Source organism: Bifidobacterium tibiigranuli (genome assembly GCF_022655035.1).
GTDB lineage: Bacteria > Actinomycetota > Actinomycetes > Actinomycetales > Bifidobacteriaceae > Bifidobacterium > Bifidobacterium tibiigranuli_A.
On sequence record NZ_JALCUA010000001.1, the window covers coordinates 459,330 to 517,000 of the forward strand.

50 protein-coding genes (2 of these 50 cut by a window edge) are annotated in these 57,671 nt (G+C 59.7%); 15 read left to right on the plus strand and 35 right to left on the minus strand.

Annotated features, from left to right (window positions below):
* The 11 genes from LKK40_RS01860 to LKK40_RS01910 all read right to left on the minus strand — a co-directional run.
* Nucleotides 1-702, minus strand: partial view of a Crp/Fnr family transcriptional regulator gene (locus LKK40_RS01860; RefSeq protein WP_304308702.1) — the 5' portion only. The gene continues 21 nt to the left of window position 1, outside the view; only the first 702 of its 723 coding nucleotides appear in the window; it begins with the start codon at nucleotides 700-702; the stop codon falls past the left edge of the window.
* A gap of 35 nt (nucleotides 703-737) precedes the next feature.
* Nucleotides 738-1,847, minus strand: a complete 1,110-nt coding sequence (locus LKK40_RS01865) for a lipoate--protein ligase family protein (protein WP_304308704.1) — start codon at nucleotides 1,845-1,847, stop codon at nucleotides 738-740.
* A 75-nt stretch (nucleotides 1,848-1,922) separates the two neighbouring features.
* Nucleotides 1,923-2,585: a TM2 domain-containing protein gene (locus tag LKK40_RS01870; protein WP_304308706.1), complete on the minus strand. Its 663-nt coding sequence runs from the start codon at nucleotides 2,583-2,585 to the stop codon at nucleotides 1,923-1,925.
* 123 nt (nucleotides 2,586-2,708) lie between these two features.
* Nucleotides 2,709-3,746: a 3-isopropylmalate dehydrogenase gene (locus tag LKK40_RS01875; protein WP_304308707.1), complete on the minus strand. Its 1,038-nt coding sequence runs from the start codon at nucleotides 3,744-3,746 to the stop codon at nucleotides 2,709-2,711.
* A 218-nt stretch (nucleotides 3,747-3,964) separates the two neighbouring features.
* Nucleotides 3,965-6,547: a S9 family peptidase gene (locus LKK40_RS01880; protein WP_304308709.1), complete on the minus strand. Its 2,583-nt coding sequence runs from the start codon at nucleotides 6,545-6,547 to the stop codon at nucleotides 3,965-3,967.
* Nucleotides 6,548-6,831: 284 nt separating this feature from the next.
* Nucleotides 6,832-8,034: an App1 family protein gene (locus LKK40_RS01885; RefSeq protein ID WP_304308710.1), complete on the minus strand. Its 1,203-nt coding sequence runs from the start codon at nucleotides 8,032-8,034 to the stop codon at nucleotides 6,832-6,834.
* 63 nt (nucleotides 8,035-8,097) lie between these two features.
* Nucleotides 8,098-8,502 carry a glycine cleavage system protein H gene (locus tag LKK40_RS01890; RefSeq protein WP_304308712.1) on the minus strand — a complete coding sequence of 135 codons (405 nt, stop codon included), beginning with the start codon at nucleotides 8,500-8,502 and terminating at the stop codon, nucleotides 8,098-8,100.
* Nucleotides 8,503-8,635: 133 nt separating this feature from the next.
* On the minus strand, nucleotides 8,636-10,255 hold the full coding sequence (locus tag LKK40_RS01895) for a L,D-transpeptidase (RefSeq protein ID WP_304308714.1): 1,620 nt from the start codon (nucleotides 10,253-10,255) through the stop codon (nucleotides 8,636-8,638).
* 85 nt (nucleotides 10,256-10,340) lie between these two features.
* The gene (gene nudC / locus LKK40_RS01900) at nucleotides 10,341-11,507 is read right to left on the minus strand and encodes an NAD(+) diphosphatase (RefSeq protein ID WP_304308716.1); all 1,167 of its coding nucleotides are present in this window, start codon (nucleotides 11,505-11,507) and stop codon (nucleotides 10,341-10,343) included.
* 5 nt (nucleotides 11,508-11,512) lie between these two features.
* Nucleotides 11,513-12,397: an alpha/beta fold hydrolase gene (locus tag LKK40_RS01905; RefSeq protein ID WP_304308718.1), complete on the minus strand. Its 885-nt coding sequence runs from the start codon at nucleotides 12,395-12,397 to the stop codon at nucleotides 11,513-11,515.
* A 188-nt stretch (nucleotides 12,398-12,585) separates the two neighbouring features.
* Entirely contained in the window at nucleotides 12,586-13,209 is a 624-nt protein-coding gene (locus LKK40_RS01910; protein WP_304308720.1) for an NUDIX hydrolase family protein, read from the minus strand.
* Between the two features lie 144 nt (nucleotides 13,210-13,353).
* On the opposite strand from LKK40_RS01910, the gene trxA reads away from it, so the two are divergent.
* The 3 genes from trxA (at nucleotide 13,354) to LKK40_RS01925 (ending at nucleotide 15,982) form a co-directional block, all read left to right on the plus strand.
* Nucleotides 13,354-13,848 (plus strand): thioredoxin, encoded by a 495-nt coding sequence (gene trxA / locus LKK40_RS01915; protein WP_434735145.1) that lies wholly within the window; start codon nucleotides 13,354-13,356, stop codon nucleotides 13,846-13,848.
* A 210-nt stretch (nucleotides 13,849-14,058) separates the two neighbouring features.
* Nucleotides 14,059-15,081 carry a G5 domain-containing protein gene (locus LKK40_RS01920; protein WP_304308722.1) on the plus strand — a complete coding sequence of 341 codons (1,023 nt, stop codon included), beginning with the start codon at nucleotides 14,059-14,061 and terminating at the stop codon, nucleotides 15,079-15,081.
* Nucleotides 15,082-15,271: 190 nt separating this feature from the next.
* On the plus strand, nucleotides 15,272-15,982 hold the full coding sequence (locus LKK40_RS01925) for an SDR family NAD(P)-dependent oxidoreductase (protein ID WP_304308724.1): 711 nt from the start codon (nucleotides 15,272-15,274) through the stop codon (nucleotides 15,980-15,982).
* Between the two features lie 85 nt (nucleotides 15,983-16,067).
* On the opposite strand, the gene LKK40_RS01930 is transcribed toward LKK40_RS01925, so the two are convergent.
* The 3 genes from LKK40_RS01930 to LKK40_RS01940 all read right to left on the minus strand — a co-directional run bounded on the left by LKK40_RS01930 (nucleotide 16,068) and on the right by LKK40_RS01940 (nucleotide 18,719).
* Nucleotides 16,068-17,822: a DEAD/DEAH box helicase gene (locus tag LKK40_RS01930; protein WP_304308726.1), complete on the minus strand. Its 1,755-nt coding sequence runs from the start codon at nucleotides 17,820-17,822 to the stop codon at nucleotides 16,068-16,070.
* A 286-nt stretch (nucleotides 17,823-18,108) separates the two neighbouring features.
* Entirely contained in the window at nucleotides 18,109-18,525 is a 417-nt protein-coding gene (locus LKK40_RS01935; RefSeq protein WP_304308728.1) for a type II toxin-antitoxin system HicB family antitoxin, read from the minus strand.
* Nucleotides 18,522-18,719: a type II toxin-antitoxin system HicA family toxin gene (locus tag LKK40_RS01940; RefSeq protein WP_304308730.1), complete on the minus strand. Its 198-nt coding sequence runs from the start codon at nucleotides 18,717-18,719 to the stop codon at nucleotides 18,522-18,524. The genes LKK40_RS01935 and LKK40_RS01940 overlap by 4 nt, the downstream gene beginning before the upstream one ends.
* A gap of 159 nt (nucleotides 18,720-18,878) precedes the next feature.
* Between LKK40_RS01940 and LKK40_RS01945 the strand changes: the two genes are divergently transcribed.
* The 3 genes from LKK40_RS01945 (at nucleotide 18,879) to LKK40_RS01955 (ending at nucleotide 22,631) form a co-directional block, all read left to right on the plus strand.
* Nucleotides 18,879-19,454: a glutathione peroxidase gene (locus LKK40_RS01945; protein ID WP_304308731.1), complete on the plus strand. Its 576-nt coding sequence runs from the start codon at nucleotides 18,879-18,881 to the stop codon at nucleotides 19,452-19,454.
* A 168-nt stretch (nucleotides 19,455-19,622) separates the two neighbouring features.
* A complete protein-coding gene (ettA, locus tag LKK40_RS01950) occupies nucleotides 19,623-21,299 on the plus strand; it encodes an energy-dependent translational throttle protein EttA (protein ID WP_304308732.1) in 1,677 nt (558 codons plus the stop codon).
* A gap of 414 nt (nucleotides 21,300-21,713) precedes the next feature.
* On the plus strand, nucleotides 21,714-22,631 hold the full coding sequence (locus LKK40_RS01955) for an acyl-CoA thioesterase (RefSeq protein ID WP_304308734.1): 918 nt from the start codon (nucleotides 21,714-21,716) through the stop codon (nucleotides 22,629-22,631).
* A 269-nt stretch (nucleotides 22,632-22,900) separates the two neighbouring features.
* Here the strand turns inward: LKK40_RS01955 and LKK40_RS01960 are convergent, their stop codons facing one another.
* Both LKK40_RS01960 and LKK40_RS01965 read right to left on the minus strand, forming a co-directional pair.
* Nucleotides 22,901-23,437 (minus strand): DUF3180 domain-containing protein, encoded by a 537-nt coding sequence (locus tag LKK40_RS01960; RefSeq protein WP_304308735.1) that lies wholly within the window; start codon nucleotides 23,435-23,437, stop codon nucleotides 22,901-22,903.
* Entirely contained in the window at nucleotides 23,434-24,093 is a 660-nt protein-coding gene (locus tag LKK40_RS01965; RefSeq protein WP_304308736.1) for a hypothetical protein, read from the minus strand. The genes LKK40_RS01960 and LKK40_RS01965 overlap by 4 nt, the downstream gene beginning before the upstream one ends.
* A 9-nt stretch (nucleotides 24,094-24,102) precedes the next feature.
* Between LKK40_RS01965 and LKK40_RS01970 the strand changes: the two genes are divergently transcribed.
* Nucleotides 24,103-24,360 carry a hypothetical protein gene (locus tag LKK40_RS01970; protein ID WP_304308738.1) on the plus strand — a complete coding sequence of 86 codons (258 nt, stop codon included), beginning with the start codon at nucleotides 24,103-24,105 and terminating at the stop codon, nucleotides 24,358-24,360.
* A gap of 16 nt (nucleotides 24,361-24,376) precedes the next feature.
* Here the strand turns inward: LKK40_RS01970 and ftsH are convergent, their stop codons facing one another.
* The 8 genes from ftsH to LKK40_RS02010 form a co-directional block, all read right to left on the minus strand.
* A complete protein-coding gene (gene ftsH, locus LKK40_RS01975) occupies nucleotides 24,377-26,470 on the minus strand; it encodes an ATP-dependent zinc metalloprotease FtsH (protein WP_304308739.1) in 2,094 nt (697 codons plus the stop codon).
* A complete protein-coding gene (gene hpt, locus LKK40_RS01980) occupies nucleotides 26,467-27,030 on the minus strand; it encodes a hypoxanthine phosphoribosyltransferase (RefSeq protein ID WP_273221606.1) in 564 nt (187 codons plus the stop codon). The genes ftsH and hpt overlap by 4 nt, the downstream gene beginning before the upstream one ends.
* The gene (gene tilS, locus LKK40_RS01985) at nucleotides 27,017-28,231 is read right to left on the minus strand and encodes a tRNA lysidine(34) synthetase TilS (protein WP_304308740.1); all 1,215 of its coding nucleotides are present in this window, start codon (nucleotides 28,229-28,231) and stop codon (nucleotides 27,017-27,019) included. Before tilS ends, hpt begins: the two co-directional genes overlap by 14 nt.
* 4 nt (nucleotides 28,232-28,235) lie before the next feature.
* A complete protein-coding gene (locus LKK40_RS01990; RefSeq protein WP_304308949.1) occupies nucleotides 28,236-29,675 on the minus strand; it encodes a D-alanyl-D-alanine carboxypeptidase/D-alanyl-D-alanine-endopeptidase in 1,440 nt (479 codons plus the stop codon).
* Between the two features lie 171 nt (nucleotides 29,676-29,846).
* Entirely contained in the window at nucleotides 29,847-31,532 is a 1,686-nt protein-coding gene (locus LKK40_RS01995; RefSeq protein WP_304308951.1) for an ABC transporter permease, read from the minus strand.
* An 11-nt stretch (nucleotides 31,533-31,543) separates the two neighbouring features.
* Nucleotides 31,544-32,458: an ABC transporter ATP-binding protein gene (locus LKK40_RS02000; protein ID WP_434735108.1), complete on the minus strand. Its 915-nt coding sequence runs from the start codon at nucleotides 32,456-32,458 to the stop codon at nucleotides 31,544-31,546.
* A 539-nt stretch (nucleotides 32,459-32,997) separates the two neighbouring features.
* Entirely contained in the window at nucleotides 32,998-34,239 is a 1,242-nt protein-coding gene (locus tag LKK40_RS02005; RefSeq protein ID WP_304308953.1) for a glycosyltransferase family 2 protein, read from the minus strand.
* The gene (locus LKK40_RS02010; protein ID WP_304308744.1) at nucleotides 34,239-35,840 is read right to left on the minus strand and encodes an AI-2E family transporter; all 1,602 of its coding nucleotides are present in this window, start codon (nucleotides 35,838-35,840) and stop codon (nucleotides 34,239-34,241) included. Before LKK40_RS02010 ends, LKK40_RS02005 begins: the two co-directional genes overlap by 1 nt.
* A 227-nt stretch (nucleotides 35,841-36,067) precedes the next feature.
* Here LKK40_RS02010 and LKK40_RS02015 point away from each other — a divergent pair, with 227 nt between their 5' ends.
* From LKK40_RS02015 to LKK40_RS02040, 6 genes are all read left to right on the plus strand, one after another.
* A complete protein-coding gene (locus LKK40_RS02015) occupies nucleotides 36,068-36,949 on the plus strand; it encodes a glycosyltransferase (RefSeq protein WP_304308746.1) in 882 nt (293 codons plus the stop codon).
* Nucleotides 36,950-37,071: 122 nt separating this feature from the next.
* Nucleotides 37,072-37,845 carry a (S)-acetoin forming diacetyl reductase gene (locus LKK40_RS02020; protein ID WP_304308748.1) on the plus strand — a complete coding sequence of 258 codons (774 nt, stop codon included), beginning with the start codon at nucleotides 37,072-37,074 and terminating at the stop codon, nucleotides 37,843-37,845.
* 495 nt (nucleotides 37,846-38,340) lie between these two features.
* On the plus strand, nucleotides 38,341-38,781 hold the full coding sequence (locus LKK40_RS02025) for a thioredoxin domain-containing protein (RefSeq protein WP_304308750.1): 441 nt from the start codon (nucleotides 38,341-38,343) through the stop codon (nucleotides 38,779-38,781).
* On the plus strand, nucleotides 38,778-40,640 hold the full coding sequence (locus LKK40_RS02030) for an FAD-dependent oxidoreductase (RefSeq protein ID WP_304308752.1): 1,863 nt from the start codon (nucleotides 38,778-38,780) through the stop codon (nucleotides 40,638-40,640). The genes LKK40_RS02025 and LKK40_RS02030 overlap by 4 nt, the downstream gene beginning before the upstream one ends.
* A complete protein-coding gene (locus LKK40_RS02035; RefSeq protein ID WP_304308753.1) occupies nucleotides 40,637-41,023 on the plus strand; it encodes a metal-sensitive transcriptional regulator in 387 nt (128 codons plus the stop codon). Before LKK40_RS02030 ends, LKK40_RS02035 begins: the two co-directional genes overlap by 4 nt.
* A 233-nt stretch (nucleotides 41,024-41,256) precedes the next feature.
* On the plus strand, nucleotides 41,257-41,439 hold the full coding sequence (locus LKK40_RS02040; RefSeq protein WP_304308754.1) for a hypothetical protein: 183 nt from the start codon (nucleotides 41,257-41,259) through the stop codon (nucleotides 41,437-41,439).
* A gap of 169 nt (nucleotides 41,440-41,608) precedes the next feature.
* Here the strand turns inward: LKK40_RS02040 and LKK40_RS02045 are convergent, their stop codons facing one another.
* From LKK40_RS02045 to LKK40_RS02055, 3 genes are read right to left on the minus strand one after another with little or no spacing between them, the layout of a single operon-like run.
* Nucleotides 41,609-42,412 carry an ABC transporter ATP-binding protein gene (locus tag LKK40_RS02045; protein ID WP_304308755.1) on the minus strand — a complete coding sequence of 268 codons (804 nt, stop codon included), beginning with the start codon at nucleotides 42,410-42,412 and terminating at the stop codon, nucleotides 41,609-41,611.
* Nucleotides 42,413-42,443: 31 nt separating this feature from the next.
* Complete coding sequence (locus tag LKK40_RS02050) at nucleotides 42,444-43,265, minus strand: ABC transporter permease (protein WP_304308756.1); 822 nt, start codon at nucleotides 43,263-43,265, stop codon at nucleotides 42,444-42,446.
* A gap of 34 nt (nucleotides 43,266-43,299) precedes the next feature.
* The gene (locus LKK40_RS02055; protein WP_304308757.1) at nucleotides 43,300-44,280 is read right to left on the minus strand and encodes an ABC transporter substrate-binding protein; all 981 of its coding nucleotides are present in this window, start codon (nucleotides 44,278-44,280) and stop codon (nucleotides 43,300-43,302) included.
* 345 nt (nucleotides 44,281-44,625) lie between these two features.
* Between LKK40_RS02055 and LKK40_RS02060 the strand changes: the two genes are divergently transcribed.
* Both LKK40_RS02060 and LKK40_RS02065 read left to right on the plus strand, forming a co-directional pair.
* The gene (locus LKK40_RS02060) at nucleotides 44,626-45,375 is read left to right on the plus strand and encodes a FadR/GntR family transcriptional regulator (protein ID WP_304308758.1); all 750 of its coding nucleotides are present in this window, start codon (nucleotides 44,626-44,628) and stop codon (nucleotides 45,373-45,375) included.
* A gap of 103 nt (nucleotides 45,376-45,478) precedes the next feature.
* The gene (locus LKK40_RS02065; protein WP_304308759.1) at nucleotides 45,479-45,937 is read left to right on the plus strand and encodes a hypothetical protein; all 459 of its coding nucleotides are present in this window, start codon (nucleotides 45,479-45,481) and stop codon (nucleotides 45,935-45,937) included.
* A 2-nt stretch (nucleotides 45,938-45,939) separates the two neighbouring features.
* On the opposite strand, the gene LKK40_RS02070 is transcribed toward LKK40_RS02065, so the two are convergent.
* The 8 genes from LKK40_RS02070 to LKK40_RS02105 form a co-directional block, all read right to left on the minus strand.
* Nucleotides 45,940-46,575: a nitroreductase family protein gene (locus LKK40_RS02070; RefSeq protein ID WP_304308760.1), complete on the minus strand. Its 636-nt coding sequence runs from the start codon at nucleotides 46,573-46,575 to the stop codon at nucleotides 45,940-45,942.
* 266 nt (nucleotides 46,576-46,841) lie between these two features.
* Nucleotides 46,842-48,281, minus strand: a complete 1,440-nt coding sequence (locus tag LKK40_RS02075; protein ID WP_304308761.1) for a hypothetical protein — start codon at nucleotides 48,279-48,281, stop codon at nucleotides 46,842-46,844.
* 262 nt (nucleotides 48,282-48,543) lie between these two features.
* Nucleotides 48,544-49,440, minus strand: coding sequence for a GIY-YIG nuclease family protein (locus tag LKK40_RS02080; RefSeq protein WP_304308762.1), 897 nt, complete (start codon nucleotides 49,438-49,440; stop codon nucleotides 48,544-48,546).
* Between the two features lie 605 nt (nucleotides 49,441-50,045).
* The gene (locus LKK40_RS02085) at nucleotides 50,046-50,294 is read right to left on the minus strand and encodes a hypothetical protein (RefSeq protein ID WP_304308764.1); all 249 of its coding nucleotides are present in this window, start codon (nucleotides 50,292-50,294) and stop codon (nucleotides 50,046-50,048) included.
* 755 nt (nucleotides 50,295-51,049) lie between these two features.
* Nucleotides 51,050-51,925, minus strand: a complete 876-nt coding sequence (locus LKK40_RS02090; RefSeq protein ID WP_304308766.1) for a DNA adenine methylase — start codon at nucleotides 51,923-51,925, stop codon at nucleotides 51,050-51,052.
* Nucleotides 51,926-51,937: 12 nt separating this feature from the next.
* On the minus strand, nucleotides 51,938-53,560 hold the full coding sequence (locus tag LKK40_RS02095) for an ATP-dependent nuclease (protein WP_304308768.1): 1,623 nt from the start codon (nucleotides 53,558-53,560) through the stop codon (nucleotides 51,938-51,940).
* Between the two features lie 206 nt (nucleotides 53,561-53,766).
* A complete protein-coding gene (locus LKK40_RS02100; protein ID WP_304308770.1) occupies nucleotides 53,767-57,216 on the minus strand; it encodes a DUF499 domain-containing protein in 3,450 nt (1,149 codons plus the stop codon).
* Between the two features lie 34 nt (nucleotides 57,217-57,250).
* Nucleotides 57,251-57,671: the end of a DUF1156 domain-containing protein gene (locus tag LKK40_RS02105; protein WP_304308772.1), read on the minus strand. It continues 2,372 nt past the right edge of the window; the window shows 421 of its 2,793 coding nt (coding positions 2,373-2,793); its start codon lies beyond the right edge, outside the window; its stop codon occupies nucleotides 57,251-57,253.

Genomic DNA, 57,671 nt, shown 5'->3' on the forward strand with positions numbered 1-57,671 from the left:
GAGCATGCCTGGCTTGTAGATGATGATGGAACGGCCTTCGCGCGCGATCCAGCCGCGATTGGAGAAGTCCATAAGCGCCTTGTTCACCGTCTCGCGCGAGGAGCCAACCAGCTGCGCCAGCTCCTCTTGGGTCAGGTCGTGCGGCACCTTGAGACCGGCTTCAACCGGTTCGCCGAAGCGCGAGGCAAGACTCAGCAGGGTTTTGGCCAGGCGCGCCGGCACATCCATGAACACGAGGTCGGAGATGCGCTCGTTGTTGGCGCGCATCCGGTTGGCCAGCACCTGCAGCATGTCCACAGCAACCCGGGGGTATTTGCCGAGCCAGGCGAACAACGCATCATGTTCGAGTCGGGCGACGCGCGTGTTGTTCGTCATCGCGACCGCCGAAGCGGTGCGCGGCCCGCCGTGGGGGTCGAACACGGGTATCTCGCCGAGCACCTCTCCGTAGGCATGGATGCTGAGCAGCTGCACGCGATTGTCGCGCGATTCGCGGATGAGCTTGACCCGCCCCTCTTCGAGCAGGAATATGCGCTGGTCCTCGCCGCCCTCGCGGAAGATGAAATGGTTCTTCGCGAATGTGGCCCGCTTCAAGTGCGGCAGCAGCTCCTCGGCCTGCCCAGGGGATACCTGCTTGAACAAGGCGGTACGCAGCAGGATATTATCCGGCTCAGGCATCTCATTCGGCTTTGCCACGCTTGTCATCCTCCATGAACAGGTGAATCCTCATCGACTCAGGCCTATTGTAGACCCGCCCGCGCCGATTCCATAAGCAGCGCGATTACGGACGCCCTGCTCATGCCCGTCTGCGAGCGCAACGGGTCGACGCGCTTGGCCGCCGACTGCACGGCTTTGTCGCGCAGCTTCTCCTGAGACACCTTGAGCATACGACTCATTTTCGCCGTATCGATGTCGTACGCCATCGTGACGTGGTGCAGCAGCGAGCCCGGACCCTCGCTCTGCGGCGGGAAGCGGCGTTGGGCGGCTCCGCCGATTTTCCCGTACTGGGAGGCAATGTCGTTGAGCCCCGAGAACCGCACATCCAGGCCGATGCCGCCCAAGGCGTCCACCAGCCACTGATCGCACAGCCGGTAGGACTGCTCAATGCTGACATCGCGCACGAAATCCCTCGGCGCGTACAGCGAATATGTGATGGTGTTGCCCGGCTCCACGAACATCGCGCCGCCTCCGGTGCACCGACGCACCACGCTCATCTGCTCGCGGCGGCAGGCCGCCAAATCAACCGAATCCTCAAGCGACTGGAAACGGCCGATGATCACCGCGGAATTGGCCCACTCCCAGATGCGCAGCGTCGCCGGCCGCGTTCCTGCAGCCACCTCGCAGGCCCATTGCTCATCGATATCCATCTGCTCCTGTGGCTGGCGGGCAATGTCGTGGATGACTTGCGGACGCAGGGCCTGCCAGCGCCGCCGCGCCTCGTCGCGCAGTGCGTCCTCACGCAGTACATCGGCAGCGCCGCTTACCTTGTTTGCAGCGCTGTTCATGACAGTGCTATCCACGACAGTGCTGCCCACGGCTCGGGCGAAAGCGACTTCGATTGCTGCCGCGTCAATCCCGACGATCGACGTGTCTAGATGCCGGGCGAAGGCTTCTGCGACCGGCGTCCCTGCCATGAGCGCGTCTTCGATATCGCGCACCAGCGCCGCGATTTCCCGCTCATCGACGCTGTCAAGAAAGAAATCGCCGTCAAGATGGCACTGCGTGACGGCTCCGGTGCCATCACGACGTATATTGACTCCCACAAGCTTGCCGCCAGCGAGCTTGCATTCCCCGCGCGAGAAGCCCTTACGGGCATCTTCACGGGTACTCTGCTCGTCACTCATCTGCATGAGCGCGTCCACTCCTTCGCCGTACGAATAGCCGTACCAAGCTTCCGCCTGCTCACCGAGCAGCGTTTACGCCGCTTAGTCCCTGAGTTCGACCCCACGCGCATCGCGGTGCCACGGCGAGCCGTAGTTGGAGCATAGGATGAGGATGCCTTCGATCAGTCCCCACACCCAAGCCACGAATGGACCGACGAGGATAATCCACCCGACCAAGGTCAGTAGCAGCTGCGCGACCGCCTTGCCGGTGTTGCCCAGATAGAAGTTATGCACGCCGAAGCTCCCCAGGAAAATGTCCAAGAGCCCGGCCACCAGCTTCTGCCGAGGGATATAGCCGTACGGGAGCTCCGGACCAGCATAGCCCTGCGCCGAGTAAGGCTGCGCGCCCCACTGCTGGCCTGGTTGACCTTGCTGCCCGCCCTGCGCAAAACCGCCTTCGAACCCATCCTGCCCGGGGGCGTAGTACGCGCCCTGATATGCATCATACGGCTGCTGAGCGTACTGCGGCTGCCCGGCATTCGGACTCGCATTCGGACCGGCGTTCGCGCCAGCATAGCCGTACGGGTCAGCTGGCCCAGCCTCATACTGCTGCTGGCCCGTCTGGCCGGCCTGACCCTGCTGCATTGGCTGCGTCGGCTGGGCTGGCTGCGGCGGTTGCTCGCCGCCGACAGGGGCCTGTGGCGTCTGCGCATAGCTGTCGCTCGGGTATTGCTGCTGGCCGTTATCGGGGTTGAAGTCGCTCATGCCTACAACCTTACTGTATTGCGCTTACTGCTCCATTATGCTTACTGCGTCATGGCATTGCATTGTGCGGCACAGCGTTGACCAACACAGCGTTAGCCAACGCAGCGAGCACGCGATTGCGCTTTACAGCCGGGCGAGGATGTCCTGCCCCACCTGCTGGGTGCTGCGCTGCGTGGATCCGAGCTCTTCGATATCGGCCTCGACGGCCTTCTCGATGCGCACGGCGGGCTCCTCAAAGCCGAGATGGCGCAGCAGCATGGCGGTGGACAGAATCGCAGCGGTCGGATTGGCGATGCCCTTGCCGGCGATATCCGGCGCGGAGCCGTGAATCGGCTCGAACATCGAGGGGTATTCATTCGACGCGTTGATGCAGCCCGAGGCCGAATAGCCCACGCCGCCCACGACTGCGCCCGCCTCGTCGGTGAGGATGTCGCCGAAGAGGTTGTCGGTCAGGATCACGTCGAAGCGCGAGGGGTCGGAGACCAGGAAGATCGTCGCCGCGTCGATGTGCTGGTAGTCGTGCGACACCTCGGGGTATTCCTCGCCCACGCGGTCCACGATGCGCTGCCACATATCGCCGGCGTTGACGAGCACGTTCTTCTTGTGCACGAGGGTGACGTGCTTGCGCCGCTTCATCGCCAGCTCGAAGGCGTAGCGCACGACGCGCTCGACGCCATACGCGGTGTTGAGCGATACCTCGGTGGCGACCTCTGCCGGCGTGTCGCGTCGAATCGCGCCGCCCGCGCCGCAGTACAGCCCTTCGGTGCCTTCACGCACGACAACGAAGTCGATGTCGCCGGGGTTGGCAAGCGGCGAAGTGACGCCCTTGTAGAGCTTGGAGGGGCGCAGGTTCACATACTGGTCAAGCGCGAACCGCAGCTTGAGCAGCAGGCCGCGCTCCAGGATGCCCGCCTTGATGCGCGGATCGCCGATGGCACCGAGCAGGATGGCGTCGGTGCGCTTGATGCGCTCGAGGTCCTCGTCCGGCAAAATCGCGCCGTCGCGCAGATAGCGTTCGGCACCGAGGTCGAAGGGCTCGTATTCGAAGTGCGCCGCGCCTTCAGCCGCCTTATCGAGGGCCGCCTGCGCGACCGGAATGATTTCCTTGCCGATGCCATCGCCGGGGATGACGGCGATGTGATATGTCTGGGTTGTAGTCATAGCCGTGACACTAGTCGCGCCCGCCCGCAGACCCGAGCGCGCGTTCCAAGTATTGGACATGAATGTGGTCATAATTCGGCCCTAGCGTACAAAACGTAACGTTTTAGGGGCCGATTACGTCACCTTTCAACCGCTAGGGTCGCATTAGCGTACACAACGCGACGCAACGACGAGGCTCTCGCATTCAGCCATTCAGCATCACGCAACACCGCGCAGTATCACGATGTCATCAACCGCGTGGCTCCCATCGCGTCAAGACACCAGGCGTTCTCGTAGGAGACCTCCCGCCACTGCTTGTAGCGCCCGGTGGTGCCGCCATGACCCGCCTCGATCTCGATTTTGGCAATCACATCGACGCCGGCCGATTGCAGCCTGGCAATCCATTTGAGCGGCTCGACGACCAGCACGCGCGTATCGTTCATCGAGGTGGTCACGAGGATCTTCGGGAACCGCACAGCCGGATGCTCGTCGCTCGGCGCGTTTTCATAGGGCGTGTACGACTTCATGTACTGGTACACCTGCTCGTCGTGCAACGGGTCGCCCCACTCGTCCCATTCGGTGACGGTCAGCGGCAGCGAGGGGTCGAGTATCGAGGTCAGCGCGTCCACGAAGGGCACATCCGCCTCGATGGCGGCAAAGCGCTCCGGCGCCATGTTGGCAACGGCCCCCATGAGCAGGCCGCCCGCCGACCCGCCATTGGCCACTGTCCGCGTCGAATCGACGTACCCGGCCTCCTGCAGTGCGGCGGTTACATCGACGAAATCCTCGAAGGAATGCTTCTTCTCAAGCCGTCGGCCATGCTCATACCAGGCGCGGCCCATTTCACCGCCGCCACGGATATGCGGCACCGCGTAGAGCACGCCGCGATCAAGCAGGCTGATGCGGCCTGCGGAGAAACCAGGGTCCGAGCTGATCTCGTAGGCCCCATAACCGGTGACGAACATCGGCATCGAACCGGCAGACCCGGTTGCTCCATGCGCGGCGATGTCTGCGCTGCTTCCCGGCACCGCATCCGGAGCTGGGGCCGCGATATGCCTGGGGCACGCGGCCAGCCGGGGCATCGCCTCAGTGCGCCAGACGAGCGAAACCGGCACATCCTCCCCGTCACGCACCTTCACCCAGACGCGGCGCTCCGAGTAGTTGCGCGCATCAAAGCCGCCAAGCACCTGCGCCCGCTTGAGCAAGACATCATCGCCGGTGGCGGGGTCCAACTCGTGCAGCTCGGCTGGCCGCGTGTAGCTGCCAAACGAATAGCGCATGCGCGGCGCGTCATACGACGGATTGCCGCCGGTGCCGAAGGAATACAGCCGCCTCGGCTCTTTGGGCTTCAGTTTCGCGGCTTCACCGGATTCACCAGTCGCGCTGGCTTTCTGCGGCTCGCCCGCACGCTCCTTGCTGCCCTCGCCATCCTGCGACTCATCTTCCTGCGGCTCAATCTCTCGGAAGCGCCACGGCCGACCGGCAAGGAAGTCCTGCGCGGCGTCCTGCTTGGTCATCACCGCCACATGCGGCAGGCTGTTCGCGCGATACGACAGCGACACGAAGTGCCGGTGCAGCGCAATGCCCTCGATGCCCAAGCCGCGCACGCCCTGCAGAATCGCCGGATTGCGCGGGTCGTAATACGGCGTGCAGACCGATTTGGTCGATGCCCCGGCCTCAAGGCGTTCGCCCTCCTTGCATCCGTACGGCGAGCCGACCGCGACCACGGTGCCTTCGCCGAGGCGGTATGGCGGCTCATGCGTGCGCATATCGATGACGTCGATCTCAAAATTCGGGTTGCACGCGTTGTGGTATACGACAGCGAGCGGAATATCCTCGCCCTGCTCGCCTGCGCCTTCGAAGCAGGCGAAGCTCACATCGTACTCCACGTCATCCTGACGCGGAATGAAGACGCGGAACTCCCCCTCGGGCGTTGCCACAGGCAGCATCCACACCTCGCCGCTGGTCTTCGAGCTGGTGGCGATGACGATGTTCCGCTCGTCGAAGCTCAGGCCCACGCCCACCCAGAAACGCTCATCGTCTTCGCGGAACACCTCCACGTCTGCATCGACCGGCGTGCCGACATGATGCCGGCGAATCGCATAAGGTCGCCAGGCGTCGTCAAGCACCGCATAGAACACCCACTGCGCGTCCGGCGTGAAGCATGCCCCGCCGATGCCGTGCAGCACCTCTGGCAGCTCGGTGCCGTCGCGCAGATCGCGGATACGAAAGTCGTAGCGCTCGTCGCCGGCGATGTCGACGCCGTAGAGCAGCCAGCGCCCATCCCGGCTCAAATCAAGCCCGCCCAGGCGGAAGAAATCATGGCCCTGCGCCTCGAGATTCGCGTCGAAGATGATCTCCTCGCCGCGCATCGAGCCGGGTTCGCCCTTCGGATCGACCTGCGGCGGGGTCCAGTCGTCGGGCCCGGCAATCGGGATGCGGCATTGCGTGGCATACTGCCGCCCCTCCTGCGTGCGCACGAAGTACCAGAAGCCGTCGATGCGCGTCGGCACGGACATATCCGTCTCCTGCACACGGGATTTGAGCTCGTCGAACAGCGTCGCGCTCAAACCCTGCAAACCCGCCGTGCGCGAGCGGCAGTAATCGTTCTGCGCACTGACGTAGTCACGCACTTCGGCGGATTCCTTGTCGCGCATCCACTCGTAGGGATCGTTGAACACGTCGCCGTGCATCGAGCGGATATGGTTGAGTTTTCTGGCTGCGGGCGGGCGCGTATCAGACGCGCCGGAACGTGAATCCGCCTTCGGATTATGCCGTGCCGTGTCTGTTCCCTCTTCAGCGATGGTAGTGACAATGGTCATGCTGCCCGATTATACGACCCCGAGGCGCGCGCGAATCGACTTATGCGCCCAGCCGACCGCTATGCTCGTGATGTCGCTCACACCGCAGGCAACGCTGCCCCATGCCAACGTTGTATGTCAACACTGTGTCCCCAAGCGTACGTTTCCTGTCACCTTGCCGAAGGTCATATCGGAAAACGTACGCTGAGCACGTGGCAGCGTACGTTTTCCGATACGGCCGCCGCAAGCAATCAGGAAAACGTACGCTGAGGGGCCAACCACCTCAAAAACGCGCTACCGGCGCGCTACTGGAACTTCGCCAGATACGGCAGCATCGTCTTCATGAGGTTCGAGCCGGTCGTGCCGGTGAACACGGGTACGTCGGTGACCGGCACCGGCTGGGTCGTGGTCAGGCCCGCAACCGGCCCCAGCGGTGAGTATTCGCGCGGGCTGAGCTGCCGGATGCCGATGGCGAGCACCCGCCCAGGGTAGCGCCGCGCGATGGTGGCGTAGGTGGTCGGGTCCTTCTGCCCGTCGTCGCCGATGAGGATGAAGCGCATGTCGGGGAAATCGCCCATGAGCTGCTCGGCGAATTCGAGCTTGTGCTGCACGCCGGAGGGAATGAAGGTCTTGGGGCGCGGGTCAAGGTCGCGCAGCAGCAGCGGACCCTGCGGGAAGCCCTGATCGGCGATGAAGTTGCGGATGGAGCTTTCGACGTTCCACGGCGAGGTCGACAGGTAGAAGAACGGCGCCTGTGGGAACATGTCGGCGATCTTGTTGAACAGCACACCCATGCCCGGAACCGAGCCGCGCTTTTTCGGATTCAGCAGCAGCAGATTGTAGGCCGCGCGCAGCGGCGACGGCGCCTGCGTCACCATGATCGTGTCGTCAACGTCCGAGATCACGCCGATCGGCGTGCCCGGGGCGATGGTGAACAGCTGCGAGGCGACAGGCTTGCGATGGGCCACCTGATAGGACACGGTGTGGATGCCCGGTTCGAGCCGACGTTCGGCCACCAGGTCGAGATAGCCCGAAACATCGGAGATGATGGTCTCGCCGCTGCGGTCCCTGCCTCTGTCGACCCGATCGTAGACCTCGGAGCTGCCGATCTGCACGGTGGTGAGCGGCGCTTCGTCGATTGCGATTCTGACGTTCGTGGCTGGCGCGGGGACCATGAGCATCGCCCGCAGACCGCGGACCAGTCTGCCCGGCTCGCTGCGCACCGGCGCGTATACGGTCCGGCAGATCAGTCGCGAGTAGTCGTCAGTGCCGTACCCGACATAGGGCTCGACATTCGGACGCCAGTTGAGGTATTTGCCGATGGCGCTGGACACCCGTATCCACGCGCCGAAGCCGGCGACGATCAGCGAACGCATGGAACGGATAAGCAGTGGCTTGTCCTCGAAGCGCTCATGGCGCGAGGCGGCGTCGAAGGTCGTGACGACCCGCCGCACCGGGATGGGCACGGTGGCCATGTCGTCGGGTTCGAGCTCGTCTTGTGCAGTCATATTCTCTCCATATGCGCGGCCCTATGGGCTGTGGATTCAAGGAGTTGTGAAATTATTTGATCGTTACTTGATCATTGCGCCGTATTCGTCGGCGCTGAGCAGCTGCGGCTCATCGTCATCCAAATCCATCTTCAGGATCCACCCCTCGCCATAGGGGTCATTCGTGATCACGCTGGGATCGTCAGAGGCATCGCAATTCACGTAGCGCACAACCCCCGCCACCGGGCACACCAGCGGTTCGACGGCCTTGGCTGATTCCAGCTCCACGATCTCATCGCCCGCCTCGACGCGCGTGCCGACCTCCGGCAGATCGAGGAACACCAGCTCGCCCATCTGGTTCGCAGCGTACTCGGTTACGCCAATCAACGCGGGGCTCACCGAGTCATCCACCCACACATGCTCAGTGGAATACTGCAGATGGTCGGGGACGTCAAGCTTCGCTGGCTTGTCTTCGGTGTTTGCACTCATGGCTCACCAGCCTAGCGTCCCTGCATTACATAACGCTGACACGCCCTGCGTAAACCCTGCGTAAAGCTGACAAGCTCCCGTGCGTATGCATCCGCACGTATACGCGCGATATAGCTGTATGGCTGATGCGCCTCTAGCGCACCGCGCCGGATGGCTGGGAACCGATCACCTGGACGAGAGTGCCCTCAGGGCAGTTGTCGTAGATCCACTGCGCATCCTGCTCGTACATGTTGACGCAGCCGTGCGATCCGTTGTTGGAGGGGTCGCCGCTTGCGATGCCGCCGTAGTTCCAGTCGGCGGTGTGGAAGCCCTCGCCGCCGTTGAAGTAGCTCACCCATTTCACGCCGGGCGAGAGATAGTGCGAGCCATCGTCGTTGAGCCCGCGCATATCCTGCGTGGCATACCTGAGATCAATAAAGAAGTTGCCGCTGTCGGTCTCATGGTTGCCCGAGCGCCCGGTGCATACCAGGAAGGTCTTCACCGGCGTCTCGCCGCGGTACACGGTCGCGGTCTGCGAAGACTTGTCGACGACGATGCGGTATTCGGGCTTGACCTGCTTGGTGTCGTACTTGGTCACATCCGCCTCGGCCTGGATGGTGACCGGCTTGCCCGCGTCGAGCGCCTGCACCACCTGCTGTGCCACAGCCTCGGTGTTCTTGATTGCCACACCGTTGACGCCCGGCGTCTTCGTGGCCAGCACCGTGCCCGCATCGTTGACGATGTCCTCCTGCGTGACCTTCTGCTGATTGAGCTGCGCGGGCAAATCCTTGGCCATATACGCGCTGACCGCCGCCTTGTCGTAGCTTACGGCGATGGTGCCGGCGGAGGGGTCTGCGTCCGTTTTAATCCATGAAGCAACGACATCGGCTGGTATGACGAATGATTTGGCGTCGCCGTTGTTGACGGTTATCGTATTCGCAAGGCGCTGGTTCGCCTGATCGGCAGTTTGCTGTGCAGCCGCGACGGGAATTGGCGTGGTGACGTTGCTGTAGGCCACAGCCACCGTGGTCGGCTGACCCGGCGTGGCGATCATGGCGTCCACGGCCTTGTCGACCGGTGCCGACACTGGTGCCTTGCCGTCTTTGCCTGGCAGCACATTGAATTGCTTGGCGTTGCCGTCGAAGGCGATAGTGGAGGGCACGGCGCGGTCCGATTCGGCGATGAAGGTCTTGGTCAGGTAGGTGGATGCGGCGAGCTTGTCAGGCTTTGCAGCCAGCGAGACCGACTCATGGGAGAAGGGGTTGAGCCTGGTGAAATCGTTGCTGCTCTTGGCATCGAGAATATTGTTCACCGTCGCATCGGTGTTGACCTGCACGCCGAGATCGCGCAGCGAGGCATTGGTCTTCTTGCCGGAGTTATCGCTCACCGCGATCGTCGAATGTGCGACTGCGGCGTTGACCGTGTTCTTCAGTTCGGCAGCCGTCTTGCCCATCACCGATACGCCGCCGAAGGTGACGCCCGGGGCTGCTTTGTCTTGGAAGTACCAGCGTGCGCCGAAGAAGGATCCGATCGCAAGCACGATAAGCGCGGCCAGAATGCTCAGCGCCACGATAAGCGCGGCCCTGCTGCGTTTGCGCGGTGCGGCGAGTGCGGCGGTGTCTACTGGCAGCTGCGCATCCCACGCGCCAAGCGGAGGGAACGCTTCCGTGCGTTCGCCGGCCGACGGAAACCCGTCTGTGGGAGCATTTTGGTATGCGGGAATCCTGCCCGTCTGATCGGGCATGAATCCCTGTCCTTCAGTAGCGCTCGTCACGTCGTATCCTTTCCCTCTCACTCCGGGGAATTGTATGCCTATCTTATGACCTGAAATGCACGCCGTCTCAGCTGTGAGCGTGCTTTCACAGCTCGCGTCCGTACCATTCCTCGATCATGTACCGCGCGATGGTGGCCTTGCCGGGCGCCTGCATGCGGCCGGTGGCCAGTTCGGCGGTGTATTCATCACGGGTCAGCCAGCGGGCCTCGGCAGTTTCGATGTCATCCACCGTGATTGCGGTGCTGGCTGCACGGGCCTTGAACGCCACCATCAGCGAGGAGGGGAACGGCCAGGGCTGCGAGCCGAGGTAGCGCACTTCGCCCACATCCACGCCGACCTCCTCCTTGGCTTCGCGCCGGCAGGCGTGCTCAAGGTTCTCGCCGGCCTCGACGAAGCCTGCGGAAACGGAGAATAGCCGCGAATCGCCCCACGCCTTGTTGTGCTGGAGCAGCAGCCTGTCCTGCGCGTCCACAATGGCGGTGATCACTGCCGGCTCGACGCGTGGGAACAGCGTGCGGTTGCCGTCCGCCTCGTTGTCGCAGCGCTGGGCCCACCCGCCCATCGCCGGCTGCACAGCAGCCCCGCAGCTCGGGCAGAAGCGCTGGCGGGCATGCCACAGGCTCAGCGCGCTGGCATTGGTGGCCTGGCCGGACTCCCGGGCCGAGGCATGCGGGACGAAAGCGCGCAAATCGACCCAGTCGAAGCGGTCCGCCGCCTGCTCAAGCAGCGATGCGCTAGGCTTTGCAGCCCGCCCGTCAAGACCGTTGTCCGGGTCGAAGGCGTCGTCGGCGCCTTCATGCGCGGCATCCGGCGCGATGCTGTGCGAGGGGCCTTGCGAGCCGTCGAACATCCGCGTCAGATCCAAGGCGATGGCATGGCGGCGGGTATTGGCTAATCGGGTGTCGGCGGCACTGGTTTCGCTCCCGTATACGCCGAGATAGATCGCGATGATCTCAGGATGTGCCGCAAGATCGCTCAGGATATACCGGCCAGGCAGCTCGGCGAGCCGCATGCGGGCAACGTCATAGCCGCCCAAGCGCCCTTGTCCATGCGGGACCGCCACCTTCCCATCGCGCACGAGCATGACCGAGGTCGTCGACGATTCCGGCCCACGCAGCAGGGCCTGAGTGAGCCCGGGCTCGTCCCTTCGCGTGGTGTCGTAATCGATGTCGCCCTGAGCCAGCGGGAGGAATGGCAGCGTCTGCGTGAGCGCCAATGAGGAAAACGCCGGTGAAAACATCGTTGATCCCATCGTCATCAGCCTTTCACCACGCGCTGCATGAGGTCCGCCAGAGCCTGGGCCACGGCGGCCGGCTGCTCGACAGCACTGAAATGGCCGCAGTCCTCAATCTCAGTGATTGCAGGGCTGGTGCCCGTCAGCAGCGACACGAAACCGCGCATCGTCTGCAGCGAAGGGTCCCGCGTGCCGCACACCACGGCGGCCGGAACCGTAATCGCTGCAAGCTGATCGGTGAAGTCGGGCCGCCCGGCCGCCATGCGCTGTCGCCAGGCGATGCCATCCGGGCTCTGCTCATGAATCCACCGTGTGAACAGGTCGACGCACTGCGGCGAGCGTTTGAACGTCGAATCGCCTGGCTGCGGCACCGCGAAATGCATCACCGGTTCGATAGTCTGCTCGTCCTCGCAGCGCTGCGCGATGGCCAGCCGATTCGCGCGCGCTTCAGGCGCGTCCGGGCTGGGCTGAGTGTCGCACAAGGCGATTCCCGCCAGCACCTCCGGATGCCGTTTGACGATATCCATCACCACATAGCCGCCCATCGACAGGCCGACGAATACAGCCTTCCTGAATCCCGTCTGCAGCACCAGATCGACGTAGGCATCAGCGACCAAATCGAGCGCCTGCGCATACGAGCCATCCTCGTTGACTTCGCCGGTTTCGCCGGCGCTGGGCACCGGGCAGGTGCCCGCGCCCGGCATGTCGGGCGCCCAGATGGCGAACGGTGCCAGCCCTGCCTCGTCGCTGAGCTGCGCGATAAGCGGCGCGCAGTCGTCCCACATGCGGTGGTCGACCGGGAAGGCGTGCACCAGCACCAGCGGTGTGGCGGCACCCGGCCCCGCGTCTCCTAATTCCTTGTCAGCCAACTGGCGGCGGTATATGGTGTTCTGCAGCGATATGGCCATTGCCTTGCGTCTCCCTTCCCGTGCGAGCGCTTATGCGATGCGCGTCGCATAGCATTCGTGCATTATTTTCACATCTGTGCCTTATTTACATCTATGCCCTATTTACATCCATGTCCCAACGGTATTCGTATTCGTCGCGCGCACCGCGCCCGGCTGCCGCGCCGTTGCCGCGCCGCTTCCCGCCTGATTCAGCGCCCGACCCATGCCAAGGCCCTGCGCACGATATCGCCCTGCCCGTTCGCCATCTGCTGGATGAAGGTCTCGATGCGCACCCCTTCCGGGTCGCACCACTCCACGTCCAAGGTCTCGTCCTGCGGCTTGCAGTCGCCGGGAATCGGCACCACATAGCACAGCGCGACCGTATGCTGGCGCGGGTCGTAATACGGCGACACGCCTGGGGTCGGGAAGAATTCGGCCACATGGAAGGGCTGCAGGGCCACCGGCAGCTCCGGGATGGCGATATCGCCGAGATCCTTGGCGATATTGCGCGCGATGGCCTCGCGCAGCGTCTCGTGGTAGAGCACGCGACCGGCGATGAGTGTGCGTTCCAACGAGCCGTCATCGCCCACATGCAGCAGGGAGCCGACCTGCGAGACGCGCCCCAGCTCATCGGTGCGCACCGGAACAACCTGGACATAGACCATTGGAATCTGCCGACGCATGCGGTCGATGTCTTCTCGGGAAAGCCATCCGGGAGGGTTGCCGTGAGAACCGCGCACGAAATCCTCAGGGGTTATGCCATCGAATTCCCCGCGGCGACGGCTCGCATCGAAGTCATCGTCGTCGGGCACCTCATCATTCAGGACTTGCATTCCTCCATTATCGCCCGCATAGCCCCACCGAATGCAAACGATTGGTAAAATCTCCGAATATTCACGACATTCATGCGCGATTTGACGCGCGCTCTGGCTCATGCGCTCTGGCCTGTGCAGTTCAACTCGCCGCCCGCCGCGCCGATGCGCTGCGGACACGCCACTAGTACGACCACCGGGCTTCGTCTCAGAGCGAAGCCGACTCGCGTGTTTGTTGAGTGGTGCTGGAATGCTAGAAGCCAGCGTAAACGGCGCGATATGGAAGGAGCCATTATGGCAACGACAGCCCTGACCGCACAAGATTTCGAGCAGACCCTCACCAGCAACGAGCTGGTGCTCGTGGATTTCTGGGCCACCTGGTGCGGCCCCTGCAAGGCCTTCGGCCCGGTGTATGAGAAGGCCAGCGAGGCCAATCCGGACATCGTCTTCGCCAAGGTCGACATCGACCAGAACCAGGAGCTCGCCTCCGCTGCGGATATCAAGGCGGTGCCGACCCTCATGATCGCCAAGAAGGGCCAGATCATCTTCAAACAGGCCGGTGCGCTGCGCGGATCCGATCTGGACGACCTGATCGCGCAGGCCAAGAGCCTGGATCTGGACGCTGCCAAGGCGCAGTCCGAGGATGCTGTCAAGGCCTGATTGGCTCGTCTGACCGGGTGCGCATATTGCGCATATACCAGTGTTTTCCAAGGCTTTGCCGAAGACTTCCACACCTCTTCTTATGATGGTAGCCAGTGAATGCGTCTGAGGCGGCATGCCCTGCGGTGATGCTGCATATTCAGTCGCGATTGCGCCGGGGTGCCGGCGGATGATGCAGCAGTAGGAATTATTGGTCGAACAAGGAGCATAATGGCCAACCACCGTAAGGAAGTCACGACACTGAAGTCGCTCAGCAAACGGCAGTGGACCAAAATCGCAGCGGTTCTGGCTACGATGGGATTGCTCGCAGGCGCTGGTTTCGCCTCCCGCAGCTTCTATGTCTCGCAGCACCCTGTCGTGCAGGTGACTTCATATTCGGCCACTGACTCCAATGCGCTGGAAGTCTCCCGTGGTGCCGATCGTGAGGATCTTCGCGGGGCCGATGCGAACACCTCCTATGTCACGGTGAAGATCAACGGCAAGTCGCGCGTGGTGCTGGGCACCAATTTCACTGATGTCAAGTCGGTGCTCGACGCTGGCGACATCACGCTCGAACCCAATGACAGCGTCACCCCTGCACTGAACAGCAAGGTCGACGAATCAACCGTCATCACCATCAATCGCGCCGGAGCCGATCTCGAAACCACAGACTCCCCCATAGCCTTCAACACCGTCAAGAAGGAAACCGCGGCGCTCCCCCAGGGGCAGGAAAAGGTAGAGACCGAAGGCCGGGCTGGCGTGATGGAAACCACCAGCATCGTCACCCGCACCGGCGATAAAGTGGTGTCATCCAACATCTTCGCCTCATTCGTCAAGACAGCTCCCACCGACAAGGTCATCCTGGTCGGCACTGGTTCTACAGCATCCAATAGCTCTGGAAACGCTGGCAATCCCGGCAGCTCCGCATCCGCCAGCATCGGCACTACCGTTCCCGCCGGCGATATGCAGCAGTGGGCGCATGATTACATGCTGTCCAACGGCTATTCGGAATCTGATTTCAGCGCCACCGTCTACATCATCTCCCACGAATCCGGCTGGCGAGTCAACGCCATGAATCCCTCTGGGGCCTATGGTCTGCCGCAGGCGTTGCCGGGCAGCAAGATGAGCACTGAGGGCGCAGACTGGGCCACCAACTATCAGACCCAGCTCAAATGGTTCTGGCAGTATTGCGCAGGCCGCTACGGTTCCGTCCAAGGCGCCTACAGCTATTGGCTCGACCACCACAACTACTGATAGACAACCACTGACGGATTAGTCATATATCGCAATAGACAAAGGCGGGGTGCTTGCAGGTCTTGCAAGCACCCCGCCTTTGTCTTTTCTTATTTTCGCACCCCGTGTTATGTGCCTGATTCCCGCCGTGCCCAGTAGACTGGGAAGCGGTTTCAACAGGAACGATAGGTGTATACACGGAAGGGCAATTATGGCGAATGGGATTGCGATTGTGACCGGATGCGCGGCGGGCTTGGGCTACGAGCTCACGCGCCAGCTGATTGGCAAGGGCTGGCTGGTGTGCGGCATTGATTTCAACGAAGCCGCCATGCGCAAACTCAATGCTGAGTTCGATGGCGAGTTCGATGCCGATCATTTCCGTGGCTTCGTCGGCGACATCACCGATGAAGATTTTGCGCGGCAGACGCTGGACCAGATCAGCGCACTCGGCCATGTGGATCTGCTGATCAACAACGCCGGACAGCCCTCGTTCAAGAAGCCGACAGAATACACGGCGTCCGACGTAGAGCGCTGTCTCAAAGGCCTCACCGGCATGATTCTGTGGTGCGTGCAGACGCTCAAAGCCTGCAATGAAACGGATCTCAAAATCGCGAACGTGATGAGCACCGCCGCCACACGCGGCAACGCGAACGAATCCGTGTACTGCGCCGCCAAATGGGGCGAGCGCGGCTACACCGAAAGCCTCAAAGCGGCGTACAAAGGCAGCAGCGTCAGCGTGGTCGGCGTCTACCCCGGCGGCATCGACACCGATTTCTACCGCGGCAGCCATGACTACGTGCCGCTCGACAAGCAGCATTCCTTCATGCGCGCCGACGAACTTGCCACGATAATTCTCGCCAACCTCGTCAACGACCTCAACCTCACCGTCTCCGACATCCGCATCGACCGCAACCCGAGGTAATGCGCGACTTACGCAACCGGCTCAGGAGCGCCATACGTTGTCGGATGCTGCGCAAAGGCGGCATCCGACAACAACCGGTAGCAGCTCAGCGACCGCTGCGGAACGGGGCCGCGCCCTTGCCGCCACGGGAATGGCGGAAGCCGGACGCCGTACGCGAGGAACGGCCAGAGGCATTTCCTGCGCCGCTGCCGCCGCGCCGACCGGAGCCACCGCGATCGCTGTGGGTTGAGCCACGACGGCCGCCTTGTTCGGACTCATAGTAATCACTGTGACGCTCGCTGCGGCGCTCATCGTGCCCGTCGCGCGAGTTGCGCCTACGCCCATCGCCGCGCGAACCGCCTCTGTCTCCACGACCGTCGCTGTAATCGAAATCGTCGCGCCGCGAACCGCCACGCCCTGTGTTGCCGCCACGAGAATCATGCGAACCGCGAGAACCGTTGCCCGCGTTGCGATCCGAACCGCCACGAGCGCCGCCACGAGAACCTCGATGCCGCCTGGCACCTGAACCATTGCCGGACCCAGACTGCGGCTGCACCGGCGCGCTCAGCTCCCAGTCCTTGACCAGCGGGGCATGCTCGCCGACCAAGTTCTCAAGCTCTGGCGAGGCGGGAGTCACTTCCACGGAATGCACATGAATACCGGCACGGCGCAACATATCGCGCGCGTCGCGATGCTGCTCGGGGAGCACCAGCGTCACCACATCGCCTGTCTCGCCGGCGCGTGCGGTACGTCCGGAGCGGTGCAGGAAGGACTTGGGGTCCTCCGGCGGCTCGGTCTGCACGACCAGTTCCACATCGCTCACGTCGATGCCGCGCGCCGCCACATCGGTGGCGACCAGCACGCGCACCTCGCCGCTCGTGAACACCGCCAAATGGCGGTCACGCTGGTTCTGCGAAAGATTGCCTTGCAGGTCGACGGCTGGAATGCCCTCAGCGACGAGCTTTTTGGCCATTTTCTTGGCCTGATACTTGGTGCGAGTGAACAGAATGCGCTTGCCCATGCCGGAGGCGAGAATGCGAATCACCTCGTGCTTGTTGCCCTGCGAGACCGCGAATACGTGGTGCGTCATCGTGTCGACATGCGATTCGGCGGAGTCCACGGAGTGAATCCGCGCGTCGGTCAGGAAGCGCTTGACCAGCTTATCGACGCCATGGTCGAGCGTGGCGGAGAACAGCATGTGCTGCCCGTCCGCATCGACCTGACCCAGCAGGCGTGAAACCGCTGGCAGGAAGCCCATATCGGCCATCTCGTCAGCCTCATCGAGCACGGTGATCTCCACCGAGTCCAGCGACAGCAGCCGCTGCTGCAGCAGATCCTCAAGGCGGCCCGGGCAGGCTACGACAATGTCAGCGCCGTCACGCAGCGCGGCGACCTGGCGGTTCTGGTTGACGCCGCCGTAGATCGTCGTGGTCGTCATGCGGTAGGCGCGCGCCAGCGGGGCAATCACCTCATCGATCTGGTTAACCAGCTCGCGGGTCGGGGCAAGCACCAGCCCACGCGGGCGAGGCAGCATGGCCTGCGCCTTGGAGCGGGAATCGCCGTGCTCGCGCCAATGCTCGAAGCTGCGGATGGCGGCATCGCTGCCATTGTTCTGGCTAAGACGCGCGACCAGCGGTATTGCGAATGCCAGGGTCTTGCCCGAGCCGGTCTGGCCTCGGCCCAGCAAATCGCGCCCCGCCAGCGAATCAGGAAGCGTATCGACCTGAATCGGGAAGGCGGTGGTTTTGCCGTCGAGGGCGAGCACATGCACCAAGGGCTCGGGCACGCCGAGCTCGGCGAAGGTCACATCGCGGTCGCCGAATAGGGAGCTGGACTCAGCGCCCTCATCGAGCTCGGACACACCGGTATTGCGAGCATCGGCATCGGAGTAAGTATTGGAAATATTCGAATCGGAAACAGAATGAAGTTTCGGCACAACAGCCTTTCACACACTACGCACATGACAATTGCATATCATGGCATTTACATACAGCTACATAATTGAAGCCGTCTCTCACGCGCCCCGGGCACCAAGCCCGCGCGGCGACTTCCCACAGATAACTCACTATATCAACACGGCCCGTCATCGGCTATATCGCGCGATAAGCCAGATAAACCATACATAGAAAACCACTACGGAATATCAATCACGCATCCTGCAGATCCTTGCGGTAGCGCGCTTCCAAGCCGTCACGCAGAATCTGCGAATAGTTCATATGCTGCTCTTCGCCGTAGGTGTCGAGCCATGCCGGGATGGTGACGTTCTTGCGCACGGCCTTCTTGCCGTATTTCTGCGCATAGGCGTCCATGTCGAGCACAACGAGGCTCACGATGCCATTCGGCTCCTCTGGTTTTACGTCTTCAATATTGCTGGCTTGTGGAGCCGGCTTTCCTGCTTCCAATTCAGTCAGCACCCAGCCGCTCGCCGCGTCTTCGGCCATGTAGAGCGCCTCGGCGAGCGTGTCGCCTCCGGTGACGAGTCCGGGCATATCAGGGCACTCAACGACGTATCCGCCGCTATGATCTTCATATGGAGTGAGCACAATAGGATAAGCGAGCTTCATGTGACTTTCCTTTCCTTGATTCCGGCCTGTTTCCAAATCGATCGCACAATATTCGGATTGACATCCCCCGGATGGTCGGGAACCGTTACTTTCCCTGCCTTTATGGGGTGCACATATTGGCAATGGCTGCCCTTTTGCGTTACGAGGTACCACCCGTCCGCAAGCAGACGTCTCTCTATCTCTTTGAATCTCATTATGCAACTATACACATTATGCGCATTCTTTGCCGCAGAGACTTGCCAAATTCTGCCTACTGCCGAAATACTCGGCTCCCGCTCGACCAACCGCAAGTTCGTTTCGATACAGTGGTATAAGACCAGCTATTTGAACAACGAATATAGAAGGAGACTCGGATGACGCAAGACACGCAAACAGCAGATACTATTCCCGAAACTGGCAATCCCGCGGCGGAAACGGCAAACCCGGCAACTACGGCAACCAACGCAACCCCAGCAACCACTATCTACGATTTCACCGTCACCGCGCAGGACGGCAGCAGCGCATCGCTGGCCGACTACCGTGGCACAGTGCTGCTCATCGTCAACACGGCGACCGGCTGCGGATTCACGCCGCAGTACGAAGGCCTTGAGACGCTGTACAAGAAGTACCAGGATCGGGGTTTCGCAATACTCGATTTCCCCTGCAACCAGTTCGCCGGTCAGGCTCCCGGCACCGACGAGGAAATCCATGAGTTCTGCGTGGGGCGATTCGCGATGACCTTCCCGCAGTTCTCCAAGATCAACGTCAACGGCAAGGACGCCGACCCGCTGTATGTCTGGCTCAAATCGCAGCAGGGCGGCGTGGGCGGCAGCCGCATCAAGTGGAACTTCACCAAGTTTCTCATCGACCGCGACGGCCATGCCGTAGCCCGCTTCGCCTCCAAGACCACGCCCGAGGAGCTGGACAGCAAGGTGGCCGCGCTGCTATAGGCTCAGTTATAGGCTCAGTCCATCTCGGTTGCGAGTGCCGCACCGCGCCCCAGTTTGTGGCACGCAGCGCCCCTTGTTGCGCCGTTTTGCTACCCTTGGACGCATATGGTGGGTTGATACGAACTCTTACATTTCATTGCACTAGATTCAAGAAGGATAGGATGCAGCTTGGCTGAATTTGTATTTCAGATGATCAACGCGCGCAAGGCATACGGCGACCGCGTGATTCTCGACAATGTGACCCTGAACTTTCTGCCCGGGGCCAAGATTGGCGTAGTCGGGCCCAATGGCATGGGCAAGTCGACGCTGCTCAAGATCATGGCCGGGCTCGAAACGGTGTCGAACGGCGAGGCCTACGTCACGCCCGGATATTCGGTCGGCATCCTGCAGCAGGAGCCGCCGCTGGATGACACGAAAACCGTCGGCGAGAACATCAAGACGGCCTTCGGCGGCATCTACGACAAGGTCACGCGCTTCAACAAGATCGGCGAGGAGATGGGCGACCCGGATGCCGATTTCGATGCGCTGATGGAGGAAATGGGCACGCTGCAGACCGAGATCGACGCGGCCAACGGCTGGGATCTCGACTCGCAGCTTGAGCAGGCGATGGACGCGCTGCAATGCCCCGATCCGGATACCCCGGTCACCCAATGCTCGGGCGGCGAGCGCCGTCGCGTAGCGCTGTGCAAGCTGCTGCTCGAAGCGCCCGATCTGCTGCTGCTCGACGAGCCTACCAACCACTTGGACGCCGAGTCGATCCTATGGCTCGAACAGTTCCTGCACCAGTACCAGGGCGCCGTCATCGCCGTCACCCACGACCGGTACTTCATGGACAACGTCGCCGAGTGGATCTGCGAGGTCGACCGCGGCCAGCTCTACCCCTACAAGGGCAACTATTCCACGTACTTGGAGACCAAGGCCAAGCGTATGGAGATTCAGGGCGCGAAGGACGCCAAGATGGCCAGGCGGCTCAAGAACGAGCTCGACTGGGTGCGCAGCTCCCCCAAGGCGCGCCAGGCCAAGAACAAGGCCCGTCTGGAACGCTACGACCAGATGGAAAACGAGGCGAGGAATTCCAAGAAGCTCGACTTCTCCGAGATTCAGATTCCGCCGGGGCCGCGCCTGGGCTCGCAAGTGCTTGAGGCCGAGCATATCCACAAGGCCTTCGGAGAGCGCGTGCTCATCGACGACTTGTCGTTCACGCTGCCGCGCAACGGCATCGTCGGCGTCATCGGCCCGAACGGCGTGGGCAAGTCCACCCTGTTCAAGACGATCGTCGGCCTTGAGCCGCTCACCTCGGGCGAGCTGACCGTGGGCGACACGGTCAAGATATCCTACGTCGACCAGAACCGCGAAGGCCTCGACCCGAACAAGAACCTGTGGGAGGCGGTCTCCGACGGGCTTGACTTCATCGAGGTCGCCGGCGTCGAAGTGCCTACGCGCGCCTATGTGGCAAGTTTCGGCTTCAAGGGCTCCGACCAGCAGAAGATGACCGGCGTGCTCTCCGGCGGCGAGCGCAACCGGCTCAATCTCGCGCTGACCTTGAAGCAGGGCGGCAATCTGCTGCTGCTTGATGAGCCGACCAACGACTTGGATGTGGAGACCTTGGAATCCTTGGAGAACGCGCTTATCGAGTTCCCTGGCTGCGCCGTGGTCATCTCCCACGACCGCTGGTTCCTCGACCGCATCGCCACGCATATCCTCGCGTGGGAGGGCGATGACGAGCACCCGGCGAACTGGTACTGGTTCGAAGGCAACTTCCAGGCCTACCAGGAGAACAAGGTCGCCCGGCTCGGCGAGGAGGCTTCGCGCCCCCACCGTCTGCACCGCAAGCTCACGCGATAGTTCGCATCAGTTTGACAGTCATTCGAGGGGCCGTCTGATTCCATATCCATAGAGTCAGACGGCCCCTTCTCTATAAGTCCGCTTACTGGCCACACCGAACAACCACATTCGAGCATCGTGAATAGGCATTTCGTTTCCCGGGCGTGTTATGAACTCTTATGAACTTTGCGACCAAGTCTCTCAACTATCGGTTATGCGATTCCAGGAGAGATACGGACGACACCTATACCACGGATTCTATCGGAAATCCTTAACACGCGCCGATTGTACATACGCCCGTTACACAATGTCGGACGCGATTTTACCTGCGCCGGATAGTCTGAGGCAATGATCCATACGACGGGCGTAGGGCGGGAGCCCCGGCGGAGGTTGGTATAGGATATGTCACTGAACGATCAAAGTAGAGGACTTGGTATGGCACAGACGACACAGGAAGCGAGAGTCACTCCATTGGAGCACTTGGTGAAAGTTCTGCGATTGGGCGAACCTTCGCAGTATCGGGGCCATACCTATATCAACGGCGAGAGCCTGTACTTCCCTACCGGCCAAGTGTACGGCGGGCAGGTCATCGCACAGTCGCTGATCGCCGCATCCAAGACGGTCGCTCCATCGCGCCTGCCGCATTCGATTCATGGCTATTTCATCAGTCCGGGCGACATCCGCCAGGATCTGCTCTTCGACGTGGAGTCGCTGCGCGATGGACGCTCGTTCTCGGCGCGTCGGGTGAATGTGACCCAATCGCAGGGCGCGATTCTCACCGCCATCGCCAGCTTCCAGCAGCAGGGCCAGTCGGGCGTGGAATTCGCCGACCCGATGCCGCAGGACATCCCCGGGCCGGACGAGCTGACCAGCGCGAAAGAGCTGATGATGCCGTACGCCAAGCAGTCGCCCTTCGCGAATTACTATGTCGAGAAGTCGCCCTTCGACATCCGCCACATCACGCAGACCATTATGCTCAAGGCCGACGAGCACAGCGCCGAGCACGACTCGGGCAAGCAGATGGTATGGATGAAGGTCGATGGCACGGTCGATGTGCCACAGGTCTTCCACCGTGCGATGCTGGCGCTGGGCTGCGATCAGGTGATGATGGAGCCGGTGCTGCGCCGCGCGGGCCTGAGCGTGTCGACGCCGGGCATAACCTACGCGTCCATCGACCACTCGATGTGGTGGTACCGCGACATCAACATCAACAACTGGCACCTCTACGTGCAGGACACCCCCACCGCCGCGCACGGCCGAGGCCTAGGCAACGCCAAGGTCTATACGCAGGACGGCGAGCTAGTGGCCGTCATGTCGCAGGAAGCCATGATTCGCGTACCAGCGGAGGCGTGAAGCGTAAAGCCCAGTGGGCTTTACGTAGCCGACGCCGAGGCTCCGCCAAGGGGCCGAGGTAACAACGGAGTCATCCCTCTCGCCCCTACCGTACAGAATGCAACGTTTTACGAGCCGATTGCGTCGTCTTTTGTACGGTAGGGTCGGGCAAGCGTGCATTTTGCAACGTAATCGGCTCGTAAAACGTTACATTTCGTACGGTAGCCCCACAGCTCTAACCGCCCAACCGAGCTACCCAGCCAATCACCCAACCGAACTACTCAGCAAAGCTACTCAGCCGAGCGATTGGCGGTTGGCTGCGCCAGTCCGCGACTGCGGCCCGGCTCCGTCACCTTGGGATGCTCGGGGCCGTCATTCGGCGGCAGTTGGCACAGCCGCTCGCCGATGATGCCGATCACCATATCGGCAAGGCTCACCGCGCCGGTTATCGCGCATTCCAGTATCGCCTCGGAGAAGTACGAGGCCTGAGCGTGCGGCAGACTGGCCAGTATCTGGCCGCCATACCATCCGGCGAGCGCCGCGCCCGCCAGGCCCAGCGCCTTGGCGAGAACAAGCGTGTACACGGCTTTCATCGGGTCGAATACGCTCGAACGCTTCGCGGGGTCGGTCGTGGCATACTTATGCACCTGCCAGGCCAGAACCAGCACGACGACGCCGAGCAGCGCCAGCAGCGCGGCGACGAACCACGGCGCGCCGATGAGCGGCAGGCCTGTGCGCTCGCCGTATTTGGCGATGCCCACGCCTGCGGCCAGGCCGAGCAGCATGGCCAACAGGTAATACCACCACGGTGTCCGACGTGCTTTCATTGTGTCTCCCCTATAATCCAGTTGTCGGACAGCAGCCCGACCTGCATGGCGTCCGGAGCCAAGGCCAGCAGGAAGGACACGGGCTTGCCGCCAAGGCTTGCCCCGGGGTCCATATCCAGCCACGGCGCGAGCACAGCCGCCTGCGAAACCACATCGGCCAGCGGCAGCGGCACTGCGCAATCCGGCCCGTCACCGCGCACGCCTTCCATATCGACAAGTCGCAGCTCGACAGCGCCCTCGCCCGCCCGTTCGACGCTCCCCAATGTGGCGGCAAGCGCAGTCGGCGGCATCGTCGTGGTCAGCTGCATCACAGCAGTCATGGAGTCAGGCCCGTCGAAGCTGCTCACATGATACAGCGGCGAGATGCCCTCGATCTGGCTGCCGGGTATGGCGTCCATCGATACGATCGCAGCACGGAAGCGCCGTTCGGCATCCCTCGCCTTGCTCTGCATAGCAACAACGGCACGGCGGGACGTCGGCATGGCGGCCTCGGCTGCGGCACCTGGCCGCTGCGATTGCGCGACCGGAGCCGCCGAATCTGGAGCCCCCGTGACAATAGTGACCGGAACGTCGATGAGCATGGATTGCGGAGCGGCATTCTCGCCGGCATCATGCGCATTCTGCGCAGTCGGAAAGCCCGAAGCGTCATGCAGCACAACATCCGCATGGATATGCGCACGCAGCCAGTCAAGGTGCTCTCTGGTAGCCGCATCATCGGCAACGTCGTCAACATCTTCGACGCGAAGACGAACCTGTGCCTGAGGACTGCTGCTACTGCCTGCACCACGTTCAGTCCGAATGCCCCCAGTCTGAGCACTTTCAGCTTGGTCATCGTGCGGCTGAGCGTCACCCGCGCACGTACTATCCGCTCGAACGCCGAGGGGCGTGCCGGTATCCGACATGCCCCTCGTGTGCTGTGCTGAATTGAGCGTCACCGCTCTACTCCCCCGGCTTCATGCCGACCGAGCGCTTAAGCGTTTCGGGAATCGGGACCGGCGGAAGGTCCGAATCCGGGCGCTGGCTGTCCGAAAGCCACAGCTGCCGTTCCGGCGCCTTCTTGACCGGCGCGAAGACCTGCGCGAGCTCCTTGGCGTTCAGCGTCTCCTTGACGAGCAGCTGACGCACGAGCTCATCGAGCACTTCGCGGTTCTCGTTGATGATGTTCCACGCCTCGGTGTGCGCGGTCTCAACCAGGCGCAGCACCTCGTCATCGATGACCTGCGCGGTCTGGTTGGAGTACTTGCGCGGCTGCAGACCGTCGAAGCCCGAAGCCGAATCGTCGCTATCCTCCCACTTGATGGCGCCCAGCTTAGCGGAGAAGCCGAATTCGACGACCATCCTGCGCGCGATCTGCGTGGCCTTCTCGATGTCGTTGGACGCGCCAGTGGTCGGGTCATGGAAGATGACCTCCTCAGCCGTGCGCCCGCCCATCGCGTACGCCATCTGATCGAGCAGCTCGTTGCGCGACTGCGAATAGCGGTCCTCGGTCGGCATCACGGCCGTGTAGCCCAGCGCGCGGCCACGCGGCAGAATCGTCACCTTGGTGACCGGGTCGGTGTGGTGCAGCGCCGCCGCGACCAGGGCATGCCCGCCCTCGTGATATGCGGTGTTGCGCAGTTCGTTCAGGGCCATGCCCTTGGACTGGCGCTTGGGGCCGGCCTGCACGCGGTCGATGGCCTCATCGATGGCACGGTCGTCAATCAACTGTGCGCCAGCGCGGGCGCACAGCAGCGCGGCCTCGTTGAGCACATTCGCCAGATCGGCACCAGTGAAGCCCGGAGTGCGCACGGCGATGGCGTGCAAATCGACGCCCGGCACGAAGGGCTTGCCCTTGGCGTGCACCTTGAGAATCGCTTCGCGGCCTTCCAGATCAGGCGCTTCCACGCCTACCTGCCGGTCGAAGCGGCCGGGGCGCAGCAGAGCCGGGTCGAGCACATCGGGGCGGTTCGTGGCCGCGATGATAATCAGATTGGTGTCATTGTCAAAGCCGTCCATCTCGACAAGCAGCTGATTCAGCGTCTGCTCGCGCTCGTCATGACCGCCGTTCATGCCCGAGCCGCGCTTGCGGCCGACGGCGTCGATCTCATCGATGAAGATGATGGCCGGAGCGTTCTTCTTCGCCTCATCGAACAGGTCGCGCACACGCGAAGCGCCGAGGCCGACGAACATCTCGACGAAGTCCGAGCCTGCCATGGCGTAGAACGGCACGCCAGCCTCGCCTGCGATGGCGCGGGCGAGCAGGGTCTTGCCGGTTCCGGGAGGGCCGTACAGCAGCACGCCGCGCGGGATGCGCGCACCCAGAGCCTTGTACTTCGACGGATCCTTGAGGAAGTCCTTGATCTCCTGCACCTCTTCGACGGCCGATTGCTCGCCAGCCACATCGGCGAATTTCGTCGTCGGGGTCTGCCCTTCAAGCAGCTTGCCGTTGTTCTTGCGACCGCCAAGGCCGAACATGCCGCCGGCCTCGCCACCCGTCATCTGGCGCATCATGAACCACATCAACCCTACGAGCAGGATGATGGGAAGCACCGAAATGAGCAGGTTCGACCAGATGCTGGTCTCCTGTATACTCACGTTCCAGCCCTTGGCCGGGTCGGCCTTCTGCACCAGCTTGACCATCTGCGCATCCTGCGCAGCCGTGTAGTAGAACTGGACGTCCTTGCCGTAATCGTGCGCCCGCTGGCCGTTGGAGGCGTCAACGCTGAAGTCCTTGTTCAGCGTGAGCTTGACCATCTGCCGATTGTCGACGATCTCGGCGTATGACACCGTGTCGCCTTGCAGCAGCTGTATGCCGTATTTGGAATCGATGGTCTGCGTGCCCTGGCCGGCGATCATCTGGAATGCCGTCAGCGCGAAGAGCGCAAGCACGGCGACCCACAGCCACGGAGACTGCCAGAAGGGCTTCTTGCCTCCCGGGGCCTGGTTGCCATTGCTGCCGTTATTGCGCGAAAAAGGGTTTAATGGGTTATTGCCGTCGTTGCGACGGTTGGGGTTGCCGGGCGGCGGCGTCTGCGGCGCCTGAGGGAAGCTCATGCCTGTTCTCCTTGGTATACTTCCGCCTTGAGTACGGCGATCGAATCGAGGTTGCGGAAGCGTTCGTCATAATCCAGCCCGAATCCAACCACGAATTCGTCCGGAATCTCGTATCCCCTGTATTTCAGGTCAACATGGACCTCATGTCGAGAGGGCTTCTCGAGCAGCGCAAAAATCTCCACGGAAGCCGCCCCACGCCTTTTGAGTTCGTCGACAAGCCATGCAAGGGTATGGCCGGAATCAACGATATCCTCAACGATGAGAATGTGCCGACCGCGAACATCAGCCGTCAGATCCTGCCGAATCGTGACCGTGCCTTGGCTGACTGTGCCTGAGCCATAGCTCGACAGGGTCATGAAATCAAGCTGCGCGGGGATGCTCAGCGCCTGCGAGAAGGCCGCCATCGTGTTGATGGCTCCTTTGAGCACGGCGACGAGCAGCGGGTTCTTGCCGCGGTAATCCCGGCTCACCTGATCTGCGGTCTCTTTGATTTTGGCTTCGATTTGGGCTTTGCTGACCAGCTCGTGGTCGATTGCATCTGGGACATCAGCGATTTGCATGACCACCATCTTGGCACAGGCGAATGACGTGTTTCTTGCGAATCGCTGTGTATCCGCTGGGAAGCGACACCGGACCCTGCCCATGCCACTCGGCGATCAGCCGATCGATGGCTTCGACGTGGCGCGAGGAGGCCGCGATGCCCAATGAGGACAGCCCATGCGCAATCACGCGCCGACGTATCGCCGCATGCTCGCCGCGCAGCGCGTCAACCGACCAGATCAGCGCAACGGGAGCGCTTGGAGCGCCGGGAGCAATCGGAGCAGCTGGAGCGGCCGGAACAGACAGAGCGGCGTCTTTGGCATCGGAGTCTTTGGCGTCGGCGTCTTTGGTATCGGCCTCGCCACATGCTGCAGCGCAAGCATATTTGGTAGCGGCTGCGGCGACACGATCCGCCTGCATATCCAGATACTCCTTGTCGAGGGCCGCAGTCTGCGCCATGCCTGCCAAGTGCGCCACCACATCGCCGCCCGAGAAGCGCCGCAGATACGGAATCAGACTATGACGGATGCGCGAACGCAGGGGGAAATCGGCTGGCAGCTCCTCGCTAGCGTCAAAGCCGTCGCCGTTGGTTGGGTCATCCCACCACGGCAATTCCAAGTCCTGGCAGATGCCCGTGGTTTGTTCGCGCGTCAGCGACAGCAGCGGCCTCGCGAAACGCACTGAATCCAACATGAACGACTCGGGCATGCCCGCCAGCGCATCCAGCCCGCCCGAACGCAGCAAATCGATCACGATGGTCTCCGCCTGGTCGTCCTTCGTGTGCGCCAGCAGCACGACCGAAGCCCCGCAACGCTGCGCGACCGTGATAATGGCTTGATACCGGGCCTGCCTAGCCGCCGCTTCGACGCCGCTACCGTCGACCTCGACATGCACGGTGTGGACGGTGACCGGCTCCAGCCCGAGCTGACTACAGCGTTGCGCGGCCTGCTGGGCCACTGCGTCGGAGCCGCGCTGCAGCCCGTGATCGACAATCACCGCGCCGCAACGTACGCCGAGAGATGCGCAGACCGTACGGCTCAGCGCAGCCAAGGCCATCGAATCGCGCCCGCCGGAGCAGGCGACCAGCACCAGCGGGGCGTCGGGCGAGGCTGCATGCTCGCCATGCTCGGCGAAGCGCGCATCCTGCAGCGTGATGCCGAGTCGCTCCAAGGCCCTGCGCACGCATCCGGTTCCTGCCCGCAATCGTGAAGTGTATGTCATCGGATCACAGCCCTGTCAGCTCGCTGATGAACGTGTCCACGGCCAACTTCGCCGCAGCCATATCGTCAGGGTTGTTGACGATGACGGCAAAGGCGAGTGTGCCGCCACTGCTGCGCGAGGCATTGCCCACCATCGCGGTCACGGTGTCGAGGCTGCCGGTTTTGACGCGCAGCAGGCCTGCGGCGTTCATATTGTCAAGCCGGTCGCTGGCGGTGCCCACCAATCCGGGGATGGAAAGTCCCTCGCCCGCCGCAGCAGCGCCCGTTGCCGTGAGATTGCGCGCCTGCACTGCGGCCAGCGTGCTGGCGGTGACCTGCGAGCCGGGGCTCAGGCCGCAGACGTCGGCCATCGTCAGACCGGACAAGTCGATTCCCATGCCTTTAAGCTTCTCCTGCACCGCCGATACCGCATCCTGCGGCGAATTCTCGCGGCCGGCCTTGAGCGCGGTGAGACGCCCGAATTCCTCGGCCAAAGTGTTGTCGGAGTGCCGCATCATGAAAGCCATCACTTCGCTCAGCGCGGCGGAATGCACCGAGGCGAGCGGAGACAGACCAGCCGGAGCCGAAGCGGCGGACGGCGCGCCTTTCACGGCGATGCCCTGCCGCTTGAGCAGCGTGGCGAAGAGTCCTGCCGTATCCGCAGCCGGCTGCGTGGACATCGGCGGGTAGCCATCGAAGGTATCGGGATTCGGCGCGCTGCCGCTCGGCCATGCTCTGCCACCGTCCACAGCCATCGAGGAGATTGGCGCATAATAAATATTGCCAGGATTGTTCTGTGCAATGTCTTTCGGAGCGCGTACCGCACCGAACAGCGTGTCGTCATACGCTAGGGCGACCGTCGTGATGCCCCGCTGGCGCAGTCCTCGCGCGGTTTGCTGTGCCAACGTTTCCAGCCCGGCGCGGCCGTTGACATGCTTCGGATCGCTCACGCCCCTGCCCAGCAGCATGTCGCCGTTGCCCTTGAGCGTTATGGTGTCCGGGCCTCCTGCGGGCTGATTGAGGTAGGTTTCGGTGCTGAAGGTCGACCCCATGTCGAGCGATGAGGCGGCGGCGAGCGCGGTCAGGGTTTTCAGCGTCGAAGCCGGTTCGCGCGGCGTTCCGTCGTTGCGTTGCGCAATGACCGAACCGCGCTGGTCGGCAATCGCGATGGAATACTGCGAGCCGACGCCTTCAGCCTCGGCGAAGCGATCGAGCAGCGCATTGGCCTTGTCGGCATTGATCGGCACATCCTGCTCGGCCTTCGCAGCGGCAACCGCGCCTGCGGGAATCGCTGCACGCGGCCCGGGCTGGCCTTGCAGCACCGCTGTGTTCACGGTGAGCAGCCCAGGGGCGACGTCGGCGATATCAGCAATGACATAGCCTGCGGCCAGCAGCACGGTGACAAGCGAGGCGGCCACAACGGTGAGTATGCGGCGATGCCGGCCTTTCGGAGTGAGTCCTGCGATTGCGGCAACAGGCCGCCCGGCATCATCCCCGGCACGCTCGATCGGCTGCTCCTGCCCCACTGACGTCCGCCTCCCTCACGCTGCTTGTCGCTGTTCGTCGCTGTTAATGTCGATGGTAATAGTTGGCAATAGACCGCACGTTAGCCTAAGCCAGCCCCAGACTCATCAGACTCACTTCTGTAGCGAAGCGAAGGAGTCAAGCGTCGCGACGATGCTGAGCAGCCGCGCGTCCATCACCTTGCCGCCCAACCAAACGCCCAGCGCAAGCATCACCGCGCCGTTGATCACGCCAACCGGGCCGATGAGCCAATACTGACTCCAATTGCCGCTCACCAGCAGGATAATCACGCAGGCGATGGTCGGCAGGCCGACGACCGCAGTTCCCAGCATAGTCGCGAACGGCATGAGGCTCTGGGCCAGCGCGCGGCCCTGCGGCGAGGAGAAGGGCTTGTCGATCGAGGCGACCGGGTATATGAGCACGCAGGAGAGGACCTCGGCCAGTCCCAGCCCGCCCAGGGCGAGAGCAATCGAGCCGCCGAGGAACGCGCAGGCGGTGGCCCAGCCCTGCGTCGTGCGCCAGTCGCCAGTGAACAGCATGACGCCAACCCCCAGCAGCAGTATGTAGCCCACGGTAATCGTGCCATAGACGCGCACGCGCCCGCGACGGTCTTCGACACCACGCACGCCTATGGAGGCCTGCATCGCGAATCCGCGACCGTCATAGGCCAAGCCGTTGCTTTCCGCGAGGTTCAGGAAAAGGCCGCCCCAGAGGATGGACTGCCAGATAATCGCTGAAATGCCGTGGGATTGCAGTCCGAAAACCACGACAAAGAACAGCGGCATCAGCAGCATCAGCGCCTGACGTGGATCGCGCTTCAGATTCGTCAGCAGTCGCGCGGAGACGGCTCCCGACACCGAGTCAGGCATCCAGCCGAAGGCGCCGATGCCTTTCGCCTTCACGGCCCCAAGACTTGAATCGGAGGTCAGCCGGTCGCGACGCAGGCACCAGGTGCAGCCCATGAAGCACAGCACGCAGGTGAGCGCCAGCACGGCGATTCGCCCGAGCAGCGCGACCCAGTTGCCGGCGTAGGCATCGAACGGCAGCTGGAATGCGGCGCCGAACGGCGTCCAGCCGATTATGGATGTCGCCGTGCCGTAGGTTTGCGGGTCGAAGGTGCGCGAGTCCGACGAATTGAGGATGATGTTCGGCAGCTGGAACATGGAAATGAACGCGAGCATCGCCACGATGTAGAACACGCTTGTCCCGCGTTTGGAGCGCACGAGCGTCGTGGCCAGCGCGAGCACCAGCTTGGACAGGCTCATCATCGTCACCACTGCCAGCGGCGCGGCGATGAGCTGCGCAATGACCATAGCGGGGCCCGCCCAGCGGTAGGCCAGCGCCCACAGCAGCAGCGACGCCACGCCCGCAATCGCAGGGATGCCCGTCATACCGGACGCCAGCAGGCCCGCCTGCAGCTCACGGTCCTTGATACCGTAGAGCGCGAAACGATGAGGATTGAGCGTCGAGCTGCCGCCAATGAGCGTCAGCTGCACGAAGATGACGAATACCATGACGCTCATGCCCACCAGCACGACCGCCGGCCGCATGATGCCTGTGAACCATGCGTCGGAGGATTGCGTGGAAACGAACCACTGCGAGCCCAAGGACCATGCAGCGGCACCGACGCCGATGACGAGGCCAAGCCCCAGAATGGCCGAGATGACGTAGCCGACGCTCTGCCATACGGATTTGCGCAGCGTCGCCAGCGTCAACGTCCAGCGCAGCCGGACGATGGTCATCACCGTGTCGGCAAGCGCCGTGTTCGCCGGTGCTGTATGCGCCTCTGCAGCATTCATCGGAATCGTGCTCATCGTGACCAGCCGTCCTTCGACTGCGTGTCTGCGTTTCCGGCGGGCGGAGCCGCAGAGGCAGACGTGTCAGACCCAGACGTATCAGATCCAGATGCACCAAACGCTGGGTTCTGCTGCGGAATCGCTAGGCCCGGCTGCCCGATAATCGGCGGCTGCACGCCGGCCGCATCGCCGCCGTTGAGCCATGCCAGATGCGCCGCGCTATGCCGCCCGCCGACCAGTTGCAGGAAGCGGTCTTCCAAGTCCTCGCCCGCGGCGACCTGCGCGACGGTGCCTGCCGCGCAGACCTGCCCCTGGTTGATGACCGCGACATGCGTGCACATCCGCTCGACCAGCGCCATCACATGCGAGGAGATGATAACCGTGCCGCCCGTCTGCGCGTATTCGGCGAGGATGTCCTTGAGATTCGCGCTGGACACCGGGTCCACGGATTCGAAGGGCTCGTCCAGCACCAGTATGCGCGGGCTGTGAATCATCGCGGAGGCCAGGCAGATCTTCTTCGTCATGCCTGCTGAATAATCGGAGACGATCGTGTTCGCCGCGTCCGCGAGGTCGAAGGCCGTAAGCAAGTCGCCGGCCCGCTGCGCGACTTCGGCTCGCGGCATGCCGCGCAGCATGCCCGCGTACATGAGCAGCTGCATGCCGGTGAGACGGTCGAATATCTGGTCAGGCTGCGGCATCACGCCGATGATGCGCTTGGCCCGGTTCACGTCGCTCCACACGTCATGGCCCAGAATCATCGCGTTCCCCGCATCGGGCACGAGCAGCCCGGTGACCATGTTGAGCGTGGTCGTCTTGCCTGCGCCGTTGGGGCCGACCAGGCCATAGAAGGAACCAATCGGGATATCGAGCGCCAGACCGTTGACGGCTACCTTGTCGCCGAAATGCTTGAACAGCCCCCGAATCGACACTGCGGCGTTCGGGTCAGGCGGGTAGGGATTGGCAGCCGGGTATGCATTGCCGGGCTGGTATGGGTTGCCCGCCGGGTATGCATTGGCGTTGCTCGGCTGATACGGACTAGCTGCCGGATAAGGCGGCAGCACGGCGGGTCCTTGGCCGTCTGGCTCGCCAAGCGGCCTATGCATCGGCTCGCCGGCAGCGCCGCTCCTCAAACCCTCATATGGCACTTGCATAGGCTCGCCGGATGGAGCCTCCTGCGTGAATTGCGGTTCTTCGGTCATCGTTGGCATCCCCGTCCAGTCGAGCAATCGACAAATCGTTGCTGTTCGTCTCAATAGCAACCATACCAGCAGCGTCTGTCGCGCAGCTCATGCCTGGGTTCTCACGAGAGCTCATGACAGAATATCGGATTGAAAACTACAAAATATCGGAGTTATGTATAACAAAATATTGGATTATCGCTAACACAATATCGGGATGAGACGTAACGGAATATCGGAGCATGGCATAGCAGCATGTCGGATTGTGGCGTACTGCGCTGTGCCATCCGTCAGGCAGCCGCGTTCTCCTCGCCGCGATGCGCGATCGGCTTCCACTCGGCCTTGGAGAACACGGCCTGGAAGGAGATTGGCACGTAGCTGAACATGTAGATCGGGAAGCTGAGCACGTAGGCGACCAGCTCCTTGTTCGAAGCGCCGATATGGTCGCGCTCGGCCAGAATCGTCAGCGCGGCGATAGCCATCATGCCCAGCGCGCCGAGCATGCCGCCGGTGACCCAGCTGACCAGCGACGACAGCTGGCTCGTCCAAGTCACGAAACCGAAGGCCGCGAACAGGCAGCCGAGCAGCAGCCGCGCCACGCTGAGCACGGTGAATGGGCATACCAGCAGCGTGAAATCGACGGCGGAGAAGTCGCGTTCCCTTACCGCGCGCTGGATGAGCGCCGGGCCGTAATAGCGAAAGACCTGCAGAAATCCCTTGCTCCACCGCAGCCGCTGACGCCAGCTCTGGGCGAAGTCAACCGGCTGCTCGTCGTAGAGAATCGCCGTGCCGCAGTAGCCGATGCGATCGCCGTGCAGCACCGAGTCCATAGTGAATTCCAAGTCCTCGGTGAGCAGATGGAATTTCCAGCCCTTGTTGCGCTGCATGACCTCGCGCGAGAACATGAACCCCGTGCCGCCCACATGGCAGCTTGAGCCGAAGACCATGCGCGAATTGTTGAGGAAGCGCGACTCTCGGATGAACCACAGGGCCGAACCCGAAGAGACCCAGTTGTCGGAGAGGTTGACCGAGTTGCGGTAGCTGGTCAGGATGCGGAATCCTGCGTGGAAGGCCTTGTTCATCTCCTCGATGTAGTGCGCGTCGAGCAGGTTGTCGGCATCGAACACGAAATAGGCGTCGTAGTTCTCGGCCACTCCCGTGTCGATCATATGGTCAAGCAGATAGGTCAGCGCGTAGCCTTTGCCTATCTGCTCGGTGTTAAAGCGCTCGACAACATTGCAGCCCTTGGCGCGCACGACCGAAGCCGTGTCGTCGGTGCAGTTGTCGGCCACCAGCCAGATGTCGACCAGCGCGGAAGGATAGGTCTGCGCGCGAATCGAATCGATGAGGTTGCCGATGACGCCCTCTTCGTTGCGTGCGGAGATCAGGACGGCGTAGCGCTTGTCCATAGGAGCCGCGGGAAAGCCGATTTGCTTGGAAAACAGCCCGGCAAGGATGCATACGACCTGGTAGACCAAGCTGGCCCCGCCAAGTATCAGCATCAGCACATCGAGTATGGAGAGCAGAACCATCAGTGCCACCGGCTTCGCGGATTGTCATTGTTGTCATCGGCATTGTTGTCATTGCTGCTATCGGCAGCGTCAGCAGCGGCATCGGAGCCAAGGTCAGAGCCGACCCCGGCAGCGTCAGAATCATCGGTGCCCAAGGCGTCTGCATCAGACCGCAGTCCTGCACCGGTTCCCGATTTGTCGCCGGCTGCATCGACTTCATTGCCGCCATCCGTTCTGATGCCACGAAGACCAGTAGCCTGCGCATTCTTCGCAAGCACCCGCTTGGGGATGGCGACAGTAGCCGAGTCCTCCGACCCCCGGGAACCCTCGTCGCCAGACGCCTGATACAACTCCTCCTGCAGCTTCCTGAGCTCGTCGTTCATCGGCACGCGGGCGCTCGTCCCCCGGGCGGCGCGCGGCATGCGGTCGCTCACCGGCCGGATGACGTGTTCGCTGAAGGCCTCGGCACCCTCCACGACCTTGGACTTGCGCACCGGCTGCGGGTCGGACATCAGCGGGGAGTCGACCAGCTCGTAGCGTTTCGTGTAGACCTTGACGATAGCCTGGATGCTGGCGGTGATAGGCAGCGCGAGAAACGCCCCCAGCGCGCCGAACATCGCGCCCAGCACCAGCACCGACAGGAAGGCTATGGCAGGGTTCAGATCCATCGTGCGCTGCGAGATCTTCGGCGACAGAATCAGATTCTCGATCTGCTGGTAGATGATGATGAACACAACCACGCCCACCGCATACAGGATGCCGCGCGAGCTCCACGCGAAAATCACCGGCAGCGCGCCGCCGATATACGTGCCCACCGTGGGAACGAACTGCGAGACGATGCCGCAGAACAGCGCCAGCGGCAGCCAGTACGGCACCTGGATGACCACGAGGAAAACCGACATGCAGACCGCGCTGAACGCTGCCAGAATGATGCGGGAGAACAGGAAGCCGGATATCTGATCCTGCACCACGGTCCAGCCGAGCAGGAAGCGCCGCTGCGCCACCGGTGCCATCCACTGGCACAGGCTCCGACGCATCTTGGGACCGGCCGCCGAGACATAGAACGTCACCATGAGCACGGTCATCGCGTTGATCACGAAACTGAGGAAGCCCACCGTAGTGTTCACGGCCTGGCCTGCGAAATCCGTGACCCAGGAGGTCTGCACGTTCTTGAGGATCTCGCCGCCCAGGCTTTCCATCGCCGGCAGCTTGAACGAGGTCTTCCCGGAGACGAATTCGGCTATCTGATCGTAGAGGCTCGGTATCCCCTTGACCATGGAGATGACCTGCTGCGCGAACATATTGCCGAACATCCCAAGCAGCGCGACGACGACGATCAGCAGGCCAATCAGGCTTATTCCGGCGGCGGCGCCGCGCCTCCACCCATGCCGGATCAGCCGCACGACCAGAGGTTCGATGGCAAGCGCGATGAACAACGAGACGACGACGTCAAAGACGACGAACTCAACCTTGCCCCACGACCGCCATACGAAAATGGCCAGGAACACGGCTATGGCCGTATACAGCAAGGCCCTGCCCCACCAGTCCGGCGGGCGGCGCGAGTCGCCCTTGGAGGGGAACACGGAGGCTAAATCGATCTTCTGATCGTCTCGTGAAGTCATACAGCATATCGTACAAGCAGGGGCGTAGCCGGCGGGCGGTGGCCGTCGCCGGCTGAACGGCTTTCGCCGCTGGCCGCCTGCGTTTCGCGCCGGTGTCCGTGCTTGCGTTTGCGACTGTGTTTGCACCTGCGTTTGCGGCGAGTCCAGGCCGCGCCCGCGCTGAGTCTGCGCTGGTTTCGCGCCAGGTTCGGGCGTCGTGTAGGCAACGCCCTCTATTGTTAATGCCTATGCTGAGTGTTTCGATCGTCATACCCGCATGGAACGAGCAGGATCGCATCGCCGACTGCCTGACCAACGCCACCCTCCAAAGCGTCGCCCCGCACGAGGTCATCATCGTCGACAACCGCTCAACCGATGACACCTGCCGCATCGTCGAACAGTTCATGGCCGAAAATCCCGAGGCACCGGTGCGTCTGCTGCACCAGGACAGCGAGCAGGGCCTGATTCCCACACGCAACTACGGATTCAGTCACGCCACCGGCGATGTGCTGGGGCGCATCGACGCCGACTGCATGCTCAAGCCCGACTGGGTCGAAGTGGTCGCCGGCCTGTTCACCGACGATCCGGAGGCGATGGGCGCCACCGGCCCGGTGGTCTACTACGACATGCCTGCCAAGCATATGGCGCTGCGCGGCGACGACCGCGTGCGGCGCACCACCTACCGCGCCGATGGCGGGCAGGTGCTCCTCTTCGGCTCGAATATGGCGGTTCGGGCGAGCGCCTGGCAGGTCATCGCCAACCAGGTATGCCGCGACCCGGACGACGTGATGCACGAGGACATCGACATCTCGCTGCATCTGCTCGACAACGACATGAAAACCGTCTACTCGCGCAGCATGATCTGCGCCATTTCCGCGCGGCGCATGGACACTTCGCTGATTTCCTTCCGCAATTACATGAAGCGCTTCAGAAACACCTTCGCCGCGCATCCCGACCACTGGCGGCGGCACAAGACCGAGCGTGCGTTGATTTCCCTGTATCCCGGGCTGCGGCTGCTCTACCCGGTGTATCAGAAGTATCTGGATCTGCTGGACGTCAATCCCGCCGAGCGCATCTGGCTTGGCGAGCAGATCGAACTCGCCGAGAGCGAGGGCGAGGATCTGGACTGAGCATCGGCGCTTTGCGCTTGACGCCTGGCAGGTCGGGGACACGCGGGCGTGACACACCTCACATTTCAGTCAATCAGGGCCGATAGTATTGGCGGCGTCATAACACCTACAGGAGGACTGACATGGCAGAAAAAGTAGCATTCGTAACCGGCGGCGCCCAGGGCATCGGCGAAGCGATCTCCAAGCGTCTGGCGAAGGACGGCTTCGCTGTGGCCGTCGTCGATCTCAACGTCGACAAGGCGGGCGAAGTGGCCCAGGCCATCAAGGACAATGGCGGCGAAGCCATTGCCATCAAGCTTGACGTCTCGGATCGCGAAGCCTTCTCGGCAGCCGTAGACGAGGTCGCCGATAAGCTCGGCAGCTTCGATGTGATCGTCAACAACGCCGGACTCGGCCCCACCACCCCGATCGACACCATCACCCCCGAGCTGTTCGACAAGGTCATGCACATCAACGTGGCCGGCACCATGTGGGGCGTGCAGGCCGCCACCCGCAAGTTCCGCGAGCTGGGCAAGAAGGGCAAGATCATCAACGCCGCCAGCCAGGCAGGCGTCGTCGGCAACCCGAACCTCATGCTGTACTCCTCCACCAAGTTCGCCATCCGCGGCCTCACGCAGGTCGCCGCCCGCGATCTGGCCGCTGAAGGCATCACCGCCAACGCGTATGCCCCTGGCATCGTGAAGACCCCGATGATGCTCGACATCGCGCACCAGGTCGGCAAGAACGCCGGCAAGGACGACGAGTGGGGCATGAGCACCTTCTCCAAGGACATCGCGCTGGGCCGCCTGTCCGAGCCCGAGGACGTCGCCGCAGCCGTGGCGTTCCTCGCCGGTCCCGATTCCAACTACATCACCGGCCAGACGATCATCGTCGACGGCGGCATGCAGTTCCACTGAGTTCGAGTCGTTGGGTATCGGTGAAGTTTAAGTTCCACTGAATCCGAGCTCCGCTGGTCGATAGGCCGGATTGGCACGGTGAACACGATTCCGTCGTACCCCATCCGGTCTCAACAGCAGACGAACCCCCGTTTCGCATTTCCTGACTCATAGTCGGGAAGTGCGAAACGGGGGTTCGTCTGTATCTACGGCACATATGGCCTGGTGCCACGCCGCAACCGCAGCCCCCTCACATTCCGCTCTCGAATTCCTCCTCGCAACGTACGGTTTCCTACGTGCTCATGAGGTCCGTATTGGAAAGCGTACGATAACCGCTGCTCAGCGTACGTTTTCCAATACGTGCCTCGCCAACGTGCCATATAACGTACGCTGAGCCGACGCAATTCGTTCCGTCCATGCTGCCTGCCGTCAGAAGTATAAAACCTTACACGACACAACAACACAGTATGGAATTCTCGAATTGACTGAATACCCCTAGGGGTATAGGATGACACTATGAGCACAACAACGATCACCGCGCAGAACCTGCGCGAGACCATTGCCAATCACCCCACCGTGCTGCTCGATTTCTGGGCTTCATGGTGCGGCCCATGCCGCATGTTCGGCCCGATTTTCGAGCAAAGCTCGACCAAGCATCCCGAGGTCCTGCATGGCAAAGTAGACACCGAAGCCGAGCAGGAGCTCACGGCGCAATTCGGCATTGCCAGCATCCCCACGCTCGCAGCCTTCCGCGACGGCATCCTCGTCTTTCAGCAGCCCGGATTGCTCGCGCCCGCCGCGCTGGATTCCCTGATCGAGCAGCTATCGCAGCTGGACATGGATGGCATACGCGCGCAAATCAGCGCGCAGGCAGACGAGCAAGTCCAAGCCTCCCAGTCGCAAACCGATGCGCAAGACGCCACACAAGCCAACGCTCAGCAAGGAGCGCGGCTATGAGAATCGTCATCATCGGAGGCAACGCCGCAGGCATGAGCTGCGCGGCCCGGGCCCGGCGCAATGACGAAAGCGCAGAAATCCTCGTGCTGGAACGCGGCGAGCACGTCTCATACGCCAGTTGCGGCCTGCCCTATTATGTCGGCGGCGAAATCGCTGAACGTAAAGATCTGCTCGTGCAGACCCCGCGTTCGCTCTCCGCCGTGCTGAATATCACCGTGTGCACCGGCAGCGAAGTCGTCGCCATCAACCCGGCTGCACATACCGTCGATGTACGCATGGCGGCCGGCCAGGAAACCGTCAAGTACGACGCCCTCGTGCTCACTCCCGGCGCAAAGCCCTTCATTCCCGACATTCCGGGAATAGGGTCATCGTTCGTCAGCACGCTGCGCACGGTTCCGGACGCCGACCGCGTCATGGAACTGGCGCACAATGCAACCTCTGCCGTGGTGCTGGGAGGCGGTTTCATCGGTCTTGAGACTGCCGAAGCCCTCGCCATCCGCGGCTTGGAGATTCATGTCGTCGACCTCGCCGGTCACGTGCTGCCGATGATGGAACCGGAAATCGCCGCGCCTGCGGCCGCGCAGCTACGTGAACTCGGCGTGCAGCTTCATACCGGCGTGGGCGCGACGCGCATCATCGAGCGCACTGCCAATGACGAAGCTGCCGATGACACGGTTGACGGGAGCGTTGGCAAAACCGATGACAGCACTAACGGCAGCAGCATGGACGGCAGGGCTGACGGCGGCAAGGTTGTGGACAACAGCATTCCCAACGGCTCGCATGCGGTAGAGCTTTCGAATGGCAAGGTGCTGCCCGCCGACCTGGTGCTCATCTCCATCGGTGTGCGCCCCGACACCGCTATATTCGAAACTGCGGGAATCCGCTGCGATCGTGGTGCCATCGACGTCGACGAGCACGGCCGAACCTCGATGCCGGGCATCTGGGCAGCTGGCGACGCGACGCTGTCCACGGATTTCGTCACCGGAGCCAGGCGCCCCGTAGCGCTGGCGGGTCCGGCGAATCGAGCTGGCAGACTCATCGCTGACGATATCTGCGATCCGGAAACCGCGCGACCCATTCCTGCGGCGCTCGGCACATCGATCATCCGCATTGGTGAACTTACCGTCGCCCGCACCGGAGCCGGGCGGGATGATCTCAATCGAGCAGGTATCCAATTCCATGCGATTCATCTGGAAGCCGCGCAGCACGCCGGCTACTTCCCCGGTGCCGTTGCAATGCGGATGCTGGTGCTGTTCGGTGATGATGGCCGACTGCTCGGCACGCAGATCGTCGGCGGCGAGGGCGTTGACAAGCGCATCGACGTATTCGCTGCGGCGATGCGGTCCGGCGCGGCGATTGACGATCTCATTGATGAAGACCTCGCCTACTCCCCTCCCTTCGGCCAAGCCAAGGACCCGGTGAATCTGGCCGGCATGCTCGGCGAGAATGTGCTGTCCGGCAAGCTGCGCCTCTGGTATGCGCAGGAACTGGCAGGTGCGATTCGCACCGACTTGATTCTTGACGTGCGCAGCCCCGCCGAATTCGCCACCGGTCATGTGCGCGGGGCGCTGAACATCCCACACACCGAAGTCCGAGCCCGGATGGACGAGATTCTTGACGCAGCTGCCGGAAGGCCTATCGCCGTGATGTGCGCCTCGGGCAAACGCTCGTATTTCGCCTACCGAATTCTGGTGCAGCACGGGCTTTCGGCGCGCAATCTTTCGGGCGGCATGCATGTGCTGCGCGATGCTCTCGGTGACAGCGCGCTTGCGGACAGCTCGCTATTCGAGTTTCCCACCCAAGCAGGCAGCGAACGCTTGCACAACGCATCTGCGCACGAAAGAAAGGCACACGCATGAGCAGTACCACGAAGAAACCCGAAAATCCGCAGCGCGCGGTACTCAACCGGCTGAAACGGGCACGCGGACAGCTTGACGCGGTTATCAACCAGGTCGAGTCAGGCGGCTCCTGCCAGGACGTGGTCATTCAGCTGTCGGCGGTGTCACGCGCCCTCGACCGCGCCGGATTCCTCGTCATCGCCTCGGCGATGCGCGAATGCCTCGCGCCTTCAGAAGAGGAGAATGGCGAGCAACTTGAGACGGTCGAGGGCAGTGAGTCGGTTCGTGACGATAGCGCGGCGCATGATAACGCTACGCAAATCGCAGATCATGAAGAACGAGAATCGAAGAACGCCCGCCTCACAGCGGATGAAATCGAAAAACTCTTCCTTATGCTCGCGTGACCTGCTGCTTGATTGCTTGATCGGCGGCTTTGCCTTGCACAAACCGTAAAGCCGCAAGCCACAAACTGTCACCGTCCAAATCAACTATCCAGCTATCCGCCAAACACCCATCATCAGCAATCCACAATCCGACAATCTACCAAACGACAATCCAATAACCTGACAACCCAACAACCCATCGAATAACAACCAACTCATCCACTCAAAACACCCCCAACGAACGGAGCAATATCATGTGTCATGCGGTCACCTGCAAGGTCTGCGGCAAAACCACCTGGTCCGGATGCGGCCAGCACATCGATCAGGTGCGGCGCAGCGTCCCCGCCTCGAACTGGTGTAACGGCCGCCACACCCAGTCCGAAATCAACGCCTCGAAATCAAACGCCAGCTTCCTGCAACGCCTCTTCGGCCGGTGAACCGGCAGTCCTGCACCTAGCGCAGACGCTACGCAAGCTTGCTGGTTCCAGCACGTTCATATGTCTGCCATGTTGGTGAAAGTTTTACCTCGTCGTTTTTGGCGGAATATTGCTGCCGAAGACAACGGGGCAAAATCTTCCCAGACGCAAGAACACAGGGAGCCGCGGCCTACGCATGGTCCTTTACTTCATGGCGCGTACCATGAATAAGCTCGGAAATCTCCCTGCGATAGACGTTGAATTCCACCGAGGTGCTGTCACGGTTCTCGCCAAGCTCGATCGTCTCAACTTTTTTGATATTGCCCGCTACGCCATTGGCCGCCCCGTCCGCCATCACCACGACGCGGTCGGCAAGGTAGACGGCCTCCTCGATGCTATGGGTGACGAACAAAACGGTGATGCCCAGCTCCTTCTGTATCTTCGAGAGCTGGTTCTGCAACTGCTCGCGGGTCAGGGCGTCGAGTGCGCCGAAAGGCTCGTCCATCAGCATCACGGCAGGAGTATTCGCCAGAACGCGGGCAATGGCGACGCGCTGCTGCATGCCGCCGGAAAGCTCATGAGGGAACTTGCGAGCAAAGAGCTTGAGCCCTACAAGGTCGATGTATTTGTCGACCAGCTCCTTCACTTCAGACCGGGAGTACCCCGCCTCCTTGGGCCCGTAGGCGATGTTCTCCTCGACAGTGAGCCAAGGAAACAGTCCGTAATCCTGAAACACCACGCCGCGATCCGGCCCAGGGCCGCTCACTTCAGTGGTCTCCACGAGAATCTTGCCTTCAGTGACACTTTCAAAGCCAGCTATCATACGCAGCAAGGTGCTTTTGCCGCAGCCCGATGGACCGACAATCGCCACGAACTCTCCGGAATCAACATGGAGATCCACGTTCTTAACGGCGTAAATGCCGCCGCTGTACTGCTTGCCGACGTTCTGTATATCAATCATGCCAGCATGACGCTGAATTGTTCCGATGCGCATATCAGACTCCTTAACAATCGAGATTTCCGGTTCACTTGCTGCCCGCAAGAATCGGCCGACGACCCGCGATGAGCTTGACAATCCAAATAATAAGACGGTCGCTCAGGAAGCCCAGAATGCCGATGATGAACATGCCAGCCACAATCAGATCGGTTTTCGACACTTCTTTAGCCTCGGTGATCATGGCGCCAAGACCGACGGTGATGCCAGTCATTTCGCCGACCACCAGCAGCGCCCAGGCGAGGCCGACTGCGATGCGCAGTCCCCCGATAATGCCAGGCAGCGCGGCGGGGAAGACAACTTTCCACAATGCCTTGACCCTAGACGTGCCCAGCATTGCTGAGGCCTCAAGCAGCCGCTCCGGGACCTGCTCCACAGCAGTAACAGTGTTGAGAATAATGGGGAAAAGCGCTGCCAGAAACACCAGGAAGATCGTGGAGCGATCCCCGATGCCAATCATGATAAGTGCCAGCGGCACCCACGCGGTCACAGGAATGGGGCGAATCAGGTTGATGGTGGGTTCGAGCAGCTCGGAAGCGATCTTGGAGCGTCCCATTAATATGCCAAGCGGAATGCCGATAATCGCCGCCAGACCGAATCCGTTGAAGACGCGCACCACGCTGGCATATGTGTGTTTCCACAGCATTCCCGAATACGGGTCGTTGAGGTAGCCGCCGACCGCGAGATCAGCGATGCGGCGAAGTACTGCGGAGGGCGCTGGCACACGAGCCAGGCGAATGTCAAAGGGAAGCGTCCACCCGTACTTGACGCCTTGGCTCCACAGCACCAAGATCACAATGGGGACAGGCAGTGACAGCAGTATTTTCGGTGCAATTTTTTTGATGCGAGACATATTCCTTGGACTCCCTCCTCAGCGCTGCACGCGGTTATTTGACGAACTGATCGTCGATATACTCCGAGGCGGCCGGAGCCTTCTTTATGGACGATATCGCCACCATTTGCTTGGCGAGCTCACCGCACTGCTTCTGGTAGGTATCGCTCAAATCCCAGTGCAGCCACATATTGTCGAGCGCCTTGTCAAGGGCGGCGGAATCGAAGGTAAACTGCTTCATCACGGCTTGCTTCCACATCGCCTTATCAGAACTGAGAGCCTCAGTTGCCTTCTTGTGGGCGGCAATGGCGACCTTCACCATATCCGGATTGCCCTTGATGACTTTGTCACTGGCAGCCAGCGCAATATTCACCTTGCCGATATCGGTGTTGTAAATCGACGGAATCTCGCTCGCCCCTGCGATCTTAGTCAACGAGACGCCCATCTCAGCACCGGCGAAAGCGTCGATATCACCACGCGCAAGCGCATCGGACATCTCCGAATAGCCGATGTTGACTAATGACACATCCGAGTCAGGATTGAGGCCTGCGGATTTGAGCAACAGCCGAAGCGCCATCTCCTGCGAGGAGTTGGGGACATAGCCGATCTTCTTGCCCTTGAGCTGCTCGACAGAGGTAATGTCCTTCTTCGCCATGAGTCCAGAGCCGCCGTCTGCACCACCAGCAATGATCTTGATGCCGCCGCCCTGGGCCGCCTGCGAGATGACCGTGGGCACGCCCATCAGCGCGAAATCAACATCGCCAGTTAGCAGCGCATCCTTCTCATCATTCGAGTTATCCATAGGCACAACCTGCACGCTGTAGCCCTTGGGGACGTATTTCGACCATTCATAGGCCGCAAACAGATGGGGCTGGCGTTGCGTGGCCACGCGAATCGACTTGGACGCAGTGTTATCAGCAGCCGAGCTGTGGTCAGGCTCCCCCGTGCTGCAGCCCGCCAATCCTGCGGCTGCGACAAGGGCGATCGCCGCTGCGGCCACTCCTGCGACCGTCTTTTTCAGCATATTTCTATTCATAGCGTGTCCTTACTCTTATTCTGGTTCGTTGCTTGGCCGGTTGCCGCGCAGTCAGTTGCATCTGCTGCCGTCTGTTCCGCAGCGCTGACCACGGTCATCTCGCATAAAGGCTTTTGACAAGCGCGAAGATGCGGCAAAGGACTGGCTATCCGCTGCATCTCTCATCACCATGCGTATCCTTCCCGACCTGGCCGCTGTGCGCGACGAGGCAAGAATAAGGGGGCAACATGTCTGTTTTCGTCGCGGACATCAACGGTTACGCACTTTTAACTCACGGGAAATATGCGACATACCAATTGGCAGCTCCTAGCAAAATTGGTACGGCCATCATGCCAATATCACAGTATGCAGGCATCTATTACCCCCCCCCCCGAGAATCAGTCAGCGGCGGATTCTAGTGGTGGTTCCATACCACCACTGAAGCTCACCAGCCGCAGCATCAGTGCGCAGATCGCCGATCACGTTGAACAGCTCATCATGACCGGCACTTTGAAGCCCGGCACGAGGCTGCCGTCCGAGCGGCAACTCGCCGCGCAATTCAAGGTGTCGCGCGCTTCCATCCGCGAGGCGCTCTCCGAGCTTGAATCCAAGCATCTCATTGAACGGGTCCAAGGGCGCGGCAGCACCGTGCTCGATCCCATGTCGAATACGCGACGGCTGGCCGCTTTGATGAAGGCCACCGACACCGACCTGCGCAATGCCATCGAACTGCGCGAATCCGTGGAGCCGCAAATCGCCGCGCTCGCCGCGCAACGGGCACGGCCTATTGACCTTGCCGCTCTGAGCAGCACCATCGACCAGGAAGCCGACGAGGGCATCAGCCCGGAACGCTCCTTGCAGCTCGACATTCGCTTCCACCTGCTGCTTGCCCATGCCACGGGCAACTCCATGCTGCTCACGGTGCTGCAGTTCTCCTTCAAATGCACCGAACATGTGCGCGAACGTTCCCATCAGACGGCTGCGGGCAGGCGAATATCGCTTATCGGTCACCAGCTCATCGAAGAAGCAGTGAAGGCGCGTGACCCCGAGCAGGCAAGGCATGCGATGATCCGGCATCTTGCGGATGTGCGCGACATCAGCGCCTTGGTGCAGTAGTGGTTGTGCGGTAGAAATCCACGGCTTTAATTATCGTCTACAGCAACCTACAGCATGTACAAAACTATTCATATAATCGAATAATTGTGTATGTGCTGGATGCATGCCGATCAGAACGTTAAACACTTTGCTCACGCAGCGCGAAGCCATGCACGAACTTGGCGTGAGCGAGCGCCGCATAGCTGCCTTGCATGAGTCTGGTGACCTTGCCGCAATCGAGGACTTCTACGTCGCGCCCGAGGGCATAACGGAACTGATTGACGCGATCAACGACCTACTGCCGGAGGGATTGCGGGCCGTCGACAAGGATATCGCGCACTTCAAGCCCTATCGCAAGCGCGTGCTCGCCCAGAGCGTCGTGTCAGCGGCTACGACCAGCGGCGCGGTGACGGGCGCTGTACCGATTCCTTTCCCCGACGCTGCGATACTCGGCCCAATCGAAATCGCCCAGATTAACGCCCTCGCGCGGGTATATGGCATTCCCAAGAACGAGGCCTCGCGCAAATTGTGCTTGGGGCGTTTATTGCGGCGAGGCATGGGAAGAAGTAAGGGAATGGGGTGAATTCACCGCCACCACACGAGGTCTTCTGCTGGCAGGCGGACGGATTCGTGGCCTTCGGTGGCGGCCTTGCCAATCGACATGATCAGCACCGGCACATAGCGATCGGCATCCAAATCGAAGGCTTCGGCAATCTTGTCCTGGTCAAAGCCGCCGATGGGATTGGTGTCGTAGCCGTGCGAGCGCGCGACGAGCATGAACTGCATGGCGAACAGGCTGGAATCGATTTTGACGATGTCGTTCATCCTGCTGCGGCTGAATTTTTTGTATGCGGAGGCGGCCACCGTCAGCTGGGCCTTCGCCATCAAGCTGGGCATGATGCCCCGCTTGGCCGCCTCGCCGTATATCCGGTCCGCGTATTCGTAGCAGTGCATGTCACCGAACACCACGATCATCGCCGACGAGGTCTTGTTCTGCCGCCTGTTGAACTGCAGGAGCGGGGCAAGCGTCGCCTTGCCCTCGTCCGATTCCACGATGAGAAACCGCCACGGCTGCATATTCACCGACGACGGCGCCTTGGCCGCCTCATCGAGCATCGCAAGCATCTCCTCATGCGATATCTTGACCTTGGGGTCATATTTGCGGATGGACCGTCGTCCTTCGAGTATCGCGGTGAAATCGTTGGTGGCGAGTTGCGTCATGATGCGGAACTTCCTTTGCGTGGGCGACTGCGGTTTTACAGTTGTTAACGTTGATATACCGTCAGCCTCTTCATATCGGCATTGTTTCAATGAGCTCTGCTTCTGCCTCTATGATAGACAGAATCATAGATACGATATCGCCGAAATATCGCCGAAAGCATGGTCAACGCTTCCATACAAACTTCCGCGCAGGCTCCCGCACAGCCTTCCGAAGAAAGCAGCGAATACAGCAACGCCTTAGCGACCGCCGCCATGTAATAGCAGCCTCACGTATGCGCTGACGCCACCTCCTCGATATCATCTCGCAGCATCGGTCGCAGCGCTTTCGCATACTGGACAATCTCGCCATCAAGCAACGCCAACGCGCACTGCTTCGCTACGTCACCGCGCGGAAAACGCGCAAGCACTATCCCCGCGAGGAATTCACCGATTTCGGAGGCTTTCCGCCGCGTACCGTCAGCACTTTTCGCCGATCCGCCCGGTTGTTTCCCCATATATCCACCCTGTTCGTCGAGCATGACTATGGGCAGCATCGGCAAGCCTTCCATCTCGACGATTTCCGCCATGCTTTCAAGCAGCGCCACGCCTTGGTCGAAACGTGCGACGTCGCGCTCATTGAACACCTCAATCAGCTCACACGCATTGTCCGCACCCAGCAGCGACCAGGATACTTCGCGCAAATGCACCACATTGTGCCACACCGAGTCGTCGTCAGATGCTGCTCCTGCGTCATACTTCTCTCCACCCTCCTCCCCTTGTTCAATCGCCACCAGCACTTTGGCGGCGTCAGGCGTAGTGCGGTCCCACAGCTCGCGGTATCCCGAAATCAGATGCCGTGCGTCATAGAGATAGCGAGCACTGGCCTGAGCATATGCCGGATCCTTGTAATAGTCGGCGTGATCTGGCGCGGTTTCCTGTTCAGTCTTCAATCCAGCTTTCGGCCTAGCCTTCGACACAACTTCCAGCACAGCCTTCGCCCCACTTTCTAATCCAGCAGACGATTCACGCACAAACTCCTCATCCGCCCGAGCCCGGAGTTCCGCCAAAGCCGCCACCACCCGCCGGAAATTCATGTCCGGCGCGGCACCCACTTTCAGCACCTTGGGATCCTCGTGCAACATGCACATGCCGATGGCGGGCTCATGCAGCAGCATCAAGGCCGTGTCGATGCATGGATCGCTGCCATCGCCCCAGCGCATCAGCGCATACGCCGCGAGCTTGTGCATCTGACGGCAATGCTCCCTGATCACCTTCTGCTGGTTGCGCTTTGCCCCGAACCGTTTCGGGCCTTTAAGGCGACAGCGTTTGACCAGTTCGCTGCGGTGGAGCGTCTGGATGCACATCGGCGTGTTCTCCGAAGGCTCGCCAGTGAACATAGCCACCGTGGAGCCGTTGACCAGCCCATAAAGCCAAACATTGATCCCGTGCATGCGCACTACGGAAGAGCAGCCCTGAATGAACTCCTTGCACTGCCCGACAAGTGCACCGTCGAAGGAGGCCGCCGCCATCAAAATTGTCATCGCCCAGCCCGTATCGGCGAATACGTCATGCGCCAACACGTAGAGCCGATGATCCACCGGATCGTATGATTCCGGCTCTGCCATAGCCTTGCGTAACGCCCCCGGCGAAGTCACCTCCTCAAAGCGCCGCTCCAATTGATTGACGGTCTGAAGAAATTCCATTGCGTCCACAGAATACCCAGTCATCGTCACCCTCCACATTCCCGATTCGTCGCCATTGCCGATTCATCGTGTCGTCGGCGCCGCCCAGTGCGCGCCTCGTGCATCAACGGTGACAGCTAGGTGAAACAGGCGCAACTCGCCTCGTGGAAAATGTGGATATGTGGATAACTGGGTACTTTATGCCGCTAAATTACTCTATAGTTCGATACGCAACTTGGCTATATCGCGGATACTATCCCAATTCCAGCCGAAGCCTTGACTAGGACATTGACTGTCTTCATTATTATTACTCTGCAGCTTCGGTTGCCTCCATTTCTTTAAGAGTCTTGCCGTCTTCAGTTTTCCATTCAATATTGCCATTGGTAGGTGCCCCAAGCACAAATGACGAGGCACCGGACGGGGTTTTGAAAAGAATGTCCTTTTGCAGCACACAATTTTCGTCTATATCTTCCTTGTTATCCTCGCGCGAAGTTTTGGCGAAATTGGGACAGCTCGGAACAGTATCCTTGCGAATGGAACTCCCGGCCAGTACCACAACTCCCTCGCTCGTCAGACGTGCCCGCGCATTCGCCTCGCTCCGTTTAATGGAGAATATTTGTGTAGATTCGTCTGTGGACGATACCGGCGTTGCGGAGACGGCTGCATATTGTGTCAACGGTTCGAATACTTTGTGGCCTAACGCTCCCATGACTATCTTTGCGTAGTCAGTGAACTCCTCCAACTCGCTTTCTTTCTCTTCGGTGACATTGCCCTGCGTCGGGTCGTTGCTGTTCTGAACCTGATATCGCTTCGCATTGAGCGCCAAGTTCGTGAAACGGTTTTCAAGATAGCTTATCTCAGTGGGACCGAAAGAATTATTGGATGTAGTAAAAACGACAGCTTCAGTCCAATAGTCCTTATCTGGATTGCGTTTATGCTCTTGCAGACGATAGAGTATGCCCTCGCCGTTCTTGCGCACCCCGGCTTGACCGACGTAAACGACGGGTTTGCCGGTCTGGTCGGATGTGCCGAAAAGAAAATAAACGCCGCTCTGCGAAAAGTCGTCACGTCCCTTGCATTTATCCAACTCTGTGCGCGGGATTTTATAGGTGATTCCAGTCCAATTGGCAAGGGTACATTTAATACGTCCGCTCGGTTCGCCGTCCATCAAAAATAAGTTTATATTTTTGCCTCTTTTACCCATCGTTCCTATCCCTCTCTCCGTTGAGCAAGCAGTGTTGCCTCATTGCTGCTGTAGCCACCTCAAGAATGTGCGCTTCTATAATAAAACCGCCTATATATATTCTGTTCCCAACACCACTTTAGGTTGTCGTTTTCGTAGCAACATCAATCTTTATCTTTACAGAAATTGCATCAGTCCTATCAACGTCCTTGACCTCAATAAATTGGCATGGGCCGTCGCCCATCTATGCGAAAGTCCAGATAGCTGACAAGTTCACCCAACTTCTGCTGTTCCCAAGCATCAGCAAAACCACGAAACGCAGCTCCGGCACGCGTAATGATCTCTGAAAAATTCAGCACGCCAGCACCCTTGTCGAAAAGAAAATGAACCCCATCAGTCCCGTAAGACGATGGGGATCTACAAAGCAACTAACGCTACTATATTGGTCAGAAAACTGCCTGAGTCGCGAGTGCAAATCACTATTGGAACAGGTCTTTATGCGACCCTACTCGCACAAGGCGAATGATCGGGTTGGTTGAGTGCAGCAGATAGAACACATGATATCTACTTTGCCGTCCGAGAGAGGGAAATTCAATGAGACCGCTGTATTTGCGCGTTCAACGCCTTCATCGGATCGTCGACTCTGTCGTATCCATCGTTACGTTTGTGATTCCTTGCCCATGCTTGGGCTGAGGAGATAGCTTATTCGGTACGTCAAGGTCGAAGAGGATGCGGTTCTGCGCCACGAGCTGATGTGTCGCTATTACGACAAAAGTATTGAAATTCATACCCAACGCCTTCAGTCTTTCCTGCGCCTCTTGTTTGAGCGTCGCGTCCATGCGCACAGTGCTGGTTATCATCGAATGCACAGTCATAGTCGCTCCTTTCTTAATTATATATATTGCTATTGCGCTACAAAAGAAGTGATAAGACAACTATAGTAACGTGCTTCGAGAGCATTTGCAGGTAGCCCGATTGTTTTCCAAGCATCAGTAAAACACATAACGGCTATCTGATTCAATATATAATTTGATATGCCGAAAACACAATTTAGTGGTTATGGGATACCTATATTTTAGATTTATATACTCAAAAATATAAGAATATTGGATAAACTTTGAGATATATCTAAAGTATAGGTACATAATATCCCAACATTGAGGTTTCCGATATATCACGTTGCCGATCGGGGCCGATAACCAGTCCAAGTTTTCCCGATGGTGCCCATTTTTGGTGATATTACCAAGAACGATATTGTTGACTCGTCGACAATTTCATTGGCGAGTGCGTAGCGTACCGGGTTCAGTGATTTCGACTGTACAAGTAGCTTCCCGACTGCTACGGCATTTCCATGCAACATCCACCGACAGTCTCAATCAATCAGTGTTCCTGCGTCCCCATACCATAGGGCGGATCGTAGCTTCCATATCAACCAACCAGAACCCGCTCGAAGGAATCCACATAGTAGTATCCTGCTTACTCCCCGCCATATCCCACACTCAGAGCAGCCTTCGCGCAACGTTCGTTTGCTTCGTGGAACAGGGAACTGCCCAGAAGCACTCCAAGAGTCCGGTACGACTGTCACACTCCACGCCTGCCTTGAGCAGCCGTGCCCAGCGCCGACACAAGCTCAGTATGGCTCCGCAACTTCGCAACTATCATCTCTCTGCAACTGCGAAACTACGACATCTGGTCCAGCTGCAAGTATTTCAACAGCTGAGCGTTTATCGTATGCACTATATTCAATGTCAAGTTTATACCGATCGAAGTCTGCATATAGTTCAGTAACTAGTGGATTGCTATCATAAGTAACCATCCATTTACATTTACATTGTGCTATAGCCGTAGCAATCTCTCTATGGTCTGATTCAACAAGAGAATTTTCATAAAGCTTGGGACCTTTTTGGACATAAGGTGGATCAAAATTTGCAAAAATGTTTTGAGGTGTTTCAGCCGCGTTGAGAACCTGCTCGATGAATAGTCGAGCGTCCAAATTGTATAATCTAATATGACTGCTGTACTTCGAGATGGCAAGAATCTTATTAATTAGCCCTGTTCTATTGAATCTGGCATTTATACCGTATTCACCGTCCTGCTCGCGGCCGCCAATGGGTCCCGCAGCAAGAATGCCCGATCGATTTGTCCTATTTAGGTAAAAAGCAGCCTTACCCAGATATTGAGTAGGCACTTTCTCAGTGGAAAAAATGTCATGCTGGTGGTCCCACTCACTGATGGTGAGTGGGACCACCTTGATGAAATCAATAAGCTCCTCAGAATGGTGAAGAACCATATCCCACATGCTAAATACCGACGGATCAATATCATTGAGTATGACTTCGTTGACGTCGCCCTTAAGCAATAGTTTTATGGCAAGCCCTGCTCCACCACAGAATGCCTCCGCATAAGTACACCCAGTGAGTCCACTGTCTGCAATAATGTCGTGAACTAGAGGAAATATTTTGGATTTTCCGCCAGGATATCGAAAAGGCGTATATGTGATTGGCATAATTCCAACTTCCTAATCTTGATCTGACCCTAGCTCCACGGGAACCATTTCTGAAGTCGTTCTCCCAGCAACAGAATTATATGCGTTGATAAATTTCTTGAGAAAATCATCTGCAGAAGCCTGATTATTCTGAATCCAATGCTCTATGACGTGAGTATCAGAAAAGATGCCCTCATAATCGTGGAACCAGCTTTTATAACGATTTCGCTCCGACCCTTCACCGCTGTAATGTTCCGAATCTGGTCCTATTTCAATCAAACTCCGTCTTGAGACCCCTGCCCGGTCAAGACTCTGCCACAATCCGTTGTCATCTTCGGGATGAGTTGACGATAGGAAATCCCAAATCACACTCTCCGGCAGTACAGTACCGGGAAGATTCAGAATATTTGATCCATTTTTCCGAAGCGACGGCGGAATCTTCTTGAGCTGATTTTCAGATACATCTCCGTCAAATACAACAACGTGATCTCTGAAATAGGAAAAATCACTCTTGTAAAGTGCAATCATTTGGTCGCAGCCCAATGCCGCTTCTATCAAATCTATCTTCCGTAGTAAATCCGGTCTCTTTGCTGTTAGGAGCTCTTTGATAAACCAGCGTGCCTCGGCATCTTCTGAAAAAACACCAACCTTACGTGTCGCAATCGCAGAATTCGTCACCAGCAAATCGTTTTCCATCGTCATCCAACTAGGATTTCGTTTTGCTTCTAATGCCTCATTCGCGTCAGTAAGGTATGCAACTTCAACGTCACCAGCAGAATCGGCTGCATTATGTTGATTCTTTGAACTCAGTTCCTTAAGAACCGTCGTGCTATGGGTTGTGAAAACAACTTGGAAGCTTACATTACGACTTTCATCAAGTAATAGCTTGATGAGTCTCAACTGAGCGGCAGGATGTAGAGACGCATCTATTTCATCAATAAGCAGCAAACCGCCATCCCACTCAGTCCCCATCTCTCCGGCAAGCCGCTTAAATGACAACACAGACATAAGTATTTGTCCCAAATTGTCCTGACCTGCAGAGTTCGCTGTTGGCCCATACGATTCGGTTTGAACACCTGTTCCACGTTTTTGAGACAATCCAGTTATAGAAAGGTTACTGACCGACTTAATATCATCATACATGCTTAAGATCCGTGAATAATTAGATACAAACCATTCTTGTTCCTCCGGATTTGCCCAACGTTGGCCTCTGGTTTCAATTGAAGTTCGGACTTCGCCAACAGGATATAATCTTGATAGGCCGAGATAGATAATTGGTGACTCGATTTTTGCCTCAGTCGTTTTCCCATCTTCAGTTTCTCTTTTCGGAATGATACGAAAACGTTCACCTTTTTGCTGCCATCCAGTTCTGAAGGTTACATTCTTTATATTTCCGTGATCAGCATATTTCAGCCCAATATGCTGTCCTGAGGGGTCATCGCCCGCTGATGCCTTAAACAATTCTGAGAACTCTCCTCGATAAGGTTTACCGAGTAATGTTTTACACTTTGGGAACTGAGACGAATTGGCCAATAGACCGAGAATCGTCGATTTCCCTGTGCCGTTGTTCCCTGCAACCGCTGTAAGACTTTTACCAATAAGAATATGGGTACCTTTGAAACGCCTGAAGTCAATTGTCAGTTCCAGAGCTTTCATAACTCTCCCAAATTCATTAACAGCAAATTAGCCGCAATTATACACTTCTAATCTCTTGCTGAGGAGCAATGCTAGCCGTACTCATACCATTAGTGGTTAAGACGCGCCGACCGAACTTCGCATTTTGACAGTACTAATTCTATCAATAAAAACTATCAGCGGCGCTCACCACATAAACCTGAAACAGTAAATCCAAAACAGGCCCCCTACTCCTCCTCAAACCCTGAGTTCTCGATCTTGAGCGTGTGCGCGTTCTCGGTTACAGCTCGAGTCTCTGAGTCAGTAAATCCTTCGGGCTTTTCGGCGTGGACTTCCAAGTTCAGCGTGATTGAGGCACCGGAACGTAGCAGCGGCCCAAGGATTCCGTCGTTGAGCCGTGCAAGATCGTGGTTCAGGGAGTTGGCTTCAAGCTCGACATTGGCAAAGTATCTTGTCTTTTTCTCTGGTTCAGGCAAGTCAGCTGCACCTGTCGGAGCAGCACCAGTGTGAGCAGCGAACGGCATGGAAGACAACTGTGATCCGTTTCCGCTCTCTCCCGATGCGGCGTCCACGAGCGAAGCCACGTGACTTCCGAAGCCGCCTTCTTCCAATTCCGAGCGTTTATGAGCCTCGGCATCACGGCGGCCCTGCTCAAGCTGCTGCATGGCCATATCCCAATCCACGAGAAGCGTGGAATCGGTTACGCGGAAACCTGAGCGTGGCGATTCGCCTTGCCCAGGCACGATCAGTCCGACGAGTCTGCCGCTTTCCGGATCTTGTCTGTCTGCCAGCGCGAATTTCTCGCCGTCGAACGAAATAAGTTCGGGAACACCTTCGATTGCCCGGTCGAGCACCGTACGGTCAAGAAGCCGCGGCATGTACGGGAACTTTGTGATAAACGACCAAAGCGTTTTCACGCTGAGGACGCCGTCTGCGAAGGCTGGGCGCACCTTCCCGATCAGTTCAAAACCAATGTTGTTGGCGGCATACTGCGGAATGATGTTATTGTCACGACCAAGCCGTGTGCATACACGATGGGCGAGCGTATCCCCGCCAGATTCCGGAATCTTCTCCTGAGCGAGGGTGAAATCGCTGGTTTCCCCGCCCTCCGGGTAGACGCACCAGCAATACGCGGACTTCACCGCCGCATCGAGCCTCTTATCATATTCGCCTACGGTATCGCCCACTTGCCGTGCCTGCTGCGGGGGAATATTCAACGCCTGTTCGCCGCTTTCGACCTGCTTCCAACCAAGATAGGCGCTGGCAGTACCCTTAAGAGACTCCATAGCGCTGCGGTCTGCGATGAGGAATATCAGCATGTTCCGATTCTCACGCGCTGCTGTCCCACGACGTTCTATGGCGGCGCGAATCCATTTCATCGTGTCGGAATCAAGATTCTCATTGCGGCCCATCGTCCATTTCGGATGCACAATCACCAATGAGACTTCATCGATGTCTGGAATATCGGAATTCTCAGAAGGCGCCACGCACACTCTGCGGAAGTCACCACGATTTGACGCGCGTGATTCCGGTTCTAGCCTGTGCACCAACTCGGTAAAGACGGCATCCTGGTTTTCTCGGAAACGCTCGGCGTATTCGCGCGCGGTCTTGGCGATAGATGGCTGCGTGCTATACCAATACAATCCATGTTCTGAGAACAGATACGTGGATCTTTGCTGCAATTGATTCAAAGCAGAACCGAAATTGCCGTGCACATCACCAGGTATGGCTACGCCCAACCAAATCAGCTGTTCGCCGATACCCTTTGTCGGCATATCAGCCCTTGGCGCTGAACCAAGAAAAACAGTTCGCGCAACTCGTTCGGTCAGATGTCTCGACCCCAGCACCGAGGTATTGGCGTCAATCAACGCTGCGTTCGAGGCATCCCCATCGATATCAGTATCAATGACTGATTTCCAAGAGTCTTGCAGATAGCCAGTCAGATCCGTATTCACAGACGTGGCTCCAAGCGGCACGTTGCCTGGCAGTATCAGCGGACTGGCGTCGTTTGAGACCCACAGCTCGTGGATGATGGAGGAAACGAGTTTAAGCACGCCGCGTGTCCGCTGGAATTTTTCAAGCCCAGCCCAATCCTCATACAGTCGATCCAGCAATTCTGGATGCAACGGATACGACGCACGAATTCGAGACTCGTAGTCCGGTCCGGGAAGGGACACCTCCGAAGGATATGATTTGGGGTCGTTGCGATACATATTGACAAACTGCCGAGCAGTCAGCGCAATATGCTCCTGAGCCTGAGCATCCGGTTCTTCGAACAGGCGCTTCCGCACTATTTCGAAAGACTCGTCTCGGGTGGAAGGTTGCCACTGATCCGCCTTTCGTCCAATCGCATTGCGTAGCCGCTCAAGTGCCGCGCGCCCATTGCTGCCGCCGACTTCAATATCGTTGACGGAATCGCCACTTTCGGCAGCTGGGATGGAAACCACCAGCATGCAGTGTGGAACCGCTGACACGGCTTCGGTGAGTGTCTGTGCAAAGGTGAACTGCGTGTCGAAAGGGCCGCCGGGCAAACCATCGCGGCCAACAAGGTCGCGCGCATAGGCGACCCATTCGTCAATCAAAATCAATGCAGGGCTGTATTTACGGAGCAACGCGTCTAGTGCGCTGCCGGGGTTGGTGCCGTTGCTGTCATCCTGCGCAACCATGTCATATGCCTCACGGCCGCCAAGCTGCCAGGCCAGCTCGCCCCAAATCGTGTTCACTTCGGTGCCATCTGGCTTGGTTTGCGGTGACCCTGCCTTCAGGTATGTGCCGACAATAGCCACGCGCCTGATGCTCCCGGCCTCCCACGCCTTTGCGAGCTTGTTTTGGGTGACGAGATCCTGTACATCAGAGGACAACTCACGTACTGGCGTTTTTCCAAATAAATGGTACAGTGCGAGCAGCGAATGGGTCTTTCCCCCTCCGAAATTCGTTTGGAGATTCACCACAGGTGACGCCTGCCCGTCACCCACAAGCCGTCGCATTGCGCGCGAGAGCAAATCCTTCAAGCCTTCGGTCAAATATGTACGGCCAAAGAATTCAACCGGATCCCCATATGGATTGCCCGGTTGTTCGGCATCCTTCGTCACAGCTACCTGATAGAGGTCTGCTGCGAATTCTGATGCTGTGAAACTACCTGATGCCACGTCGCTGTGAGGTCGGATCACCTCTCGCCACGGTTTCATCCCCTGTGATGCATCAACGGAAATCGTCTTCCGGCGAGTCTGCTGCCGGGTGTGATCCTCATACACCGTCCGCTGCAGCTGATCGCGAAGCCTACGCACATCCGCCGCTGAATCGGGTGCGGCAACGGCTTCAAGCAACAGCTCAATCGTGCTCAGCGCACGCAAGGTCTGTTCAGAATCGAAGGCTTGAAGATGCGCCCATTGGTTGCGCGTCTCACGCAATTCGGATGCATAGGACTGTTGGGCACGAGGCAGCGTTGCGTTGAATTCCCTGCCGAACTCAGTGATTGCGCGAAGCTGTATTTGCACGTCGTTCTTCGCATAAGTTCTCACAGAAGTGCCATGCCTGGCAGCATCCTGTTCGGCCCAAGCCTGATTCCAGTCAGAGGTGTCGAAGACCTGCGTCATCACCCCGTCCACAGGATCCTGCAGCCCTTCAGACAGGAATTTGAAAGCGTTCCCGACTCTATCCAGATTGTTCACAGCCATGTCAACCTCGCAAAACTGTCATTGTTCATGACATCTATTCACCGTCGTTAAGGTCAAGACTACCTTGGAAGTCCTCTTGTTGCTCGGATATTTTTGCCGTTTCTTTGCTCGCGCCAAGAGTCAGCTCGTCCCAAGACGATACCAGCCCGTTGAAGAACAACGCGCCCTCCGTATCGTGACGCTTCTCGGCTGCATGGAACATGCGGAATCCAAGATCTCGGATTTGCTCGGCCGGGATGCCTTGCGCCTCGACTTGCGCGAGCGCACGCGAAACCGACTCGATGCCTTGGCCTTCCTGAAGAATTCCCGCAAGCCGCACCGCTGCCTCCCAAAGGCTGATCTGGCTATCCTTGCTCGGGTTCCACACGCCAGACAGTTCTTTTGGCGACAACAGATGAGCCTTACCTCCGGTGGCATTGAAGATGCCGCCGCGTTCCAACTTCGACGGAGATGTA

What these genes read in the sequence shown, in the direction of transcription:
- LKK40_RS02035 (WP_304308753.1), top strand. Translation starts at nt 40,637, where the DNA reads ATGAGCAGTACCACGAAGAAACCCGAAAATCCGCAGCGCGCGGTACTC.
- LKK40_RS01875 (WP_304308707.1), bottom strand. Translation starts at nt 3,746, where the DNA reads ATGACTACAACCCAGACATATCACATCGCCGTCATCCCCGGCGATGGC.
- LKK40_RS02010 (WP_304308744.1), bottom strand. Translation starts at nt 35,840, where the DNA reads ATGACTTCACGAGACGATCAGAAGATCGATTTAGCCTCCGTGTTCCCC.
- LKK40_RS02085 (WP_304308764.1), bottom strand. Translation starts at nt 50,294, where the DNA reads ATGACTGTGCATTCGATGATAACCAGCACTGTGCGCATGGACGCGACG.
- LKK40_RS01865 (WP_304308704.1), bottom strand. Translation starts at nt 1,847, where the DNA reads ATGCAGATGAGTGACGAGCAGAGTACCCGTGAAGATGCCCGTAAGGGC.
- LKK40_RS02005 (WP_304308953.1), bottom strand. Translation starts at nt 34,239, where the DNA reads ATGGTTCTGCTCTCCATACTCGATGTGCTGATGCTGATACTTGGCGGG.
- nudC (WP_304308716.1), bottom strand. Translation starts at nt 11,507, where the DNA reads ATGGGATCAACGATGTTTTCACCGGCGTTTTCCTCATTGGCGCTCACG.
- LKK40_RS01970 (WP_304308738.1), top strand. Translation starts at nt 24,103, where the DNA reads ATGGATATGCGCACGCAGCCAGTCAAGGTGCTCTCTGGTAGCCGCATC.
- LKK40_RS02070 (WP_304308760.1), bottom strand. Translation starts at nt 46,575, where the DNA reads ATGACGCAACTCGCCACCAACGATTTCACCGCGATACTCGAAGGACGA.
- LKK40_RS02025 (WP_304308750.1), top strand. Translation starts at nt 38,341, where the DNA reads ATGAGCACAACAACGATCACCGCGCAGAACCTGCGCGAGACCATTGCC.
- LKK40_RS02095 (WP_304308768.1), bottom strand. Translation starts at nt 53,560, where the DNA reads ATGAAAGCTCTGGAACTGACAATTGACTTCAGGCGTTTCAAAGGTACC.
- LKK40_RS01910 (WP_304308720.1), bottom strand. Translation starts at nt 13,209, where the DNA reads ATGCAAGTCCTGAATGATGAGGTGCCCGACGACGATGACTTCGATGCG.
- LKK40_RS01945 (WP_304308731.1), top strand. Translation starts at nt 18,879, where the DNA reads ATGACGCAAGACACGCAAACAGCAGATACTATTCCCGAAACTGGCAAT.
- LKK40_RS02060 (WP_304308758.1), top strand. Translation starts at nt 44,626, where the DNA reads ATGCAGGCATCTATTACCCCCCCCCCCGAGAATCAGTCAGCGGCGGAT.
- LKK40_RS02090 (WP_304308766.1), bottom strand. Translation starts at nt 51,925, where the DNA reads ATGCCAATCACATATACGCCTTTTCGATATCCTGGCGGAAAATCCAAA.
- LKK40_RS01890 (WP_304308712.1), bottom strand. Translation starts at nt 8,502, where the DNA reads ATGAGTGCAAACACCGAAGACAAGCCAGCGAAGCTTGACGTCCCCGAC.
- LKK40_RS02030 (WP_304308752.1), top strand. Translation starts at nt 38,778, where the DNA reads ATGAGAATCGTCATCATCGGAGGCAACGCCGCAGGCATGAGCTGCGCG.
- LKK40_RS02040 (WP_304308754.1), top strand. Translation starts at nt 41,257, where the DNA reads ATGTGTCATGCGGTCACCTGCAAGGTCTGCGGCAAAACCACCTGGTCC.
- LKK40_RS01955 (WP_304308734.1), top strand. Translation starts at nt 21,714, where the DNA reads ATGGCACAGACGACACAGGAAGCGAGAGTCACTCCATTGGAGCACTTG.
- LKK40_RS01995 (WP_304308951.1), bottom strand. Translation starts at nt 31,532, where the DNA reads ATGAATGCTGCAGAGGCGCATACAGCACCGGCGAACACGGCGCTTGCC.
- LKK40_RS02100 (WP_304308770.1), bottom strand. Translation starts at nt 57,216, where the DNA reads ATGGCTGTGAACAATCTGGATAGAGTCGGGAACGCTTTCAAATTCCTG.
- ftsH (WP_304308739.1), bottom strand. Translation starts at nt 26,470, where the DNA reads ATGAGCTTCCCTCAGGCGCCGCAGACGCCGCCGCCCGGCAACCCCAAC.
- LKK40_RS01960 (WP_304308735.1), bottom strand. Translation starts at nt 23,437, where the DNA reads ATGAAAGCACGTCGGACACCGTGGTGGTATTACCTGTTGGCCATGCTG.
- tilS (WP_304308740.1), bottom strand. Translation starts at nt 28,231, where the DNA reads ATGACATACACTTCACGATTGCGGGCAGGAACCGGATGCGTGCGCAGG.
- LKK40_RS01870 (WP_304308706.1), bottom strand. Translation starts at nt 2,585, where the DNA reads ATGAGCGACTTCAACCCCGATAACGGCCAGCAGCAATACCCGAGCGAC.
- LKK40_RS01925 (WP_304308724.1), top strand. Translation starts at nt 15,272, where the DNA reads ATGGCGAATGGGATTGCGATTGTGACCGGATGCGCGGCGGGCTTGGGC.
- hpt (WP_273221606.1), bottom strand. Translation starts at nt 27,030, where the DNA reads ATGCAAATCGCTGATGTCCCAGATGCAATCGACCACGAGCTGGTCAGC.
- LKK40_RS01885 (WP_304308710.1), bottom strand. Translation starts at nt 8,034, where the DNA reads ATGACTGCACAAGACGAGCTCGAACCCGACGACATGGCCACCGTGCCC.
- LKK40_RS02050 (WP_304308756.1), bottom strand. Translation starts at nt 43,265, where the DNA reads ATGTCTCGCATCAAAAAAATTGCACCGAAAATACTGCTGTCACTGCCT.
- LKK40_RS02080 (WP_304308762.1), bottom strand. Translation starts at nt 49,440, where the DNA reads ATGGGTAAAAGAGGCAAAAATATAAACTTATTTTTGATGGACGGCGAA.
- LKK40_RS01880 (WP_304308709.1), bottom strand. Translation starts at nt 6,547, where the DNA reads ATGACCATTGTCACTACCATCGCTGAAGAGGGAACAGACACGGCACGG.
- LKK40_RS01935 (WP_304308728.1), bottom strand. Translation starts at nt 18,525, where the DNA reads ATGAAGCTCGCTTATCCTATTGTGCTCACTCCATATGAAGATCATAGC.
- LKK40_RS02015 (WP_304308746.1), top strand. Translation starts at nt 36,068, where the DNA reads ATGCTGAGTGTTTCGATCGTCATACCCGCATGGAACGAGCAGGATCGC.
- LKK40_RS02075 (WP_304308761.1), bottom strand. Translation starts at nt 48,281, where the DNA reads ATGACTGGGTATTCTGTGGACGCAATGGAATTTCTTCAGACCGTCAAT.
- trxA (WP_434735145.1), top strand. Translation starts at nt 13,354, where the DNA reads ATGCGCTGCGGACACGCCACTAGTACGACCACCGGGCTTCGTCTCAGA.
- LKK40_RS02020 (WP_304308748.1), top strand. Translation starts at nt 37,072, where the DNA reads ATGGCAGAAAAAGTAGCATTCGTAACCGGCGGCGCCCAGGGCATCGGC.
- LKK40_RS02065 (WP_304308759.1), top strand. Translation starts at nt 45,479, where the DNA reads ATGCCGATCAGAACGTTAAACACTTTGCTCACGCAGCGCGAAGCCATG.
- LKK40_RS01905 (WP_304308718.1), bottom strand. Translation starts at nt 12,397, where the DNA reads ATGGCCATATCGCTGCAGAACACCATATACCGCCGCCAGTTGGCTGAC.
- LKK40_RS01940 (WP_304308730.1), bottom strand. Translation starts at nt 18,719, where the DNA reads ATGAGATTCAAAGAGATAGAGAGACGTCTGCTTGCGGACGGGTGGTAC.
- LKK40_RS02055 (WP_304308757.1), bottom strand. Translation starts at nt 44,280, where the DNA reads ATGAATAGAAATATGCTGAAAAAGACGGTCGCAGGAGTGGCCGCAGCG.
- LKK40_RS01920 (WP_304308722.1), top strand. Translation starts at nt 14,059, where the DNA reads ATGGCCAACCACCGTAAGGAAGTCACGACACTGAAGTCGCTCAGCAAA.
- LKK40_RS02045 (WP_304308755.1), bottom strand. Translation starts at nt 42,412, where the DNA reads ATGCGCATCGGAACAATTCAGCGTCATGCTGGCATGATTGATATACAG.